At 37.6% G+C, this 57,671-nt stretch carries 33 protein-coding genes (1 of these 33 running past the window's edge); 15 read left to right on the top strand and 18 right to left on the bottom strand.

The window, feature by feature from the left end; genetic code table 11:
- On the top strand, positions 1-346 hold the 3' portion of the coding sequence (locus E0W73_RS11380) for a ComF family protein (protein ID WP_135222206.1). It extends 272 nt beyond the left edge of the window; the window shows 346 of its 618 coding nt (coding positions 273-618); its start codon lies off the left edge, out of view; the stop codon is at positions 344-346.
- Positions 347-508: 162 nt separating this feature from the next.
- On the opposite strand, the gene E0W73_RS11375 is transcribed toward E0W73_RS11380, so the two are convergent.
- Complete coding sequence (locus tag E0W73_RS11375; RefSeq protein WP_135222205.1) at positions 509-3,193, bottom strand: zinc-dependent metalloprotease; 2,685 nt, start codon at positions 3,191-3,193, stop codon at positions 509-511.
- 197 nt (positions 3,194-3,390) lie between these two features.
- On the opposite strand from E0W73_RS11375, the gene E0W73_RS11370 reads away from it, so the two are divergent.
- The 4 genes from E0W73_RS11370 (at position 3,391) to E0W73_RS11355 (ending at position 7,080) form a co-directional block, all read left to right on the top strand.
- On the top strand, positions 3,391-4,323 hold the full coding sequence (locus tag E0W73_RS11370) for a bifunctional riboflavin kinase/FAD synthetase (protein WP_135222204.1): 933 nt from the start codon (positions 3,391-3,393) through the stop codon (positions 4,321-4,323).
- Positions 4,324-4,439: 116 nt separating this feature from the next.
- Complete coding sequence (locus E0W73_RS11365; protein WP_135222203.1) at positions 4,440-4,877, top strand: hypothetical protein; 438 nt, start codon at positions 4,440-4,442, stop codon at positions 4,875-4,877.
- 168 nt (positions 4,878-5,045) lie between these two features.
- Entirely contained in the window at positions 5,046-6,134 is a 1,089-nt protein-coding gene (bioB, locus tag E0W73_RS11360) for a biotin synthase BioB (protein ID WP_135222202.1), read from the top strand.
- 79 nt (positions 6,135-6,213) lie between these two features.
- A complete protein-coding gene (locus E0W73_RS11355) occupies positions 6,214-7,080 on the top strand; it encodes a cupin-like domain-containing protein (protein WP_208730536.1) in 867 nt (288 codons plus the stop codon).
- A 56-nt stretch (positions 7,081-7,136) separates the two neighbouring features.
- On the opposite strand, the gene E0W73_RS11350 is transcribed toward E0W73_RS11355, so the two are convergent.
- The 3 genes from E0W73_RS11350 to E0W73_RS11340 all read right to left on the bottom strand — a co-directional run bounded on the left by E0W73_RS11350 (position 7,137) and on the right by E0W73_RS11340 (position 23,045).
- Positions 7,137-13,196 carry a T9SS sorting signal type C domain-containing protein gene (locus E0W73_RS11350; protein ID WP_135222201.1) on the bottom strand — a complete coding sequence of 2,020 codons (6,060 nt, stop codon included), beginning with the start codon at positions 13,194-13,196 and terminating at the stop codon, positions 7,137-7,139.
- 497 nt (positions 13,197-13,693) lie between these two features.
- Entirely contained in the window at positions 13,694-17,467 is a 3,774-nt protein-coding gene (locus tag E0W73_RS11345; RefSeq protein WP_135222200.1) for a calcium-binding protein, read from the bottom strand.
- A gap of 244 nt (positions 17,468-17,711) precedes the next feature.
- Positions 17,712-23,045: a T9SS sorting signal type C domain-containing protein gene (locus E0W73_RS11340; protein WP_162847698.1), complete on the bottom strand. Its 5,334-nt coding sequence runs from the start codon at positions 23,043-23,045 to the stop codon at positions 17,712-17,714.
- A gap of 268 nt (positions 23,046-23,313) precedes the next feature.
- Here E0W73_RS11340 and E0W73_RS11335 point away from each other — a divergent pair, with 268 nt between their 5' ends.
- From E0W73_RS11335 to E0W73_RS11325, 3 genes are all read left to right on the top strand, one after another.
- Positions 23,314-23,790: a regulatory protein RecX gene (locus E0W73_RS11335; protein ID WP_135222198.1), complete on the top strand. Its 477-nt coding sequence runs from the start codon at positions 23,314-23,316 to the stop codon at positions 23,788-23,790.
- 403 nt (positions 23,791-24,193) lie between these two features.
- Positions 24,194-28,519, top strand: a complete 4,326-nt coding sequence (locus E0W73_RS11330) for a T9SS sorting signal type C domain-containing protein (protein ID WP_135222197.1) — start codon at positions 24,194-24,196, stop codon at positions 28,517-28,519.
- A 157-nt stretch (positions 28,520-28,676) separates the two neighbouring features.
- Positions 28,677-31,745, top strand: coding sequence for a DUF7507 domain-containing protein (locus tag E0W73_RS11325; protein WP_135222196.1), 3,069 nt, complete (start codon positions 28,677-28,679; stop codon positions 31,743-31,745).
- 77 nt (positions 31,746-31,822) lie between these two features.
- Here the strand turns inward: E0W73_RS11325 and E0W73_RS11320 are convergent, their stop codons facing one another.
- The 7 genes from E0W73_RS11320 to E0W73_RS11290 all read right to left on the bottom strand — a co-directional run bounded on the left by E0W73_RS11320 (position 31,823) and on the right by E0W73_RS11290 (position 38,794).
- The gene (locus E0W73_RS11320) at positions 31,823-32,989 is read right to left on the bottom strand and encodes a beta-ketoacyl synthase N-terminal-like domain-containing protein (protein ID WP_135222195.1); all 1,167 of its coding nucleotides are present in this window, start codon (positions 32,987-32,989) and stop codon (positions 31,823-31,825) included.
- 89 nt (positions 32,990-33,078) lie between these two features.
- A complete protein-coding gene (bioA, locus tag E0W73_RS11315) occupies positions 33,079-34,350 on the bottom strand; it encodes an adenosylmethionine--8-amino-7-oxononanoate transaminase (protein ID WP_135222194.1) in 1,272 nt (423 codons plus the stop codon).
- 183 nt (positions 34,351-34,533) lie between these two features.
- The gene (bioD, locus tag E0W73_RS11310; RefSeq protein ID WP_135222193.1) at positions 34,534-35,151 is read right to left on the bottom strand and encodes a dethiobiotin synthase; all 618 of its coding nucleotides are present in this window, start codon (positions 35,149-35,151) and stop codon (positions 34,534-34,536) included.
- Between the two features lie 75 nt (positions 35,152-35,226).
- Entirely contained in the window at positions 35,227-35,841 is a 615-nt protein-coding gene (locus E0W73_RS11305; RefSeq protein ID WP_135222192.1) for a hypothetical protein, read from the bottom strand.
- Positions 35,831-36,334: an RNA polymerase sigma factor gene (locus E0W73_RS11300; protein ID WP_135222191.1), complete on the bottom strand. Its 504-nt coding sequence runs from the start codon at positions 36,332-36,334 to the stop codon at positions 35,831-35,833. Before E0W73_RS11300 ends, E0W73_RS11305 begins: the two co-directional genes overlap by 11 nt.
- Positions 36,335-36,341: 7 nt before the next feature.
- Positions 36,342-37,202 carry a TraB/GumN family protein gene (locus E0W73_RS11295; RefSeq protein ID WP_135222190.1) on the bottom strand — a complete coding sequence of 287 codons (861 nt, stop codon included), beginning with the start codon at positions 37,200-37,202 and terminating at the stop codon, positions 36,342-36,344.
- A 455-nt stretch (positions 37,203-37,657) separates the two neighbouring features.
- Positions 37,658-38,794, bottom strand: coding sequence for an aminotransferase class I/II-fold pyridoxal phosphate-dependent enzyme (locus E0W73_RS11290; RefSeq protein ID WP_135222189.1), 1,137 nt, complete (start codon positions 38,792-38,794; stop codon positions 37,658-37,660).
- A gap of 184 nt (positions 38,795-38,978) precedes the next feature.
- Here E0W73_RS11290 and E0W73_RS11285 point away from each other — a divergent pair, with 184 nt between their 5' ends.
- A complete protein-coding gene (locus E0W73_RS11285; protein WP_135222188.1) occupies positions 38,979-39,851 on the top strand; it encodes a DUF2975 domain-containing protein in 873 nt (290 codons plus the stop codon).
- Between the two features lie 3 nt (positions 39,852-39,854).
- Complete coding sequence (locus E0W73_RS11280) at positions 39,855-40,061, top strand: helix-turn-helix domain-containing protein (RefSeq protein ID WP_135222187.1); 207 nt, start codon at positions 39,855-39,857, stop codon at positions 40,059-40,061.
- Between the two features lie 59 nt (positions 40,062-40,120).
- On the opposite strand, the gene E0W73_RS11275 is transcribed toward E0W73_RS11280, so the two are convergent.
- The 7 genes from E0W73_RS11275 to E0W73_RS11245 all read right to left on the bottom strand — a co-directional run bounded on the left by E0W73_RS11275 (position 40,121) and on the right by E0W73_RS11245 (position 51,283).
- Positions 40,121-40,402 (bottom strand): F0F1 ATP synthase subunit epsilon, encoded by a 282-nt coding sequence (locus E0W73_RS11275; protein WP_135222186.1) that lies wholly within the window; start codon positions 40,400-40,402, stop codon positions 40,121-40,123.
- 82 nt (positions 40,403-40,484) lie between these two features.
- Positions 40,485-41,996 (bottom strand): F0F1 ATP synthase subunit beta, encoded by a 1,512-nt coding sequence (atpD, locus tag E0W73_RS11270; protein WP_135222185.1) that lies wholly within the window; start codon positions 41,994-41,996, stop codon positions 40,485-40,487.
- Between the two features lie 235 nt (positions 41,997-42,231).
- Positions 42,232-43,806: an SGNH/GDSL hydrolase family protein gene (locus tag E0W73_RS11265; RefSeq protein ID WP_135222184.1), complete on the bottom strand. Its 1,575-nt coding sequence runs from the start codon at positions 43,804-43,806 to the stop codon at positions 42,232-42,234.
- 49 nt (positions 43,807-43,855) lie between these two features.
- Complete coding sequence (locus tag E0W73_RS11260; RefSeq protein WP_135222183.1) at positions 43,856-46,624, bottom strand: TonB-dependent receptor; 2,769 nt, start codon at positions 46,622-46,624, stop codon at positions 43,856-43,858.
- Between the two features lie 307 nt (positions 46,625-46,931).
- Complete coding sequence (glmS, locus tag E0W73_RS11255) at positions 46,932-48,782, bottom strand: glutamine--fructose-6-phosphate transaminase (isomerizing) (RefSeq protein WP_135222182.1); 1,851 nt, start codon at positions 48,780-48,782, stop codon at positions 46,932-46,934.
- Positions 48,783-48,791: 9 nt separating this feature from the next.
- The gene (locus tag E0W73_RS11250) at positions 48,792-50,456 is read right to left on the bottom strand and encodes a DUF4270 domain-containing protein (protein WP_135222181.1); all 1,665 of its coding nucleotides are present in this window, start codon (positions 50,454-50,456) and stop codon (positions 48,792-48,794) included.
- A 20-nt stretch (positions 50,457-50,476) separates the two neighbouring features.
- Positions 50,477-51,283 carry a glycogen/starch synthase gene (locus E0W73_RS11245; protein ID WP_135222180.1) on the bottom strand — a complete coding sequence of 269 codons (807 nt, stop codon included), beginning with the start codon at positions 51,281-51,283 and terminating at the stop codon, positions 50,477-50,479.
- Positions 51,284-51,361: 78 nt separating this feature from the next.
- On the opposite strand from E0W73_RS11245, the gene panC reads away from it, so the two are divergent.
- The 5 genes from panC (at position 51,362) to E0W73_RS11220 (ending at position 57,397) form a co-directional block, all read left to right on the top strand.
- The gene (gene panC / locus E0W73_RS11240) at positions 51,362-52,240 is read left to right on the top strand and encodes a pantoate--beta-alanine ligase (protein WP_135222179.1); all 879 of its coding nucleotides are present in this window, start codon (positions 51,362-51,364) and stop codon (positions 52,238-52,240) included.
- A 14-nt stretch (positions 52,241-52,254) separates the two neighbouring features.
- Positions 52,255-52,605, top strand: coding sequence for an aspartate 1-decarboxylase (gene panD / locus E0W73_RS11235; protein WP_008465481.1), 351 nt, complete (start codon positions 52,255-52,257; stop codon positions 52,603-52,605).
- Positions 52,606-52,801: 196 nt separating this feature from the next.
- Positions 52,802-53,956, top strand: coding sequence for an alpha/beta hydrolase (locus E0W73_RS11230; RefSeq protein ID WP_135222178.1), 1,155 nt, complete (start codon positions 52,802-52,804; stop codon positions 53,954-53,956).
- Positions 53,956-55,317, top strand: a complete 1,362-nt coding sequence (gene radA / locus E0W73_RS11225; protein ID WP_135222177.1) for a DNA repair protein RadA — start codon at positions 53,956-53,958, stop codon at positions 55,315-55,317. Before E0W73_RS11230 ends, radA begins: the two co-directional genes overlap by 1 nt.
- Before the next feature lie 112 nt (positions 55,318-55,429).
- Positions 55,430-57,397, top strand: a complete 1,968-nt coding sequence (locus tag E0W73_RS11220; RefSeq protein ID WP_135222176.1) for a transglycosylase domain-containing protein — start codon at positions 55,430-55,432, stop codon at positions 57,395-57,397.
- The last annotated feature ends 274 nt before the right edge of the window (positions 57,398-57,671 follow it).

The following is a 57,671-nucleotide window of genomic DNA, read 5'->3' as shown; positions in this document are numbered from 1 at the left end:
CGTGATTCCGGTACCGCTTCATAAAAAGAAATTTAAGGAAAGAGGCTATAACCAAACCGCCAATTTTGGAAAAGCGATTGCAGAAGGCTTACAACTAACTTATAACGACACCATTTTATATCGAAAAAAATACGCCAAGACCCAGTCCAAAAAAAATCTACTAGGAAGGTCTGAAAACATTGAAAACATTTTTGACATTCATTTTAAAGAAACAGACCAAGACAAACATTTCGTTCTTGTAGACGATGTCTTGACCACTGGTGCGACTTTAGAAGCCTGTTCTCGAGCATTGCTAAAAATTCCTGGAGCTAAAATTAGCGTAATCTGTATCGCTATGGCTCATTAACCTTTTGATTGAAATTATTTTTTTCAATCCTATTAAATCAGCTTAGAGATTAAATCTGTTTGAATCTGCGTGAAAATTTATAAACAAAAGGATTTATGCAGATTTTAGCAGATGAGATTTTAATTTTTGAATGAAGCTATTTCACCCAACGGGTTAACATTATCAATTGACTACTATTTTTTTTACGGTTCTTCTTTCTCCGTCGATAATCGTTACAAAGTAAATTCCTGAAGTTGGATTTGGAAGCTGAATATTTTGATTGAAATCGGCCACAGACTCAAAATCTGCGCTGTAGACTGTTCTTCCCAAAATGTCATGCACCAAAATTTTTACTCCTGTATTGGAATTACTTTCGAATTGAATCGAAAAATTACCTTTGTTCGGATTTGGATAAAGCGCAAAATTTAGATTCTCAAAATCTGATGTTCCTAGAGTATAGGTCTTACTGCAAATATTTATTGAAGCCGAATTTATAGTCCCGAAACCACCAGTCACATTATCACGAACTCTAAAAGTCCAATTTCCTTGCTGATTTTCTCCGTTAAAAGCACTTAAAGCATCAACTGGAATCACAATTTGGTTTGTGGTTGCGCTGCAACTTAAAGGTGCTCCTTCATCGTCAAACTGCAATGATAACGTCGAATTTGTACCGTCGCAGCTTCTATTGAACAAGCGCACCACTGTGCCGCTCGGACTTACAAGTTGCATTTCTAAATCTGATAACTTGGCATGCGTTACATTTACCAGAACATTCACATCTGAGACAGTTCCTGTAGAAGCAGGAACAGTTACTGTTTTATCTAAATACGATGAGCCGAAAGGAATACTATAAGCATTACCAACACTGTACGATCCACAATCTGTAGAAACAGTGTATCCTACCGCAAAAGGTCTGCTGTTTACTGCATAATAAATATTTCCTACAGGTTCTACCAAAAGCCTGCAGTTACCAGAAACATTTATTCCGCTTGGCACTACAACTGTTTCAGAACCATCGTTTGGCGTATTAGAAGCCAACACCACAGGAAATGTTAAGCCGCCGTCTAAAGACAATTTAATATTTACATTGGCAGAACCCGGAAGCGTATTGGTACTATTGACGCTCCAAGTAATGGTCTGAGAAGATCCTCTCTCCCATCCTATATTATCTGTGTTTTGCGAAGTCACTGCAAAAGGCCCTGTGTTGGCATTTACTGTAACTACCATCGCATCTGTTCCGGTTTGTGCTGTATCTCCGGCTGCATTGTCTCTTCCGGTAAGGGTAAAATTCATTGTTTTGTTAACAGAAGAAACCGACTCCCAAGTTGTTGTCAATACATTATTGAGCACAGAACTTAAAGCTGGCATATACCGTATCGGAGAAGTCGAGGGCGCAATCGACCTAAACATCGGTCCGTCTGGTTTGGCAGGATAAGCTACAGAGTTTGCGTTAAAAGTGGTAACAGCGCTGTCAAACTGTTCCCAAGTATAGGTTATCGCATTGCCTTCTGGATCTGTACCAGTTCCCGTTAAAATGAAAGGAGTGCTTTTCGGAATTGTATAATCTAGACCAGCATTTATGATTGGAGGATTATTTGCAATCGCTGTAGTGACAGGACAAGATTTTCCGGCAAGATTTGTTTGGATTTGAAGAATGCTTCCGTACGAAAAATAATCATCAGAAAAATTCTGCACATCATAACTTCCAGTTACTCCAGCATATCCCATAATCGTAGAACCGCTTCCTGGCTCATATTGAGTTCCGGTACCTTCGCTAGTGTGCGAAAATGTATGAGTTGCTCCCAATTGATGTCCCATTTCGTGCGCCACAAAGTCGATATCAAAAGTATCACCCTGCGGTTTTGCATCAGCCGGAGAAGTATAAGCACTCCCTTTTGCAAGCGGATTACCCGTTGTCGGATTTACACAAACGCATCCTATACAGTTGGCATTTCCGCCTCCGCCCGAAGCCCCAAATAAATGTCCAATATCATAATTTGCATTTCCGATAACTGAAGTCAAGGTGCTTTGAACCTCTTGACCCCAAGTCGGATTAGTTTGAGATGCACCTGCAGACGCATTAGAATACGGGTCGGTTGAAGCATTGGTATAAATAATCGCATCGTTGTTGGCAATGAGAACAACTTTTACTGCCAAATCTTTTGCGAATACGCCATTGACACGTGTTAAGGTCGCATTCATTCCCGCAAGAGCGGCTGCCTTTGTACCGCCATGAAACGCAGTGTATTCTCCTGTGCAGGATAATGCTAGACGAAGCGTTTTAAATTGTTTAGTATTTGCGGCCGTTTTGGCTGTCTTTGACGAAGATGCATCTGCCAGACTTACATTTGCGGTCTTACATTCTAAACGCATTTTTTTATCTGCATTGTCAGTGGCTTTAAAAACAACATACTCTGATGTGTTTTCTGGATTCTGCTCGATATACTCGGTCGATTTCGCTGGACGAAAAACCATAGTCTGAATTCCTATAGGTGCAACGCTGAAATGAACTTTGGCCGATTTATCATCGATTCCTCTTCCTTCGTAAGCTCTGATTTCTGGATATTTTGCTTGCAGTTCTGGATCAAAATTTGAAGATTCCCAAACTGAAAATCGTTCTAAAACTCCTTCACTGTTCGGAATCGTGATTTCGGTGGGATTTTCTTTTGCGGTTTTCCCATTTACCGAGACCAACTTTTCTTTTAAGGAGGTTGTATTTAAGGTATAATACTTTTTAGCTGATTCTACAGTCGCAGTCGATTTTCTAAACGAAGAAACAGAATTTATCTGTTGCCACAAATTATCTTTTTGTGCAAAAACACCAATACTGCAAGAAAAAAGAAAAATAAAAAGTAATAATTTTTTCATGTTTAGGGAATTGATATTCAAAAATAAATCAATTAAATCAAATTCTTATGTTATATACGACAATTAATCGTTTTTTGTCGACGAGTACATTCATTTAGACGAAAAGAAAAAGCTTTATTAGTCAAAAATCAGCGACAGATTACTATTAAATTTAAAATAGAAAAGTATAAATTTGCAGCATCTTTAAATAATTTGTTTTGAAGCTCTTCAATTCTATAAACGATTTTCAGTCTGCCAAGAAAACCATATTAACTCTAGGCACTTTTGACGGCGTTCATATTGGTCACAAAAAAATTCTGGAACGTATTACCCAGCAAACTGAAAACGGAAAATACGAAAGTCTTGTGCTTACTTTTTTTCCGCATCCAAGAATGGTTCTTCAAGAAAAATCAGAAATCCGACTTTTAAATACCATTTCTGAAAAAACAAAACTTCTGGAAAAAACCGGAATCGAGAATCTTGTCATTCATCCGTTTAATGAAAATTTTTCAAGATTAACAGCAGAAGAATTTGTTCATTCTATATTAGTCGATCAATTCAAAATTCATAAAATAATTATTGGACACGATCATCGTTTTGGCCGAAACAGGACTGCAAATATCGACCATCTGATTGCTTTTGGCGCTGCATATGGTTTTGAAGTGGAGCAAATTTCGGCTCAGGAAATTCAGGATGTCTCGGTAAGTTCGACGAAAATCAGAAAAGCGCTTCAAGAAGGAAATATGGCTTTGGCCAATGAATATCTGGGCTACAATTATTTCCTGACCGGAAAAGTAGTGAAAGGAAAACAACTCGGAAGAACAATCGGTTTTCCAACTGCCAATATCGCAATTGAAGAAGAATACAAACTGATTCCGAAAACGGGTGTTTATGCTGTAAAAGCAACTATTGAAGGAGAAACTGTTTTTGGAATGATGAATATTGGTTTCAATCCGACTGTCAACGGCGAACGGCAAACTATTGAAGTACACCTTTTTGATTTTGACAAAGATATTTACGACCAGGAAATTGAAGTTTCTCTGTTGCAATACATTCGCGAAGAACAAAAATTCGGATCGGTAGAATTGCTGAAAAATCAGTTAGCTCAAGACCGGTTATCTGCCTTAGCTTTTATTTCAAAAATCGCATAATTTAAGCAATAGACTTTTTGTCTGTTTTTAAATCATCGTAGTTGTTTTTTTAGTAAATTTGATACAGAACTCTGTTTTCCAAATATTTACTATTAACTTCTTTAAAAATAACCACTATGAAATTACCTAAAGAAATTACCAACGGTTTTTTGATTTTTCTCGGAATTGGCATTTATTTTTTATTGATGAATGTACTGGGATTGGCAGATTTGTTTTACCTAAGAACACTTAATGTTTTCTTTATATTTTATGGTGTAAACAGGACAATGCAGATGAATCTTCACGAAGGTGAAACCAATTTTGTGTCTAATGCTGTTTCTGCAATGACCACTTCGGTTGTTGGTGTATCAATGAGTGTATTTGGGTTATTGGTTTATAGTTATGCTAGAGGAGGCGATGCTTATATAAAAACACTCTCTGAGACTTTTATGTTTGGAGGAAATCCTTCTGTTCCTACTTACTGCATCTGTTTGTTATTTGAAGGAATTGCTTCTTCAGTAATCGTTACATTAATGATGATGCTGTATTGGAACAACAAATATGCAGCTGATTAATTTCCTGAATAAATACTAAAATCGCGGCACTTTAAAATCATAGAATAACATTTTATGATTTTAAAGTGCTTCTTTTTTTAAAAGACCGCCTAATCTTCAATTCAAAATATTCGGTATTGCTGATTAGAACAATTTAGTTACTTTTGAAACTTCAAAAACAATGTATCAATGAGCATTACAAAACACAATTGGACCAAAGACGAAATTATCGCCATATATAATAAACCATTAATGGATCTGCTTTATGAAGCGGCAACCATTCACAGACAACAACACGACCCAAACGTTGTTCAGGTTTCAACCTTACTTTCTATTAAAACCGGAGGATGTCCTGAAGATTGCGGTTACTGCCCACAAGCCGCACGATACAACACTGGAGTTGAAGGAAATGACTTAATGACCGTAAGTCAGGTAAAAGCTCAGGCTTTGAGAGCAAAATCAAGCGGATCGTCTAGAGTTTGTATGGGAGCAGCTTGGAGAAACGTAAAAGATGGAGAAGAGTTTGACCAGGTTCTAGAAATGGTGCGCACCATCAACAAACTGGATATGGAAGTGTGCTGCACGCTTGGAATGCTTACCGAAAATCAGGCAAAACGTCTAGCGGAAGCTGGCTTGTATGCCTACAATCACAATTTAGATACTTCTGAGGAATATTATAAAGATGTAATCTCGACACGCGGATTCGAAGACCGTCTACAGACTATCGAGAATGTCCGCAAAACAAACGTAACCGTTTGCAGTGGCGGCATCATCGGAATGGGAGAAAGCATCGAAGACAGAGCAGGAATGCTTGTGGCGCTTTCAACTTTAAATCCGCAGCCAGAATCGGTGCCAATTAATGCGTTGGTAGCCGTTGAAGGAACTCCGATGGAAGAAGAGCAACCTGTAGAAATTTGGGAAATGATTCGTATGGTGGCGACTACTCGAATTGTAATGCCAGAAACACAAGTTCGCTTATCTGCCGGAAGAACCAATATGTCACGTGAAGGGCAAGCCATGTGTTTCTTTGCTGGAGCCAATTCTATTTTTGCGGGCGATAAACTGCTTACGACTCCAAATCCGGATGTTAATGAAGACATGAAAATGTTTGAAACATTAGGAATGGTGCCTCAAAAGCCTTTCATTAAAATCATGCAGCCAAAAACAGTTGAAGCAGCAGATTCTCAATATGCCTCTTTAGGAGAAAAACCAAAATGGTCAAGACCAGGACATACGATTGAAAGAAATGTTGACGCATCGATTAAAGCAAAAATTTAAGCGAAAGAGTTAATTTATTTCGATAAATATTTTTAAATTGCTTGTAACTCAGTGTTATAAGCAATTTTTTATTTATCAAATGAAATTAAAACAAATAGAAAGGGTGAAAAAAATCTCGAAAGAAGATTTTGTTTCCCAATATGTAAAAAACCAAATTCCCGTTGTTATTGAAGAACTGACCGAAGACTGGCCCGCCTACAATAAATGGAAATTATCTTATATGAAAGAAATTGCAGGCGATCTCACCGTACCTCTTTACGATGACAGACCTGTTAATCACGAAGATGGTTTTAATGAAGCTCATACTCGAATGAAAATGAGCGAATACATCGACCTTTTGGAAGAAAAGCCAACCAATTATCGTATTTTCTTATATAATCTTATGAAACAGGTTCCGTCGTTAAAAAATGACTTCTTATGGCCTGATATTGGTTTAAAACTCGTAAAGCAGCTGCCGATGTTGTTTTTTGGAGGAGAGAATTCAAAAGTCTTTATGCATTATGATATTGACTATTCGAACATTCTACACTTTCATTTTCACGGAGAAAAACAATGCATGATTTTTGCTCCAGACCAATCAAAATATATGTATAAGGTACCTCATGCATTGATTTCTCGAGAAGATATCGATTTTGACAATCCTGATTACGAAAAATTCCCAGCCCTTAAAAATGTAGAAGGCTTTATCACTAATTTAAAGCATGGCGAAATGCTTTATATGCCAGAAGGATATTGGCATTATATGAAATATTTGACACCAGGATTTTCGATGAGCCTTCGCTCTTTTCCTAAAAGTATCAGCAATTTATCAAAAGCAGCTTACAATGTTTTGATAATGCGCCATTTTGATGTCATGATGCGAAAAATAAAAGGTCAGAAATGGATTGATTATAAGAATGAAAAAGCAATCCGAAATACACATCAGTATTTAGAAAAAACTTTTTAAAATAGAAAACATCCGCCGCGGCGGATGTTTTTTTTGTGGTTCTATTGGGCTATTATTTATCGAAATATAATTTTCTTTGTATCTATGCTTCCATTGTCTAAGGTAATTTTTAATACCAAAACCTGTTCGGCAGACTGCAGATTCGAAATTTCATATTGAGCATTTCCTATGTTCTTTTTATCATATAACAGCTTTCCAGAAATATCATACACTGCGATATCTTTGAGATTTTCATTCATCATTTGAGAATTAACTGTTATCTGTTTATCCTTCACCGAAACATAAATAGCGCTATCTGTTTTCTCAAAATCTTCAGTATCTAGATTAACCAAGCCAAAACTAAGCTCAAAACGGTCCGTAAAAACACCCGTATTGCTGGTAAAAGTATAATTGCTTTTTTGTAGATTATGAGTAATCCCAGTTGCCTTGTCTTTAAGGAATACCGGAATAACATTTAAATGACCGTCGGCATGATCAATTTCGATAAAAAATTCACCACTTATGTTTAATTTGTATCCAAGCGGAATAACCTCGAGCCCTGTAAAAGGTAGGGCACGCCCTTGAATAACAAGTTTTTTGTCTGCATTTATACTGTAAAAATCTAAAAATTTATTACTGTCCATCGTAACAGCATCGTAGTTGGTATCCCAGCCGTTTGTAGCACCTTCGACATAACCTATTAGAATTTGTTTAAAAGCGCCTTCTTTATTTCTTAAATTAATCCATACCCTGTGTCTTTCAATAGCCGAAGAGGCTGTGGTTCTATAGAACTGGCTGTTATTTCCGGGAACACGCATAGAATTAGTGAAAGCTGCCGAAGAAGCATTTTTAGATTGCACAAAAAATGACTGTCCTGCTGCAATATATCCTAAAGGCTCGGCAGTATTTCCTGGCGAGGTAGCTCCAGTGCCAGACATATTCCCAACGGTTGTACTACCGCTTAAATTATAAATAGCATAATCCACTGAAGTATAATTGTTCTGCGCCGTTCCTGGAACCGAACCGCTTGGAAGCGAATTATGTGTCCAGAAATAAAGAGTACCGTATAAATTTGCAGCATTGTCAACAATAAACTGATCTGCGTACACAGCAGACGGATACGGATTACCGATTAGGTTCCATTTATCTACACCTCCCAGCGGCACAGAAACTGGCCCATTGTTTGGAACACCTATGAACTCCGCATTATACACAGCCGGAATTGTTGTACTAAAGCTCTGAGGCGCCCGAACATTATACCCCACACCTTTTGCCATTTCTTCTGTTCCATAATTTATAATTACCCAGCTGTCTCCAGCGGCATTGTATTTATAATATTTATCCAACAGAGTACCAGGAGAAAGGTTTTGTAATGTAAACGCCGGCAAGCGTGTAACTGGTGACGACCAATAAGTAAAATCGTAGCGACGCACTGGCATGGTGTTTCTTCTATAAGTAATATTTCCTGTGTTTACAGCATCGGTTGTCTGATACAAACTAGAATTATTTTCGAAAATAAAACTTCCTCCACTATTAGTTACCGAATTTGTAATTGTTAAGGTATGATTAGAATTTACAGTAACGGTTACACCAGGATCAATAACACAAGAACAGCCGCTTAAATTTCCGGTTGTTGAGTAATCTCCTGAAAATCGAATCGCATCAGTAATAGAAGGCGGACTTCCTTTAGACCAACTAGTTCCGTTCCAGATATTGGTACTTGGAGCAGCTATTTCGAGGCTAGCCGTAGGATCAGAAAGACAAATTGATGTGTTGTAAACGGTAAAAGTATACGTTCCAGGAGCAAGATTATTTATCGTATAAGTCGTTCCAGTAGCAGTATAGGTCTGGTTAACTGTTCCTGTTTGAGTGATTGTCCAGTTAGGCGTTGACGGCAAACCGGTTAAAACAACACTTCCTACGGAGCTAACACATGTTGGCTGTACAATTGTTCCAAATCCAGGTGTAGAAGGTTTTGGTTCGACATCGATTCTGGTTTCAATAGAACCTTCTTCAGGACAAGACCCATTTTGAACAACAGCTCGATAGCTGGTACTCGTGGCCAATATTCCTGGTTGGTAGGTATTGCCCGTATGACTGATCGGTTGCCAAACATACGGAATAGCTTCTGCGTACTCCCATCTCACAATAGTACCTGTATATCCATTTAGAGTCAGTAACGGACTCGGACTGCCGCTACAAATAGCAGTACCACCATTAACTACGCCCCTAACTGTTCTTATTACTGTGGTTGTATTAGAGGCATTCACACTTGAAGGACATCCGAGTGACGTATACCCAACTGTAACAGTTTTATTGCCTATTGTTAGCCATTCTAATGTTACCGAATCACTGGTATTAGAAAGACTTCCGGATACTACATTGTAATCGTTACCCAAAGTTCCAGAAACAGTCCAAACATAATTCGATTGTCCAGATTGTGTAGTATATGTAACAAATGTATTTACACATACTGAAGCTGCAGGTTGAGCTGTAAAAGACGGCGCTGGAGTCGGATTTACCGTGATGGTCGCAGAACCTCCCGTAAAAGCACTAGTACGAACACATGAATTGGTTCCAGTAACTGAAACCAGTGTATAAGTGGTTGTAGCAGTAACCGGAGTGGTAAAGGTATTGAACGGCGTACCGCTTGTAACATTATTGACTGTACGGTTCGCTGTTCCATCATTATAAATAATTGTATAAGGCCCCGTTCCGGCAGTTGACGTAAAAGTCAGTTGACCTGCTCCGGTTGCACAAAACGGTCCATTGGCCGTCAAGCTTCCTTGCGGAAGAGGATTTACGGTAATCGTTGCCGAGCCTGCCGTAAAGCCGCTGTTTCTTATACAAGAATTGGCACCAGTTATGGAAACCAGAGTATAAGTGGTTGTAGCAGTAACCGGAGTGGTAAAGGTGCTGAACGGCGTACCGCTTGTGACATTATTGACTGTACGGTTGGCTGTTCCATCATTATAAACAACTGTATAAGGCCCCGTTCCAGCAGTTGCTGTAAAAGTAAGCTGACCTGCGCCTGTTTCACAAAAAGGGCCATTGGCCGTCAAGCTTCCTTGTGGCAGAGGATTTACGGTAATCGTTGCCGAGCCTGCCGTAAAGCCGCTGCTTCTGACACATGAATTGGCACCGGTTACGGAAACCAGTGTATAAGTGGTCGTAGCGGTAACCGGAGTCGTAAAGGTGCTGAACGGCGTACCGCTTGTAACATTATTGACTGTACGGTTGGCTGTTCCATCATTATAAACAACTGTATAAGGCCCCGTTCCCGCAGTTGCTGTAAAAGTAAGCTGACCTGCTCCGGTTGCACAAAAAGGGCCATTGGCAGTCAAGCTTCCTTGAGGCAGAGGATTTACGGTAATCGTTGCCGAGCCTGCCGAAAAGCCGCTGTTTCTAATACATGAATTGGCACCAGTTACGGAAACCAAAGTATAAGTGGTCGTAGCGGTGACCGGAGTCGCAAAGGTGTTGAACGGCGTACCGCTTGTGACATTATTGGCTGTACGGTTGGCTGTTCCATCGTTATAAACAACAGTATAAGGCCCCGTTCCGGCAGTTGCCGTAAAAGTAAGCTGACCAGCGCCTGTTTCACAAAAAGGGCCATTGGCCGTCAAGCTTCCTTGCGGTAGTGGATTTATGGTAATCGTTGCCGAACCTGTCGTAAAGCCACTGCTTCTAATACAAGAATTAGCACCGGTTACGGAAACCAAAGTATAAGTGGTCGTAGCGGTAACTGGAGTCGTAAAGGTGTTGAACGGCGTACCGCTTGTTACTCCACTAACCGTACGGTTGGCTGTTCCATCGTTATAAACAACAGTATAAGGCCCTGTTCCCGCTGTTGCGGTAAAAGTCAGCTGACCAGCGCCTGTTGTACAAAACGGGCCATTGGCAGTCAAACTTCCTTGAGGCAGAGGATTTACAGTAATCGTTGCCGAGCCTGCTGTAAAACCAGTAGTCCTAACGCAAGAGTTAGCTCCAGTAACTGAAACCAGTGTATATGTTGTAGTATTTGTGACTGACGCAATTGCAGTATTAAAAGGCGTGCCGCTTACTACTCCTGTTACAGTACGATTGGCTGTTCCATCGTTATAAACAACGGTATAAGGCCCTGTTCCGGCAGTTGCCGTAAAAGTCAGCTGACCTGCGCCAGTTGCACAAAAAGGGCCATTAGCTGTCAAACTGCCTTGAGGAGATGGATTCACGGTAATTGTTGTGGGCCCAGTAGGAAAACCGCTAGTTCTGACACAGGAATCTGCTCCCGTTACTGAAACTAAAGTGTAAGTTGTATTACTTGTTACTGGATTAATAAATGTATTAAACGGCGTACCACTCACTACTCCCGTAACAGTACGGTTGGCTGTACCATCATTATAAACAATAGTAAAAGGAGCCATTCCCTCAGTAGCTGTAAAGGTTAATTGCCCAGTACCTGTCGAACAAAGTGGGCCATTGGAAGTTAAACTTCCTCGTGGCGTAATACCGACTGTAATCGTTGCTGAAGGTCCTGTAAAACCAGTAGTTCGCACACAGCTATTTGCTCCTGTAACCGATACCAGAGTATAAGTCGTAGTGCTTGTTACTGGAGTAGTAAAAACATTAAATGGTGTTCCGCTTACAACATTAGCGACCGTGCGATTTGCTGTTCCATCATTATAAACAACAGTATAGGGTCCTGTTCCTGCACTAGCCGTAAAGGTAAGCTGCCCTGCGCCCGTATCGCAAAATGGCCCATTGGCTGTCAAGCTTCCTTGTGGTAAAGGATTTACGGTTATTACAGCTGGAGTTGAATTCGCAGTTGCGCATACCCCGTTTTGAATTACTGCTCTAAATTGTGTTGTAGCAGTTAATGGTCCTGAGGCATATGTTGTTGTAGTATTGGCAATATTTGTAAAAGTTGTAAATCCATCTGTTGATGACTGCCATCTTACTATTGTTCCTGTATGACCGCTTAATGTTAAAGTTCCGCTTGTCGCACCCGAGCAAATTGTGGTCGTTCCAGCAACTGCACCACCCACCGAAGGCGCTGAAACTACTACACTCGCTGTGTTATTTGAATTTACTGTAGAGGTACAACCTTCTGATCGTATAGAGATTATTGTAATCGTACTCGTACCAGCTGTAGTTAAACCTGTAGCAGTAAAAGTACCCGTTCCAGCAGTTGCAACACTCAAAGTGGCTGTAAGATTAGATCCGCTGGGAGTACTCCGATTGTAAGTAACAGTATAAGATCCAACTGGTAGATTGGCCGCTGCTCCTGTCACTGTCACCACTGTTGTTCCCGAACTTGTGCAAGTTGGAGCAGCGCTTGTAGAAGTAAGGCTGTAGGTTGGACAAGTATAGCTAATAATAACACGACCAGCAGCACCTGCACCTCCTGCTCTAACTTCTCCCGTATTAGTAATGATTCCCCCACTTCCGCCTCCGCCTGGTATTCCTCCGGGAAGTCCATTTTCGTTGACTCCTCCAATTACACTAGTATGGCTCGCCCCACCAGTTCCACCGCCGGGAGAACTTCCTCCTGCTCCAGATGTAAATAGTGCAGCTAATCCAGATGTAAATCCCTGTCCTCCATCTCCTCCAGCAGTTACCGTACCAGCACCTGCGGCTACTGTCCCACCGGCTCCTCCAGCTAGAGTACCTCCTGCAGTATTACCCAATCCTCCAGAACCTCCCGGGGCAAAAATAGACGACTGAAATCCTGAAATAGTCGAAGGATTTCCTGCAGTTCCATTTCCTCCTGCTGTTCCTGAAACGGCAGTCGCAACCAAAGCGGATATAGTAGCTCCAGGCGTAACTGTAATAGTAGCTGTGGCGCGTGCTCCTGCTCCACCTCCAGACCCAGATCGCCCCTGAAGTGCAGGTAAGTTGGTCGCTCCACCTCCGGATCCACCACCTCCCCATGCCTGAATATTCATCGAAGTCAGACCGTTGGGAACTATGATAGAGTTATTTGTGTCAAAGGTATGGGAAACAGTCGCCTGTCCGTGTATTAAATTAGAAACAAAAAACAGGATGACTGGTAGAAATATTTTAGAGATAGCTTGCCGTAAATTATAGCAAGAAGCTATTAAGGAGTCATTAAAAATTTGAAAAGTACGGGGCGTCGAAAGTAATTTTTTTTTCATTGGTGGTATTTTAAAATTAAAAATCGAATACTGGCTTATTAAAAAATCATTTATAAATTTTAAAACACTTTTCAAAAAAGCATTCTTAAAAGGAAAAAAAAAATCTTTTAAGAAATGTAGTTATTCTCAAAAAAAGGCTTTAAAATTCAGTCAATTTCTGAGGGCTTATACAATCTAAAAAACTAAGTTTTTTTGTAAAAATGAAGTAGAAAAAATAATGTTAATGGCTTATATGGTTTTGTTTCGTCGGATTTTAATGTTATTTGTCGACAAAAATTTACAACAAGGTACGATTTTATTTACGCTAAATTACAGGTTTTAGGTTAAAACATTGAATTTTAACACCTTAGAACATACTTTATTCAATTATAAGAAAAAACTGTTAAATTTTCAGTAAAAAATGAGTTTGGTTAATTCAATTTAACCTTATTTCGGCGTCCTATTTTAGATTTTAATTCCATAAAAAAAATCCAACCAGTAAAGTTGGATTTCAAATCTTAAAAAATTATTTTTTTGGTTTGGACTGTATCATCATTTAAAAGAATTCTTAAAAATAAGACCTGATGGTTTGTACGCAAATCGTCAATGTGGATCTTATTTTTTAAAACTGTAGTAGCATAGAGTTGATTACCTGAGACGTCATAAATAGTGACTTTTCTAATGACTTGATTTTGAGATTCAATAGTAATTGTATTTTTCTTTACACCAACAAATAGCTCGGCATTATTAGCCAGATAATCAGGAGTGTTTAACAACTCCTTTTTGAATTTTAAAATAAAGCGTTCGTTAAAAGTACCGACTTCTGAGTTAAAATTATACGGACCGTTTGAGAGATTATGGGTAATCTTCAAATCTCGATCTTCTAGATATAAATCTGCTTCATTAAAAAAGCCATCTTGGTGATCTAACTTTAGATTGAAATTTCCCTTTAAAACCGTACTAAATCCTAGGACAATTATGTCATTTTCTGCCGTTTCCATTGCCCGTCCCTGAATAACCAATTTTTTCTGGTCTGCCAGACTGTAGAAATCAGCTGCTGCGTTGGCATTCATATCTTCAGCATCGTACATCAAATCAAAAGAATTAGAAGCATCTGGGGTATATCCAACCAAAATCTGCTTAAAGACTCCATCAGAATTTTCTAGATTAATCCAGGCTCGATGCTTTTCATCAGTGTTTGTATTTATCTCTTTTTTGAAGGGTTTAAAAAAAGAGCTATTTCGACCAGAAATGCGCATACTGTTGTTAAATTCGATAGTGCCAGAAGTGTTACTTTGAATAAAAAAAGATTGTCCCGTGGCAATCGTACCATCTGGTTCTGAGTCATTGATTCCCGATGAAAGCGCAGGACGCGTAGCTGTTCCGCCCAAAAGATTATAAACAGCGTAATCGTCGGCTGAATAATTATTATTTGTTATTGGAGTATTGTGCGTCCAGAAATAAAGAGCTCCTTTAGTTTTTGATGTGTTTTTCTTCAAAAAGAGCGCAGCATCAACAGCTGAAGGATAGGGATTTCCCACTAAACAAAAACTATCGGCTTTCTCAAATTTTATTTCGACTTTTCCATTGTTAGGAACACCTTTAAAAACACCTTCAAATACGGATCTCTGCGTGGACGAATAATTCTGAGGCGCTCTAATAAGGTAACCTTTTCCGACTGTCATAAAGCTTTCAGGAAGTTCAATTTTCCACTTCTCTAAAACATCATTATAAGAATAGTACTTATCTACTAAAGTATTAGGAGAAAAATCAATCAGCTTTTGATGATCAACTGGAGATGACCAATAAGTAAAATCAAATTTTAATACTGGCTGTGTTTTTCTTTTTAAATGTATGATACCAGTATTTACCATCTCGTCATCTGACTGATAAAGACTTGCAGAATTTTCAAGAACAAGGGTTCCTAAACCTGTATAAGAAAACTCAATTCCTAAAGTATTCCCACTTAATAATGTAACTGTTTTTTGGCCTTCGATCGTGCAACTGCAAACATTTGCCGAAGTCAGATTAGGGAAACTTTCTTTAAACACAACTTCCTTACCTCCAGATGGGAATCCGTTTGACCAATTATTTCCATCCCAAACGGTTGAATCCAAACATAATTTTAATTTTGCTATTCGATGTTTGGAAATCCCTGAGACCGAATTAAAATTCCCGCCAATCACCAATCTATAGTCTGCAGAAACCCTCATAGAATACAATGTATTATTGAGCGAAACCGAGAATGACGGATCAAAATTCCCGTCTTGCATTACACGTATCAATCGCAGTGAAGGACTATTTTTATAAGTTCCTGAAAAACTTCCTCCAATAAGAATCCTGTTATCTGGCTGTACAAAAATACTGCGTACATCTCCTTTGCTAAAACCTGCTCCTGAGTTGAAACTGTTATCTAAACTACCGTCTGAATTCAATCGTAGAATTCGCTTTTGTGAAATCAAATTAAATGTCAAAAAGTTTCCTCCTATTACTATTTTACCATCAGGTTGCAACGCCATGGCATAGATATATTTATCAAAACCAAAACCTATAGTAAACGAAGAATCTATACTACCATCAGAATTAAGACGCACAAGTCTTGGGTGTTCTATGCCATTAAAATTTGAAAAATTACCCCCAACCAGAATTTTCCCGTCAGGCTGTACAATAACCGATTGTATAATTCCGTCTGCACCACTTCCCGGATTGAAACTGGTGTCACGAGATCCGTTGGGCAGTATTCGGACAATTTTTCCTGCTGCAATTCCGTTGTACGAAGCAAAATTTCCTGCTGCAATTATTTTATCGTCTGACTGTAAGGCTAAGCAATAAACCTGATTATTAAATCCTTTTCCGATATTAAAACTAGCGTCAATAGAACCATCGCTCAAAATTCGTACAATACGGCTTGAACCTGTATCGTTGTATTTTAAAAAATTTCCTGCTGCTATAATTTTTCCATCCGTTTGTTTAATCAGAGCTTTTATTAGATTATCAGCACCGTTGCTGTTTTTATTAAAATCAGGATCTAAGGTACCGTCTTCCAACAAACACGCAATTCTCGAAGATGGATTGCCATTAAACTTTTTAAAACTTCCTGCAGCGATTATTTTATTGTTCTCTAAAGCCTGAATATCAAAAACAGAATTATCAAAACCTACTCCAGCTGCTAAGTATGAAATGTCGTGTACTCCTTCGCTATCAACTTTGGCTAATCTGCCTTGATTTTCTCCATCAAAAATAGAAAATGAACCACCTATAAACCATGATTTTTCATCATCAAAAGCTAAAGCCAAAACCTGGGCCGATGCAGGTCCCGAACCAATGTCAAAATCAGTATTGATATCGCCATTCGGATTAAGCAAAACCACTCGATTGACATCGGCTCCATTATAAAAGCCAGTAAACGAACCTCCTGCCATAATATTTCCTTCAGAATCAATTTTTAAAATCTGAACACCTTCTTTGCTAAATCCTGAACCTGTTGTGTTAAAGGCACTATCACGGGTTCCGTCGCTATTAAGACGAATGATTCGATTTGCATTACTTCCGTTAAATTCGGTAAAATTACCTCCAACAACGATTTTTCCGTCGGTTTGAATTTCAATAGCATTTACGTCATCGTTGAAGGCACTACCGGTGTTAAAACTTACATCTATAGTTCCATTGGAATTCAATCTTGCAATACGATTTGCCGCACTACCGCTAAAAGAAGAAAAATTACCTCCAATAATAAGTTTTCCATCAGATAAGGCTTTGACACTTGTAATATTAAGAGAGGAACCCACTCCTGTAGAAAAAGAGGTATCAAGAGTACCATCCGGAAAAATACGAGCAATACGATTTACGGTGACATTATTGTATTTTGTAAAACTTCCCACAATTACAATTTTCCCGTCAGATTGTACAGCAATATCATAAATAATTCCCGTTGGAGAACCCGTGCTTGAATTGAATGAAGCATCGTATGAACCATCGGCATTTAATCGTACCAATCTATTAGCACTATGTCCGTTAAAAGACGTAAAACTTCCTCCGACTAGAATTTTACCATCGGGCATTAGAAAAACGGAATAAACTTTACCATTCAAGCCGGTGCCTAACAAAAAATCTTCATCTACTGATCCATCTGGTTTCAATCGGCTTAAATAAGATAGCGGAACCCCATTTAAACTCAAAAAGTCACCTCCGACAATCATATTGCCATCGGGTTGCAGTGCTAACACTCTCACGGCATTATCAAATCCATCACCACTCAGCCCATCATCCAGAGTGTTAAAAAAAGAATCCATCTTTCCCTGTTGCGCGAAAAGAAATGCTTTAGGGGGAAAAAGAACTATGATTGCCACATAAAATAATTTTCTAATCAAAGTCTTAATATTTAGGTTAATTTAAAAAGTAAGAATTAACCTAAAATTAATTAGCTGAGTTCTAATATGCAATCCCTAAATTTAGGGATATTTAAAAAAGAAAAGAGTCCATTCTTTTTTATCAGAATGAACTCTTTTAATATGTCCTTTAAGGCACTTTTAACTACTAATAAAAAATGATCTTCTTCGTTAAAGTATGGCCATTTTCTAAGGCTACTTTTACCATTAAAACTTGGTCGGCTACCTGCAAATCATTAATTCTTAATTCGGTTGTATTGATTTTCTTTTTATTGAAAACCAACTGACCTCCCACATTAAAAATAGTCACTTCTTTTAAATTTTCTTTAGTCGAGATAATGCTAACCTTTTTGTCTTTTACCGCAATCAACACACTTTCGTCAATGTTTTCAAAGTCTCCAGTTCCGAGCGTTTTAGAAGTGTATCGAAGTACAAAACGGTCAGCAAAAGTTCCCACCGCTGTTGTAAACGTATAATCGGCAGTTCTTAGGTCATGGATTGTTCCCGTTTTCTTGTCTTCAAGATAAACAGCCTGCTCTGCAAAAAATCCGTCAGTATGATCGATTCCGATTGTGAAATTCCCCGCTACTGTAGTCTTGTACCCAAGAGGAACAATATCGGCTTTGTCGAAAGGAAGCGCCCTTGCCTGAATCGTCAAAAGGTCTTTATCGTTTATGCTGTAAAAATCAACAAAGCTGTTGCTTGCCATCGTTACGGCATCGTAGTTTATGTCCATTTTGTTTGTGGCATTTTCAACGTAACCGATAAGGGCTTGTTTGAAAGCTCCTTGAGAGTTGGTGAAATTCAGCCATAGACGATTTTTCTCAATTTTAGAAGTCTTAGCTGTTTTGAAGAACTGAGCGTTATTACCTCCCACTCGCATGCTGTTGTTGAATAAGATTTCGTTTCCTGCTGGCTGTGCAAAGAATCCTTGTCCAGATGCAATGTAACCTGTAGGTTGTGCAGCACCACTTGTGGTTACTACGCCTCCAGTAAGACTGAATACCGCATAATCGTTACTCGTATAGTTGTTTGTCGCACTACCTCCAATAGAACTGCTCGGCGGGGTGTTATGCGTCCAGAAGTACAAAGCTCCGACATCTGTTCCGGCAAGGTGGTTTACATCTATCAATTCTTCAGCATCAAGAGCAGAAGGATACGGATTCCCGATAAGGTTCCAATTTCCTGAAACTGGGTGTATTGTATAAGGACCATTGTTTGGTGTACCGATGAACGATCCGGTGTAGATAGCAGGAACAGTCGTACTGTAAGATTGAGGAGCTCTCACGATATAGCCAACGCCGTATTCCATATTGACATTTCCGTAGTTTTTAATTACCCATTTCTCTCCAGCTGCATCATAACTGTAATATTTGTCCAGCAATGTATTTGGCGACAAATTATGAAGAGTGTTGTCTGCACCTGTCACTGGCGTTGACCAGTAGGTAAAATCATAACGTCTTACTGGCTGGGTATTTCGTTTGTAAGTAATATAACCGTTGTTTGTCGCATTGGTAGTCTGAATCAAGCTCGAATTGTTTTCGAATATCAATTGGCCATTTGTCGTTACCGCATTCGTAATTGTTAACGTTACATTTGGATTAACTGTTACAGTATTTCCAGAATTTATAGTTAGAGAACAAGCTTGTAAGTCTGCCGTTATCGTGAAAGGAGCTGCAAAAATTACTGCTTTCGAATTATTCGGAAGCCCTTGCGACCAAGTTGTACCATTCCATGTTGTAGAAGAATCATCTGTAATATCAGCCGTTACCTGACCCGAAATACATCCTGAAGCATTTTCAACTGTAAAATTATAAGTTCCAACCGCAAGTCCCGAAATAGTAGTACTGCCACCAGTACCTGGAATATTTTGTGATGCTGTTCCTGTTTGATGTATTGTCCAAGCTCCTGAAGATGGCAAAGCGCTTAATGTTATAGTTCCTGTATTCGAACAAGTAACATTACTGTCAACATTTGCTGTTGGAGTTGTTGGTACTGGATTTACAGTTGCATTTATCGCATTCGAAGTTGCCGGACTTCCTGTCAAACAAGGTGAAGCATTGGATGTCATGCGAACCGTGATTGTATTCCCGTTGGCAAGTCCAGTAGTCGTGTAAGTTGAGTTTGTAGCACTCGGAATCAAACTTGCTCCATTGTACCATTGGTATGTTGGTGCGGTTCCTCCATTTGTCGGAGTTGCAGTAAATGTTACCGAAGTACCCGCACAAATTGCTCCTGCTGGAGAAGCCGCAATACTAACACTAGCTGGCAAATTTGGATTTACGGTCATGTTTATCGCATTAGACGTTGCCGGACTTCCTGTCAAACAAGGAGAAGCATTGGATGTCATGCGAACCGTGATTGTATTCCCGTTTGCAAGTCCAGTAGTCGTGTAAGTTGAGTTTGTAGCACTCGGAATCAAACTTGCTCCATTGTACCATTGGTATGTTGGTGCTGACCCTCCATTTGTCGGAGTTGCAGTAAATGTTACCGAAGTGCCCGCACAAATTGCTCCTGCTGGAGAAGCCGCAATACTAACACTGGCTGGCAAATTTGGATTTACGGTCATATTTATCGCATTCGAAGTTGCCGGACTTCCGGTCAAACAAGGTGAAGCATTGGATGTCATACGAACCGTGATTGCATTTCCGTTTGCAAGTCCTGTAGTCGTGTAAGTTGAATTTGTAGCACTCGGAATCAAACTTGCTCCATTGTACCATTGGTATGTTGGTGCCGTTCCTCCATTTGTCGGAGTTGCAGTAAATGTTACCGAAGTGCCCGCACAAATTGCTCCTGCTGGAGAAGCAGCAATACTAACACTGGCTGGCAAATTTGGATTTACGGTCATGTTTATCGCATTCGAAGTTGCCGGACTTCCGGTCAAACAAGGTGAAGCATTGGATGTCATGCGAACCGTGATTGCATTTCCGTTTGCAAGTCCTGTGGTTGTGTAAGTTGAATTTGTAGCACTCGGAATCAAGCTTGCGCCATTGTACCATTGGTATGTTGGTGCGGTTCCTCCATTTGTCGGAGTTGCAGTAAATGTTACCGAAGTGCCCGCACAAATTGCTCCTGCTGGAGAAGCCGCAATACTAACACTGGCTGGCAAATTTGGATTTACGGTCACAGTAAAAGTTGTTCCAGTACTTGTACATCCATTTGCATTTCTTACAGTAAGTGTTCCTGTGTAAGTCCCTGGATTGGCTGCAGCCGGAATCGCAATATTTATAGGAGTTGTTGTTAATGAAGCATTCGAAACTGGAAGAAATGAATTTGCTGGAGTCGAATTCCAAACAATGCTGTAAGATGTCGGTGTTCCTGTTACAGCCGAATAACTCAAAGCTGTACTGACTGTACCCGCACATATAGCTGTTGCAGTAGTTGAATGTGTAATTGTTGGCAATGGAGTAACCTTTACCAATACCAATCCTGAAATATTTGTACAACCATTAATAGTAACTTTTCTTCTAAACCAAGTATCCTGAGTTATAGCCACTGTTGGAGTATAATTTTGAGTATTGTTGGTTCCTGGAGCATTTGAAAAAACTCCAGAAGCACTAGTACTTGTTTCCCATAAATAGGAAGTAACTGTTCCTGTAGGAAGACTTCCTGAAATTGTTCCCGGTACAGTTCCTGAACATATCGGCTGTGAGTAATTAGCAGCGATATACAATCTCTTTTCTAGACCAACACATCCATCATCAAAAACACTATTTGAAGCGGCAATAGTAACCGTATTTGAATTTCCTAAAAGATAACTCTCCGCAACTGATTGACTCAAAGTAGAATGACATGAATTATTTACAGTAAATGAACCGCAGCTTCCGTTTGGCAAACCATAACTTGCGAAACTTACATTGTTAAAATAATTTCCTGTCGGGGCAGTCAAAGTAAGGTTGTTATATTCTTGTACCTGATTACAAATTTGGGTTGAACCAGCTAGGGTAATTCTGTTATTAACATCCCCCGGATTTACAGTTACTGTAACAGTAAATGGCGTTCCTGAGCAGCTTCCCGTTAAAGGCGTTACTGTATAAACAACATTTTGTGCAGTTGTACTGAAATTGGTAAGAGTACCAGAAATAACAGACGCGCCACTTCCTGCAACACCACCTTTTACTCCAGCTGGCATTGTTGGTATAGGCCAACTGTAGGTTGTACCTGATGGCACAGTTCCGTTAGTACCATTTACTGGCGTCACCGAAAAGTTTCCATCGGAACAAATTGAAGCAGTCATAGCCGAAATTACAGGTTTTGCACTAATAACAAAGTTTGCAACCGTCCTTCCGCTACATGTTCCACCAGCTGATGCATAAAAAGAATAAGTTCCTGGTGTATTTGTATTTGGCAAACCTGAGTTTGCCACACCTACTGGGTTAAAAGGTGAGCCTGTCCCTATTAAAGAACCTCCGCTTGGTTGTGTATACCATCCTACGGTCGCCAAAGTTACCTGACCACCGCTCGGAGGCGTAACAGTCCAAGAATAATTGCCTGTGTAGGTTCCACCAACATTTGAATAAGTTGTAGAAATCAATGTATAAACTACTCCTGCAGTTAATGAAGGAGTCATTCTAGGCTCACGTTGAGAGCCATCTACGTCATCATCTCCTACTACCCATCCTGTACCACATGTACCAGGAGTAAGCCCTTCACTATAGATATAAGCCATCCCATCATAATCTGAAGTGTCTGTCATCTTAAAAGTATAAGTTCCAGATACATCTACAGTAAAAGTAGTTGCAGTATAATTTCTTACTACATTGGCAAATCCACAATTAGTATTATTCTGCATAGATGTCGTAATGATTCTTGCAGTAGGATCGGTGGCAGCATTCCAAGAACCTGAAAATGTATTTGTCGTAACTCCAGTCCCTGGAGAGAATGTGGCACTCACGACCCCCGAATCGCCTTGACAAATACTTGTTCCCGTAGTTGTTGGTGATGCAATACATGAAACGTTACCATTGAAAGTAAAGTTATCTATACTAAAAGTTCTTGATACCCCGCTACCCCAAGCATATATTCTAAACTTTATTATTGTTCCAACATTTTGAAATGAGGATCCACTCAACGACACAGTTCCACCACCAACGCCAAGAGTTGCGATATCTGAAGCAAATCCATCAATACTAGACCTAACAGAAACACCTGAAATATTATTAGAAGTACTTGTATAAACTAGACTGTTAAAATCTATTTTATATCCAGCAGTTGGAGTTAAAGTAAATTCAAAATAATTATTCGCGTTAAAAGAAGTACCCCAACCAGTAGCATTATATCGATCATTTGCAGGAGAACCAGTTAAGTTAGGTGACCTCCCAATTCCTAAAGCAGTAAGATTTGATGCAACAGTTTGTCCAGTAGTATAAGGATTTGCTGAGTTAGGATTAGTTCCCGTTATTGGATTGTTCCAAATAGACTGCGCAAAAGTTACACAAGGAAAAACAATAAAGATAACGAACAAAAGTAATTTTCGTTTCATAGGCATGTGGTATTATGTGATAAATTTGTTTTTGGGCGTAAAAAAGAAAAATGAAATTCGAGCGTTTTTTATCTAATTTTAATGTTCAAATCTCGTTTTGAAACTTATTGAACATTTGTTAAAATTTTAGAGGCAAAAAAATGTCGATTCGGTGGTTGGCCGAATTTTTTGCATTCTTTCTTTTTTACAAATATTAACAAATTTTAGAATAATTTTGCTATCAAATGCAATAATTCACATTTAATCGTTAAAAAGAAAGAAAAAGCCGATGAAAGACATTATAACACCAAAAGAAGCTTTACAAAAATTGGAAAATTTTTGTGCTTATCAGGAACGTTGTCATGAAGAAGTGGTGGCAAAATTATACAGCTTGAAAATGAATTCTGACGAAATAGATTTGATCATTGTAAAGCTTATTGAAGGAAATTTTTTAAATGAAACTCGCTTCGCCTGCAGCTTCGCAAGAGGCAAACACCGCATAAAACACTGGGGTAAGCTGAGAATTACTAGCGAACTTAAAGCTCGAAAAATTTCAGCAACAAATATAAATTTAGCTTTGAAAGAAATTTCTACTGAAGAATATTTTGAAACTTTTGAGAATCTTGCCGAACGTCATTGGGGCAATTTGTCAGAAAAAAATCCTCTTAAAAAAAGACAAAAATTCTGCGACTATCTGCTTCGAAGAGGTTATGAAAGTAATCTGATTTATGAAAAAATGAAAGAATTTGAAGAAAAAAAGGATTAATTTTTTGTTGAACTTTTTACCAAATTTTCATTTTTTAACAAATTTTGCTCCTTACACTCAATACTGTATTAAATTCCTGACGAAACACAATACTACTTTTGGTTGTAATTTATTCCAAATTTGAGGATTTTATACTCAAACTCGCATTTTTACGACTAAAAGTTAAAAAATACAACTAAAAAAAGCATATTTTTTGAGATTATTCCTATAATAAATTTTAACATTTTATAAGAATAAACGGCAAAAGCGATTTTTTGGCGTGTATTTTGTCGATTTTATTAACATTTCATCGATTATATAGCCATTCTTAAAACCCTAACTATTTCCCGCACGTAGATGTATCTATCTTTGCGACGCATCAAAATCTTATGCCAGCATAACAACCTGATAGAAAACATTTAACATGAAGAAAACTTTACTTTTATTTTTATTGTTACCCTTTTTTGGGTTTGCACAAGCCTTAAATGGAACGTATACTATTAATTCCGGAAATGCAGCGCCTTTTAATACTTTGCAAAATGCAATTGCTCGAATTAATTCAGTAGGAGTATCTGGACCTGTTGTGTTTTTATTAAATCAAAATCAAACTATTACTTCAACGCTTACTATTAATCAATTTAGCGGTACAAGTTCTACCAATAGATTAACAATTAGACCTGCTTCTGGTAGTAATGTGGTAATTTCTGGTGCGGTTGCTGGTCCCATGATAACTTTCAATGGAGCAGATAATATAATTATTGACGGAAATGATTCAACGACAGATAATAGATTAAGAATTTACAACACCTATAACGCAAGCCCCGAAACAACTAAGGCTGGAATCGCTCTTAATAGCAATGCAGATAATAATATTATCAGGAATCTGACAATTCAGCTGAATGTTGTTGATACTACAAAAGATGTATATACTATAGGAGTTTTTGCAGGTGGAAATTCTTTTGGTAGTACAGGTGTTAATTCCAACAACACTGTTTCTAAAGTAACTTTTACAAATGTGAGCCAAGCAGTTTTTGTTGATGGTTCAAACAACAATAACACAATCAACTGGACAATATCAGAAAATACAATTGGGTCTACCACAGATGCTAATAAACCATCGTTGGGTATCTATTTGAGTAATGTGAACGGATATACAATTGATAAAAATCTAATATCCGGAATTAGAAAAAATTCGAATTACAACAGCAGAACCGCTTCAGGGATTACCATAGTAGGAAGTAGTTCAGGTACAATCTCAAATAATAAAATCAGCGATATTGCAAATAATATATATAACAACGGAAGTTCTACAGCAGGAATATTTATAGATAACAACACTAGTACAACAATATATAATAATATTATCAGTAATGTTTACAACACTACAACTGATAATAATGATTATAACTATCATAATAAAGGTCAGGGCGTTTATATAAAATCAGGTTCAGGTTATAATATTTATCACAATACTATTGTAATGAATTATGCAAATGCAAGTGCATATTCTTCATGTTTATACTTAGAGGGTGGGTCTAACTATGATATTAGAAATAATATATTTTACAATTCACAATCAACTGGAACACAATATTCCTTCTTTTCAGCTGTTGGAGTTACAACATTAAACTATAACTGTCATTACGTAACAAATAATGCATCAAATTTTAACGCAAAAATTTCTGGGCAAGCCACTACATCCTTTGCAAACTGGAAAACAAATACAGGAAAAGATGCTAATTCCGTAAATTCTGCACCAGTATTTTTATCTGATTTCCACTTAAATACTACAAGTGCAGCAAACAATTCGCTTGCAGGTCAATTAATTTCAACAGTCACAACAGATATAGACGGAGAAGCAAGAGTAAAACCTTACATGGGTGCTGATGAAGTAGTAGCATGTACACCAACAGGTGACCAAAATACCTTTGGAACAAACTCATGGATTGGATATGTTTACAATTGGACCGGAGCAAATCCGAATCCGGCTAATCCAAATACAGTGCCTGTTTCTTCAACTTCAACTTATATTGGAACTGTAACCGAAAACGCGCTATTTGATAGAAATATTGGAAATGGAGCTGTAAATGGTGTTACAAGAACTATAAATTGTGACACTCCTCCAAGTGATAATTTCTTTGTTCGCTACAAAATGAGAACTACGACTGCCGCTGGTATTTACAACTTTACCATTGGCGGAGATGATGGTGTGCGTTTGTATATTGACGGTACCTTGGTGAATGTTGCTCCGGCAAATTCATATACTGGACATGGCTATAACTCATATGCCGCACAAGTAACATTAAGTGCTGGACAACACGATTTTGTTTTAGAATATTTTGAAATGGGAGGCGCAAGCAGGGTTTCATTTTCTTATGGAATTATTAGTACTGTTTTGGGTGCTAGCAATCCTCCTGGTATTGACAAATGGAATGTTTACGGTTATACTCTAGCAAATCTTGACCTTCCTGCTTACAGTTATGCTGGAAGTTATGTAGACAATAATCTTAACATTGCTACTACCGCTTTTTGGAATAGAGCTGTTTCACCGTATTCAGCAACTGGATGGAGCGGGGCACCGGTTCCTGTAGATAATTTTACTATAAGCTATAAAAGAAAAGGTTTCCCTTGCGGAAGATATAGAATCGTTGTAGCAAATTGCGATGATAATCTTCGAATTTACCATAACGGAACTTTAATTTACACAGCCGGTGGAAACATCAACAATAATACCGCAGCAGTAAACAATACAACTTACGATCTTGGTGCTGATTCTGAAATAGAAGTGCGTTTACAAGAAGATGCGGGAGACGCTCTTATGAATGTTAACTTTATACCTTCAACTGCGCCAGGTGATGCCGCAAATGCACCAACTGCTTCTGCTACAAAACAGCCAAGCTGTGCAGATAATACAGGTACAATTACTGTGACAGATCCTGCTTCGGGAACTGGATTCACATACAGCATTGACGGAACCAGTTACACTAATACTTCTGGTGTATTTACAAACTTAACCGCAGGTTCATATAATGTTACGGTTAAAAACACAAGCACGGGATGCATCTCTCCAGCAACTGTTATCACCATAACCCCACCAGCAGGAAAAGTATGGAACGGAAGCACAAGCACTTCTTGGAACACTCCTTCAAACTGGACTCCTTCAGGAGTACCGACAGCAACAGACTGTGTTGAAATTCCGAACGTAGCGGTTAAACCTCTTCTTGCTGCAAGTACTGGAACGTATTATGCTTATTCATTAACGGTTAATGATCAAGCGTCGTTGACTGTTGGTTCAAACAATACTATGCAAGTTACAAATGCCGTAACGGTTTTAGGAACGGGCCAATTGGTATTCGAAAACAATTCGAGCTTGATTCAGACTACCAATGCGACAAACAACGGTTATATTACTTACAAACGAAATACCCAGCCAGTAAGACGTTATGATTTTACCTACTGGTCAACGCCAGTGACAGGTGCAGACAACACTCTTCATAATTTGTCGCCAAATACATTGCTGGACAAATATTACAGTTATGATGCAGCTGGACAGAAATGGGTAATTAAAAACTACGGAAATGTCAATATGGAATACGGAGTTGGCTATATCGTGAGAGCTCCTCAATCTTACAGTACGACTGTTCCTGCTGTTTACACTGGATCGTTTATCGGTACGCCAAACAATGGGCCTTATACAATACACCCAGTTTCAGGAAATTGGAACCTTATTGGGAATCCGTATCCTTCTGCTCTTGATGCTGAAGAATGGATAGATGTAAACCACCTTGCCGGAACTGATATCGGAGCTTTGTACTTCTGGACGCATAACTCGCCTCCAAGCAGTGCCGTTAGCGGTAACGCTACAAACAACTACACCAGCAACGATTATGCGGTATTCAGTCTTACTGGTAGTGTTGCGACAACAAGCGGTGCAGCTAGCCCGAATGGTTACATCGCCGCTGGACAAGGTTTCTTTATACAGCCAGCCGGAAACTCAATTGTCTTCAACAACAGCATGCGAGTGGGAGGGAATAACGCTCAGTTCTTTAAAACAGCTAAGACTTCTAAAATTGAGAAAAACCGTCTATGGCTGAATTTCACCAACGCACAGGGAGCATTTAAGCAGGCTCTTATTGGATACGTTGAAAATGCAACTAACGGCATGGATACAAATTACGATGCCTTGACGATGGCAGGCAACAGTTATATTGATTTCTACAGCATAAACGATAAAGATCTTTTAACTATCCAAGCACGTGCGCTTCCTTTTGACAAAGCCGATATTGTTCCTCTTGGATACAAGACTACAGTAGCGGGGAATTTCACAATCGGAATCGATCATACTGATGGATTTTTTGCAGAGCAGGCTGTTTATCTTGAAGACAAGAAAACGGGAACAATCCATGACCTAAGAACTGCCGACTATACATTTACAACAACGGTGGGAACTTTTGCAGATCGATTCGCTCTTCGCTATACTTCTAAGACTCTTGGAACAGGAGACTTTGAAAATATTGAAGAAAGTATATTGATTGCGGTAAAAGATAAAACAGTAAGCATCACTTCGACTAAAGAAAACATTAAGGATGTCCTTATTTATAATATCGGAGGACAGGAAGTATACAACAAGAAAAAAGTCACGGCAACGGAACTGCAGATTAGCAACCTGCAGGTATCCGAACAAGTTTTGCTAGCAAAAGTAACCTTAGAAAATGGTCATATTGTTACTAAGAAAATCATTTTCAGATAAATAATAATAACCATCAAAAATCCGGCAATCAACATGCCGGATTTTTGTGCGTTCAAAAGGAATCTGAATTGAGTCAATCTAAACATCAAATACAATAACTGATTAACATTCAAAATACGAAAAAGAAATATTACGAAACTTTAACCGACCCAACCCCATGTTATCAAAACCAATTTTGAATCTTCATAGTTTATCTTTAAAAAGCTTAGGAATTCTTTTTTTCCTGATTTCTTTTAAAACTATAAGCCAGACAACCGTTACCAGAATTCATACAGACTGGAACGGATATTGGACATCTAACTCTACAACAGGTGTAGGTAATCGTCCGAATACAGAAAATAATCTTCTCGCTTTTTTATGGAATGGCACTACCTATTCTACCGGTGTAAATGATGCCACTCTTACCACAAGAGGAGTTAGTTTTAATGCTCAAAAATACCGAGCTTTAAAAATTCAAACCATCGGAATTGATCCAAGCACCTATTTCCTTCAAGGCGCTATGATAGACGGATCCAATTCAACTGCAACTTTGACGCCGCCTCTAATGGGGGCCACTTCGACTGGTCCGGAACTTGCTTCCCGACTTACTGATGGGGTAAACGGACTTACACTTGGAACTGGTATTGCAAACATCAAAGCAGGAACAGCCGAATTTAAAATCGGAACAAACAATCTTACCATTTCGGGTATTGAGGATAATATCCCTGATTTGATTATAACTCAGGTTGCCGAACCGGGTGGTACGCCAGACTCATTTAGATTCGTGGATGCTTCTGGAGCAACAGTTGGAAACTCCTTATCTGTTTCTTTTGGATCTGTAACTGCCATTGGAACTTACAGTCTAGATTTATTTAGAGCCGATAATGGCGCAATGGCTTTTACGGCTGCGGCTACCCGAGATATCCGAATAGTTGGAATAGAAACCAAGTCGTTTGGAATTACGCCTGCAAATGCTTCGCAAGTTGACCGCTTTATTGTAACTTTCTCTGGAAACTCCGATTGTGCTTTTATTGCCTTTAATACAAGTTCACTAAAAATAGCTGAATTGAGTATGATCAAAAGAGCATCAATTGCTACTTGCGGTAAATTAGGCGATACTGTTACTTATACTTTTGATATCAAAAATACTGGTGAAGTGCCTGTTACCAACATTTCTGTTACCGATCTTATGCCGGGCTTAACCATTACAGGCAATTCTATTCCGAGTTTGGCTGCAGGTGCCTCTACAACACTTACAGGAACTTATACCATCACGGCAGCCGATGTCGCAGCCGGAAGGATTACTAATACAGCAAAAGTTACAGGAACAGATCCATCTTTAAACATTGTCGAGGATATTTCAGGACAGACTTATACCGACAACATCGCAACAGTAATCGATTTACTACCACCCCCTACCATCGGCACAGTAACCAATACAACTTGTTCTGCATTAGGAAGTGTAGTGCTGAACAATCTGCCATCAGGAAACTGGACTTTAGAAAGAACTCCTGGAGGCGTTGTAACCAACGGTTCTGGAACTACGGCAACGATTACTAATATTCCTGTCGGCACATCATACTCATTTAGAGTAACCAACAGTACTGGCTGTAAATCACCTTCATCCACAACGTTTAACATAACCAACCAGTCATCTACAACATGGAATGGTACAATTTGGTCAAATGGAACGCCTGATAGTTCAAAAGGAGTAACTTTCTCTGGACCCTATACGATAACATCAGATTTAACTGCGTGCTCTTTAACTGTTAATTCTGGTGTAAATCTTGTAGTTCCGACAGGCGTTACATTAAACATAACAAATGCTGTTACTGTTTCCGCAACAGGTTCATTAACTTTTGAAAACAATTCAAGCCTTGTTCAGATTAATAATGTTGCCAACACTGGAAATATCGTATACAGACGTATTACAACTCCCGTGCGTCGTTACGATTTTACGTATTGGTCTGCTCCGACTTACAGTGCTTCGTATAAGCTTAATACTTTATCTTCAAATACATTATTAGATAAATATTACAGTTATAATGCCACTACTCAAAAATGGGTAATCAATAATTACGGAACTTTGACAATGATGCCGGGTATAGGTTATATTGTTCGTGCGCCTCAATCGTATAGCACTACTGTTCCAGCGACTTTTTTGGCATCTTTTGTAGGTGTTCCTAATAATGGAGACATCCCTGTAACAACGGTTACTGGAAATTGGAATCTAATCGGAAATCCGTATCCATCTGCTGTCGATGCCGAAGATTTCATCAGAATCAACGGTCTTGCAGGCACAAATGTTGGTGCATTGTACTTCTGGACACATAATACATCTCCAAGCGCAGGAATTCCGGGAGACAAGACTAACAATTATAGCAGTAGCGATTATGCAGTATTCAGCCTTGTGGGTGGAGTTAAAACCAGCAACGGAGCGGCGAGTGTAGATGGTTACATTGCTTCTGGCCAGTCGTTCTTTATTCAACCAACAGGAACTTCGGTTATTTTTAACAATGCTATGCGTGAAGCTGGACACAATACACAGTTTTTCAAAACAAACAGAACCGAAAAAAATCGTCTTTGGTTAAATTTCAGCAATAATGAAGGAGCGTTTAAACAAACTTTGATAGGATATATAGAAAATGCAACCAACAAAATGGATCCCAACTACGATGCCGTAACCATGGGCGCAAATAGTTATGTGGACTTTTACACTATCAACGATACAGATAATTTAACCATTCAGGCACGTGCACTTCCTTTTGATGACGCAGAGATAATTCCGCTGGGATACAAAACCACTTTTGCGGGTGATTTCACGATTGCTATAGACCAAGGAGAAGGTTTATTTGCAAATCAGGCTGTTTATCTCGAAGACAAAAAAACAGGTACAATCCACGATTTAAGAAATGCTGATTATACATTTACGTCGACAGTAGGAACTTTTACAGATCGTTTTGTATTGCGTTACACCTCTAAGACACTCGGCAACGATGATTTCGAAAATATCGAAAATGGTGTTTACACTTCCGTGAAAGCCAAAACGATTACCATCAATTCTTCAAAAGAAAACATTAAAGAGGTCTCGATTTACAATATCGCCGGACAATTGGTTTTCACTAAAAAGAAAATTAATGCATCTGAATTAAAAATTAATAATCTGCAAATGGGCGAACAGGTTTTATTAGTCAAAATAATTTTAGAAAACGACCATGCAATAAATAAGAAGATCATTTTCAATTAATTCGAACCGATTTTCAATAAAAAAAATCCATTCCAGAGATTCCGGAATGGATTTTTTCTATTTAGGGCTGTAACAATCTATGCTTTTTCAATCAAAATACTGACTGCGTTTCCGCCGAAACCTACTGCATTTATCAAAACTTTTTTGATTGGTTTTTGCTCAAAATCTGATTTAGCAAAAGGCACTCCGATAAAAGTATTGTGTTTTATCATTAATAATGCAAGCTCAAGGCTTAAGAGTCCCGATGTTCCAAAAGTATGCCCTATTTTCCATTTATTGGTGGTTAGCAATGGTAACGGAGAACCAAATACTTTTTCTATTGCACGAAGTTCTGTCAAATCTCCTTTTATGGTTCCTGGAGCATGCATCACGATAACGTCGATGTCGTTTAGTTTTTCGTTTTGTAAAGCCATTTTCATAGATTTCTGAAAACAGTCTGCCTCTGCAGAAATTGAAATATTATGTTCCAAAATTTCTGTCGCATATCCAAAACCGCTGATGTACGCAATTGCATTTTCTTTTTCTCCTGCTTCGAGACAGCATACGGCAGCGCCTTCACCCAAAACCATTGTATTTTGTGTTTTATCAAAATCAAATGCTAGATTTGGCCAAGATTCTTCATCAATATTTATTCTAGAGTAGATTTTGAGTGCACGCATCTGTGCAATTGTAAAATCTGTCAAAGGCGCTTCGCTCCCTCCCGCCAAAAATTTAGTTGCCATTCCTGAATTCAGCCAAGCGATTCCGTTTAAAACAGCATGCAAAGCTGTTGAACAGGTAATGGAATGCGAAATTTCAGGACCATTATTCTGAAGATCATGAGCAATCCAAGATGAAATATTTCCTAAAGTAGTCGTCGGCGAGGCCAATGTCTGCGCTTTTCCGTTCTCCAAATATTCCTTATAATGTTTTTCGAACAAATCTGTTGCTCCTCTAGACGAACCTATATTGATTCCAAAAACATCCTCTTTTGTCCATCCAGCATTCTTAACCGCAGTTCTAGAAGCTGCCAAAGCAAACAAAACAGAATTGTCTAGAAATTTATACTTAACATCAGATTCTCTAATTTCATTTATAATTTCTTTCGATGCCACGCTCAAAGCAGCAACAGGAGTTTCCTGATTATCTAAAAATTGCTTTGTAAAACAATGTTGAGGAAAAAGATAGTTCTCCCAAACTTCTGTTTCTGTATTTCCCAACGGAGAAATAGACGAAAAGGCGGTTATAGAGATTTTAGCATTCAATGTATTGATTTTTAAATGTTTTCGACAAACAAACCATATAAATGATATAACGAAATTTAAACTTTTGCACAGCGTGACGTTAGAATAATTTATACCATTTCGATTGCTTCTTCAATGGTTTTATAAACTTTTTCAAGTTGTTTGTCTGTCATAATATATGGAGGCAGTATATAAACGATATTACCAACTGGTCTTAAGACAACGCCGTTTTCGATAAAGAAATTGTATAGTTTGGTTCGCATAGAACCGTAATAGGTTTCTTCGGAATCCGATTTTATTTCGACAGCAAAAATAACTCCCAAGGTTCTTGCAGTTATCACTTTCGGATGTTTTTCAATCTTTTCCTGAAACAAAAGATGACTCTTATGTATTCTTGTAATGTTTTCCTGCATTTCCGGAGTCTGCAGCAAATCGATACTGGCCAAAGCAGCCGCACATCCTGTCGGATTTGCCGTAAAAGTATGTCCGTGAAATAATGCTTTATTGATGTCGTCATCATAAAAAGCTTCAAAAATATCCTGAGTAAAAGTGGTGATTGCCATCGGAATAGTGCCTCCCGTTAAGGCTTTAGACAAACAAATCATATCCGGTTGTTCGGTTGCATGATCCATAGCAAAGTTTTTGCCTGTTTTTCCAAAACCTGTCATTACTTCATCTGCAATAGTCAAAATGTTATTCTTTTTGCAAATCTTGATGAGTTTGTCTAAAGCTTCGGGTTCGTACATCACCATTCCGGCAGCGCCCTGAACCAAAGGTTCAAAGATAAATCCGGCACAATTATGTTTTTTTATGACTTCTTCCAAAGCATCAAAGCTTGCCTGTTCTTTTCCTTTTACCGGAACCGGAACTCGGACCACATCAATAAACATTCCCTGAAAAGCCATCGTGTAAAAAGAAATCCCACTAGCAGCCATTGCGGCAAAAGTATCTCCGTGAAAAGCATTTTCAAAAGCTATAATAGTGGTCTTTTTTTCGCCTTTATTAAAGAAAAACTGCAAGGCTACTTTTATCGCCACTTCAACTGCGGTCGATCCATTATCCGAGAAGAATATTTTCTTTTGGTTTTTCGGCAGTATTTCCATCAGTTTTTCTGCCACTTTTACAGCGGGTTCATGTGTAAAACCTCCGAACAAAACATGTTCTAAGGTCGTAAGCTGCTTGTAAATGGCATCGGCAATCGTTTTATTGCTGTGCCCAAACGGATTTACCCACCAAGAAGCAATTGCATCAATATATTCCTTATTGTTTTCGTCCCAAAATAATGCGCCTTCAGCTTTTGTAATGGCAATAGGTGCCGAAGCAGTTTTGTGCTGCGTATAAGGATGCCAGAGATATTGGCTGTCTTTTTCTACTAAACCCATATTTATTTTAAAATGAGATAATTGAACAGAAAACAGAGAGAATAGAGAATGGAATATAGAGGAAAGAGAAAAAACTAACTCTAAACTCAACGATAGTTATCGATGCCCTATATTCTACACTCAAACCCCTATATTCTATTCTCCACATCTATATTCTATATTCTATTCTCTATATTATACATTCTACAAATCCATAAGCTTTTCTCGAAACAAGTCAGCATATTCACGAATTACATTTTGGTCAAAAAATGGTTCCTCATCTATTCTACCAATGCATTTAATTCCGGTTTTATTTAGAATCAAACTTTCTGTTGATTTGTTTTCGCTTCCGCTAAAGATAATTCCGTCGACTTTAGATCCGTTACGCTGAATTGCTTCAATAGTCAACAAGGTATGATTTATACTTCCCAAATAATGCCTTGAAACTACAATAATTTTATAATCTGGCCGAATCAAGTCTGCAATCGTATCTTTTTCGTTTAAGGGAACAAAAATTCCTCCCGCTCCTTCAATCACGAGATGATTTTCTGTTTTTGGTTCCTGAATTTCCTTTAAATCAATGGTGATTCCGTCAATCGCAGCGGCCAAATGCGGACTAGCCGGCGTATTCAATTTGTAACTGTTTTCGAAGATTTTAGTTTTTGTATTCGAAATTCTAGCTTTAATCTTATGACTGTCCGAATTATCTAAATCTCCAGCCTGAACTGGTTTCCAATAATCAGCTTCTAAGGCTTCGACAATAATAGAAGAAGCAATTGTTTTTCCAACATCGGTAGAAATTCCGGTAACGAATATTTTCATAACTTTTTTGAATCTGCTTTTGATGCTGTAAAAGTACCAATAAAACAAAACCCATCAGTTACGATGGGCTTACTTTTATTCTTCTTTTAATTCGTCTATTACTTTTCTGATTTCTTTAGCATATTTTCCGTAGAAACATCTTACTGTCCATTCCAGCAAAATTCCCATAAACAAAATGCAAAAAACAACTATGAAAAAAACACTTATTAATTGTTCATTGTTGAAATCCGTTATTTGAAATCCTCCTGGCTTTATAGAATATTTATCATAGAAAAGCCCAATCGAAAACAACACTAAAAAAGGCGTTAGGGCAAATCCAAACGTTTTGTACAGCTCCATATTCAATCTTATATCAAAATAAGTTTCGTAAAGACTATCTTTCGTTTTTAACGTAATATTATTTAATCTTCTGTAAAACAGATAAAGCTTTGTCAAATAATACACGCAAACCGCAAAAAAGATACTGAAGAGCAGATAGAAAGGTGCAATCCACTTTTGCGAAAAACCATATAAAAAAGGCGTCGCCCCTATTGCCAATACAGCTATTACTTGCATAATCAAATCATTTCTCAGGTTTCTTCTGATTTTGCCCAAAGGCGTATTTGCCGATTCGATTTTCTCTAAATTCGGAAGAACAATATTCTGAGGCTTTTCATTGTTCCATGCGTTTTGTATATCGTTAAAATCCATATCCTTGATTTTTAATAATTTCTTTTAATTTTTCTTTTGCTCTGTTTAATTTTACTCTGGCATTTCCCTCAGAGATTCCAAGATTCTCACCAATTTCTTTATGCGAGAAACCCTCGAGCTGATAAAATATGATTGCTTTGTCGATTTTTTCGAGTTTCTGTACCGCCTTGTAAAAATGGTCTAACTGACTTTCTTTTATAGCCGAATCGCCTTCATCATCTTTTATGTTTTCAGATGCGATTTCATATTTATCTACTTTACGTTTTTCTTTCCTCAAAAAAACAATTGAAGTATTTACCGCCACACGGTACATCCAGGTCGAAAACTGACTTTCATTCCTAAAAGTATCATACGATTTCCAGAGCTGACATACAATTTCCTGAAATAAATCCTGCTGGTCATCATGATTGTCCATGTACATCTTAGAAACTTTGTACAAAATCCCTTTATGACTTTCGATTCGGTTTAAAAATTCTTGTTCTTTCTGTTTCAAAATAAACTTAATTCAGTACTGGTTTTACACTATATCCCGCTTTTCTTAATAAATTGATTACACCATACTCACCACCCAAATGCGCCGACCCGACAGCAAAAAACACACTTTCTTTTTTCATTAGTTCAGGCATAATTTTAACCCAGTTAAGATTTCTGTTATCCAAAATCTGCTTTTTGGTTTTTTCACTGGTCACTTTTTTATCTGTAACAATGTCATATAAGCCATTTAGATTTTCTACCTTATATTCAGCAATAAGCTTAATCGCTTCCTCTCCGTTAGATTCTTGTAGCAATGTAATCATTTCGTCATTTGTGTAAGCACCTTCAAACATTGCAAATTGAAACTTAACTGTTTCAAGTCCGCCAACTTCGATGTTTTTCTTTTTAGCCATCTCTATAAATTCCATTTCATAGAATTTCATGTCTGAACAGCCAAAAGATTTCATCGAAATAAGGCTCATTATAGACATCAGACTAAAATTATCCACTTGCTGCACAGACATTCCGGTTCTCTTTTTCAGAATAGCATCTAAGCTAGCCAATTGTTCAGAACTCAGTTTTTTGCTCAAAGGCTCTTTTCCCATTGCCATTTTCTGCATATCCAAAGTCTCGTTAGGATCCGCAAAATTGATTTCTAAAACGAGTTTATTTGAAGCTTCAAATGCTTTTTTTGTCTTTTCGCTCAAAAAATAGTCTGGCGAACAAATCATATGTATTGTCCCGTATAAGTATGAAGGTTTTTCCAGTCCGTTTCCCGAAACCTCCCACAGAAGCGTTTTCTCTAGTTTTGGAGCCGTTTCCTGAGCTTTTGCCGTAAAACCGATTGCCAATATAAATACTATTACTAATTGGATTAAATTTTTCATTTTGTTGATTGATTAGTTGATGAGTGATTGATTGAAATTTGATTGATGATTGAAACTTCTTCTAGTATTTAGTACTTTTTTTTCTCTGCCATGAGGCCAAAACTCCCACAAATAAACAGACAGTGATAATGATACCGATAATTTTTATTAGAAAGTAGCTTACCAAGCCTAACAAAAATCCTATAGAAGCATAAAAGATAATTTTAGAAAAATTTTCTTTTGACGAAGTTAATTTTGATTTCATAGCATTTATTTTTTTGATTACGACTCGTAAGTGATAAAACAATCAAAACGTTACAAAAAAAATTAAACTATTTTAAGAAAGCGAGTAAATACAAGGGATGAGAAGTGTGTTTTTTTTAACCCTTCGCTGTTGTTGTCGAATTTTTTCCTTTTTTGAGATTTATCGGTATAGATATCAAATCTCATAAATCTGTATCCGTTAAATCCGCTACCTAATACACGAAATTCCTTAGCAATTCTAATACTTGAGTTATTTCTTCCTCAGTATTGTAACTATGAATGCAAAAACGAAGACGCTCTTGACCTTCGGGAACGGTAGGCGATAAAATGGCTTTGATATCAAAACCTTTGTCCTGAAGTTCCTGTGCAAGATTTTTAGCATTTTGGTTCCCTGGGATAAGGGCAGATTGTATTGCCGACTTACTGCGGACAAAAATGGGTTTTAATCCCAAGAGGTTTTTCTGTCGATTGAAAAAAACAATATTCTGGCGAAGCTTCTCGATTGTTTCTTTTTCGCTTTCCAAATGCTCATAGGCCGTCAAAATTGTAGCGACAGAATGTGGAGATAATCCGGTCGTGTAAATAAAACTTCGGGCAAAATTTATGAGATATTCTCGAAGTTCAATACTTCCTAAAATAGCTGCGCCATGATTGCCAAGTCCTTTTCCGAATGTCATGATTCTAGCAAAAATTCGGTTATGCAATTGAAGGTCTTGCGTCAATCCTTCACCTCTTTCTCCAAAAACGCCTAAAGTATGCGCTTCATCGACAACCAAAAAACAATTGTATTTTTCGGAAAGAAGCACAAGTTCCTCCAAATTTGGACAATCGCCATCCATAGAAAAAACAGTTTCGGTTACAATGTAAATATTGGCCTCTGGAAATTTTACAACCAAACGTTCCAAATCTTCAAAATCATTGTGAAGAAACTTGTATGATTTGGCATTAGACATCAAAATTCCATCTCGAATAGAAGCATGGCTTAATTCATCATACAAAATAACATCATTTCGTTGCGGTACAGCACTAAAAAAGCCAACGTTGGCATCATAACCCGAATTAAATAGTAAAGCCGATTCTGAGTCGTGAAATGCCGCGATAAATGATTCTGCTTGCTGATACAGCGAATGGTTTCCTGAAATGAGCCTCGAACCCGTTGCGCCGTTCTGGATAATATCATTTTCAATAAGGTAATGATGTGCCAGTTTAAAAATCGATTCCGACTTTGAGAAACCGATATAATCATTTGACGAAAAATCTACCAGATTATTAAAACTTGGCAGTTGTCGGAATGAATTATTTTGTTTTCTCGTTTCGAGCTTCTGAATGAGGTTTTGGGCTAGTTTCATAAAAACAAAGTTATGAAATTGATCCTAATTAAATAACAGCAAGCCAAAGGCCGACCTATCGTTTAGATTCGTATTAAGTGACTACATAAAATTTTTATCGATAAGTAAAATCGTTATTTAATAATTAATTATCGTTTTTCGATAATTTTTATATATTTGCAACGAATCAAAAACCTAAATCATCATGAACCCAATAAAACATTTTGCATCATTGCTCTATTTTGCGGTACTATTTGCAATTATAGCTTATTCGTTTTCTCTTGTCACAACAGTGTTGGGAAAATTTTTTGGAAACGACGGACAGTTTATCATAAAAAATGGTAATTCTACCATCGTAATGGGAAACAAAACTTCTGAAGGATATTATGTGCCTGTCGCACTAACTTTACAAATTCCAGATACTATAAGAAAAAATCAGGGAGGTATTGGTGTACATGCAGCAGACTCTTATCCGCAAATAACCAGAACATATTTAGAAGACAATAAGGTGGCCAAAGCCATAAACCTCTACAATGTTAGCTCTGAAAGCAATCGAATGTCGGTTGGCTCCGATGGAAATGGCAATTATCTGCATAAACAATCCAATAGATTTAAATTTATAAAATATGCCCCAAAAGGAGATTCAGCTTATTTAAAAATGTTGACTAATGAACCTTCTACCAATGCCATGCTAGCTATAAGAGAACATCTAAACAGTCTAATTCTGATTCTAAAAATGATTTTTCTAGCATTGATTTTAAGAGAACTGGCCAAGGAAATATATTTTTCAAAATCTCTTTCAACTTATATTAAAAGATTAGGCTATGTGTTTCTTTTCTCCCAATTAGTCCCTATAATTTACAGCTTTCTTGACACTAATTTATTTGGCTATATAATGATCGAACCTCAAGTTTTAGCATCTTTGCAGGATGTTTATTTCCAAAATTTAAGCGTTACTTTTAATCCAACTCTAGACATAGAATTTTATGCCGTACTTTTAGGAAGCATTTTGGTATTGCTAACCAAACTGATTGAAAGAGGACGCTCATTAGAAGAAGAAAACGAATTAACTATTTAAATTATGCCTATTATCATCAACTTAGACGTAATGCTTGCAAAACGCAAAATGCGCTCAAACGAACTGGCAGAAAAAATCGGCATTACAACGGCTAACCTTTCTATATTAAAAACCGGAAAAGCAAAAGCAATTCGTATTTCGACCTTAGAAACCATCTGCGAAATATTGGAATGCCAGCCAGGAGACATTATGGAATATGTAAAAGAATAAAGTGTATCCCAATAAAAAAGCCAGACTAACTGTCTGGCTTTTTGTATTATAGAATTGTTTTAGTCTGCTAAAACAATAATTTTATTGTCTTTCATCTCGATAGTTCCCGAATTAATCTCCAAAGTATAAGTCTGGTCATTTACTTTCGTGAATTTATCTGCTGCCTCCTTAGAGAAACTGAAGCTTGGAGCTGCAATCTTAATTGTACCTTTTTCTAAAATAGAAACAATTGGCGCGTGATGATTCAAAATCTGAAAGCTTCCATCAACTCCTGGCAAAGTAACCGAAGTAACTTCTCCCGAAAATAATTTTGCTTCTGGTGATACTATTTCTAAAATCATATTTTTTAAGTTAGAAGTTATTTGTTAAAAGTTAAAAGTTACGAAACGTATAACCTTTAACTTCTAACTTTTAACTTTATTTTTATGCTTCAGCTAACATTTTCTCTCCAGCTTCGATTGCATCTTGAATAGATCCTTTCAAGTTGAAAGCTGCTTCTGGAAGGTGATCTAACTCACCATCGATGATCATGTTGAAACCTTTGATAGTATCTTTAATATCAACTAATACACCTGGAATACCTGTAAATTGCTCTGCTACGTGGAATGGCTGAGACAAGAAACGCTGTACACGACGTGCTCTAGATACCGCAAGTTTATCTTCTTCAGATAACTCCTCCATACCTAAGATTGCGATGATATCTTGTAATTGTTTGTATTTTTGAAGAATTTCTTTCACTCTTTGTGCACAGTTGTAGTGCTCATCTCCTAAGATATGTGGAGTCAAAATTCTTGAAGTAGAATCTAACGGGTCAACCGCTGGATAGATACCTAACTCAGCAATTTTACGAGACAATACTGTTGTAGCATCTAAGTGCGCGAAAGTTGTAGCCGGCGCCGGGTCAGTTAAGTCATCCGCAGGAACGTAAACCGCTTGTACAGATGTAATAGATCCTTTGTTTGTAGAGGTAATACGCTCTTGCATCGCACCCATCTCAGTTGCTAATGTTGGTTGGTAACCTACCGCAGATGGCATACGACCTAAAAGTGCTGATACCTCAGAACCTGCTTGTGTAAAACGGAAGATGTTATCAACGAAGAATAATACATCTTTTCCTTGGTCTGATCCAGCTCCGTCACGGAAATACTCAGCGATAGATAATCCTGAAAGTGCTACACGAGCACGAGCTCCAGGTGGCTCATTCATTTGTCCGAAAACGAAAGTAGCTTTAGACTCTCTCATTCCTGGCATATCTACTTTAGATAAATCCCATCCTCCATTTTCCATAGAGTGCATGAAATCATCACCGTATTTAATAATTCCTGACTCTAACATCTCACGAAGCAAGTCATTTCCTTCACGTGTTCTTTCACCTACTCCCGCGAATACTGAAAGTCCACCGTGACCTTTTGCGATATTGTTGATCAACTCCTGAATCAATACTGTTTTACCAACACCAGCACCACCAAACAATCCAATTTTACCTCCTTTTGCGTAAGGCTCAATCAAATCGATTACTTTAATACCTGTGAATAAAACTTCAGATGAAGTTGATAAATCTTCGAATTTTGGAGCTGGTCTGTGAATTGGCAAACCGTTTTCTCCTGTTTTAGGCAAGTCTCCTAAACCATCAATTGCGTCTCCAACAACATTAAATAATCTACCATATACGTCTGGACCGATTGGCATTTGGATTGGATTTCCAGTTCCAACTACTTCATATCCTCTGCTTAAACCGTCTGTTGAGTCCATCGAAATGGTACGAACAGTGTTTTCACCAATATGAGATTGTACTTCTAGAACTAAGATAGTTCCGTCTTTTTTAGTGACTTCTAGTGAATCATAAATTTTTGGAAGTTCAACATCCTTACCGTTGAAAACTACGTCAACTACTGGTCCAATGATTTGAGCAACTTTTCCTATTACTTTTGACATTACTTATGTATTTATTAAATAGCTATTTAGGTTTATCGAAAATACCTCTTTTTTCAGAGCGCAAAGATAATTTTTTAAAATATAAAATCAATTTTTTTTTCATAAAAAATAGAATGATTTTGTTTGATTCCTAAAAGTCTGTCGTAAAATCATAAAAACTTCATTTTTTTACAAAACCAAAAAACCGCTGTATTTATAGAAATCAGCGGTTTTTTATAAATATTACGTTCTTCTTTTAAGGAAGCGTTGCAGGATACTGGATTGGATACACTCCTAAATCTACATGACGCAAGGTCGCACCGTACTTGGCGTTTATAGCATCAATAAAAATATTCGCAATCAAACCATATCCTCTAGCACTAGGATGAACACCGTCTAAAGAAAATGCTCCACCAGTGGCAAAAGAAGAACTCATTGTGTAATTCCCAAATCTAATTCCGCCATTTGCTAATTGCGTCATAGTCGCTCTTGTATCTACAAATGCAAGACCTTTTTCTTTAGCAACAGCTTCTATAGTTACATTATATGCATCTGTAGCTTTTCTAATCTCTGCAATTTCTGTTGGAATCAGAACATGTTTATCCTGCAAAGGATAAGAAATTCCAAATGCATTCAGCGGTGCTGGCGGCGCCATACCAATTCCAGAGTTAGCTGAAGTAGGAGCAGTTCCAATATCGGCTCTTGTGGTCAGCACTACTAAATCAGTCGCTTTAGCTTGTCTAGCCTGTCCAAAAACAAGGCCGTAAAAAGCAGCATTCTGTGCCCCTACTAACGGCGTAAATTCAGCAATTAAACCGGAAGTCAAATTCTCAAGGGATTCGTCTTTTATTAACATAGGACTAGCTCCAGTTTCAGAAAGCAGATTAATCCTGTCTCCAGCACCTAACTTAGTCAAAACCAACTTCAACGGTCCATATAATTGCGTGTTAAGGGCTTTAATTGTAGCCACACCTACAGCTTCATTATTTTTCCCAATCAATTTAGGAGTAAGCGGATTATAAGGAACTGTTGTAAAATGAGGTAAAGTTGTTATATAAGGTAAATTTGCCACAACACCTTTAGCACCCTTCGCTGTTAACGCTGTAACCAAATTAGTATACACACTTGCAAAAACTGTTGGATCTGTAATATCGCTTCCGCCATATGTTGCTGGATTAGGATTTCCTGTTTGATCCTTTCCTGTTCCTCCAGAAGTTGCGTATGCCAAAACATCATTCCCTCCAATAAACAAAGAGAAAAAAGTTGGGTCTTGAACTACTGCATCGGCTATAACAGTTGCCGCAGGAGTACTCGAAAATCTTGCAAAATATGGATTAGCTGCACCTGTTGCCACACCAGCAACATTTCCATAGTTTGCCGCTATTAAATGATAACTTTTCGCACCTGGAACACCTAAGTTATTAAATGTACCTGTTAAATGTGCAGTAACTTCTGTACTTGGTCTTCCCGCCACACTTATTGGAGTCTGAGTCGCTCCATCAAAAGACAAACGCGTACCAGCAATTACATTTCCACCCAAAAGCAAACCTCCAACATTGTCATTCATCAAGGGTTGGGTAAAAGCTCCTCCTCCAGCAGCAGCGAATTGTTGCGACAAGATATTAGGATAAGAATTCTCCTGCCCTTTTTTAAACAATGCATTATCACTATAGCCTGCCGCAAAAGAATCTCCAAGAGCAACATACTTTGTAAAAACCGCAGAACCCGGGGTTACAGGAACTTCTGCAGGAGTATCATTATTATCGTCGTTATTACAAGCGGCCATAACAGTCAAAGAAACCAATAACAGCCATTTTATATTTTTTTTCATCTTAGTACTTTTTAAAATTATTATCTCTTTCATTTTCAGCAGACAATCATTACGGATTGATTGTCCATGAAGCAAACCACATCTGCCCAATTGCTCCGGCTCCAATTACCTGAAGATAATCTGATCCAAAAAGGTTTGTAGCACCAACTTTGATAACCGATTTCCATTTTGGAAGGGCATAATTTACCTGAGCATCCAAAACAGTATTCTCTGGAATCATTCCGTCTCCGAAAGAAGACTCCCATAAATACTCAGAGTTCCATCTAACATTTACATTGAAACCTAGGTTTTTGATTAATTTTGCATTTCCTAAAGACGCTTTAATTCTGTGTTTTGGCGTATTAAATCCTGCTACGAAATCGGGATCGTCTTCCTGATTGAAGTTAAATTGCGCATAATTATAATTTACGCCTAATTCAAAATCCTTATAAACTTTCTTAGCCAATCCAACTCCAACACCAAATGACGAAATTTGAGCTGTCGTATTGGTATAAACCTGATAAACTCTTCTATCTCCAAAAGCAAGCGCCTGATAAGATTGTGGCGTACCAACCGTACCATAATAAGGAGAGATAACTCTTGCCGTATTCATAAAATCATTATAAATATTATAATAAGCATTTAAATCTACCGACAAGTCATTTTGAATCACTGTGCGATATCCTGCTTCAAAAGCTTGAACTTGTTCTGGTTTTACCAATCCAATATCAGCTATTTGAAGATCTGCTACATTACCCGAAGCCCCAAAAGCCTGAACCGATGCTACAGTATACGCATTACGATAAGCATTTTGACCAGACATATTAACGGTTGCTGGTTGTCCGGCCGCTTGCCCAGCAGCACTAACATTTACAGTTTCCTGAAAACGATCCAAATTTTCTGGCGCGGAACCAATTAAAGCAAAAGGCCCTAAATCTAGACCAATATACTGATCTTGCGTTGTTGGGTTACGGAAACCGGTTTGGTAAGACAATCTGAAATTATGGTTTTTATTTTCTCCTGCAGAATATACAAAAGATACTCTTGGAGAAACATTTCCGTCAAAATTCTGGCTTTTGTCATAACGAAGCGAACCTGTAAATTTTAATCTGTCGTCTAAGAATTTTTTCTGAATTTGAGCATATGCACCATATTCTTTATATTCAAGCGGGCCGTCATAATCTGTAAAGATTGTTCCTTCAGAATTCATAACATATTTTCTCCACGAACCTCCTACTTGCAACTCTGCCCATTTGATAATGTCCTTGAAATTATAATTTACATCTGAATGATATAATTTTGAATGATCAATAAATTTAGCTCCCTGTGTCAAATCTGGATTTGCCACAACGGTTTTAAGTGCCTGGTTAAACTGTGGGCTTCCTGGTTCAAATCTTGGAGAACCTGTTGGTTGCGGAATAAAAGAGATTTGCGATGGCAACACATTGTAATCAGCAAAATTTCTTGCAATAGCGGCAGATTCGTTCGCATTTGTTCCCATAACCGCACCTGCATATTGGTAAGCCGTTGCGTAATTGGTAAACCATTCCTGATCTGATTTTGCAGCTCTGTTAACATTCCATGCCGCAAATCTCATATCGTATGAGTTTCCTGCATCTTCACTTGTAAAATAAACACGACCAAAAAAGTTTTTGCCTTTTACTTCAAACTTACCTTGTTGCATCAAGAAATCCTTCAAAGCATATCGGTTTGCACCTTGGTAAATTGTGCTCCCTGTACCAATTTTATATTGAAGTATAAATTCGGTATCATTCGCCCAAGGCTTTACATGCGCACTGAAATCAGCTTTCATACTCTGAACTTTATTATCGGTCAAATCTTGTTCACGATAACCCGTTCTGCTCACCTGTCCTACATTCGGAATAAAAGTGGTCACCTCGTCACCATAAATATTCAAACCGTCGTAATTCTGATTTGTTGCATGGCCGATAGTACCACCAGTCATGCTTCTTGTATCGGCCGCAATCCATTCAGACGCTTCCATATAAGTGAAGTTAGCTTTTAAAGCAAAATGTTTTGTGAATGCTTTTGCCGCCCTGATTCCAAAATCATTATAATCATTAGTGCCAGCAACTTTCTGCGTTGTCTGTCCATATTTATAATAAACGCTTATCCCTTCATTTGTAAACGGACTTTTACTGGTCATAAACATAATTCCATTAAAAGCATTTGCTCCGTAAAGCGCAGAAGATGCACCTGGAAGAAGCTCAACGCTCGCCACGTCTATATCAGAAACACCAATAAGATTTCCTAATACAAAGTTTAAAGCTGGAGATGAATTATCCATTCCGTCAACAAGCTGCATAAAACGAGTATTGGCTACAGTGGCAAAACCACGTGTATTTACAGATTTAAAAGAAATACTGCTGGTATTAAAATTTACCTCTTTTAAGTTTTCTAAACCATCATAAAAAGTTGCCGCCGTAGTATTTTTTATTTCCTGAATCCCCATTCTTTCAATGGTAACCGGCGATTCAATCACCCTTTCTGGTGTTCTGGAAGCAGAGACTACAATTTCGTCTAGTTTAGTTTCTTCATCTTTCAGCACCACATTTATTTTCTGACTTACTGAAGTGACACTGATTGTAGCCGATTCAAACCCAATTGCCGTCACCTTTATCGAGAACGGAAGCTTGGCATTTGTAGTTAATTTGAATGTCCCGTCAAAATCAGTAGCTGCACCGCCACTATCGCCAACAACAACAATATTAGCACCAGGAATAGATTGTTTGTTACTATCCGTAACAGAACCTGTAATTGTATTCTGCGCAAAGGATATTCCGCTGAAAAACAACATAATTAGCAAATAGATTCTCATGTGGGTTTGTTTTTTAGTTAGTTTATATAGCCAAAATACAACTATTTTTAGTATTAATAAAAAAACGTTAAAAAAAATTAATATTCACCACAAAAAACAGGTAAATTTTAACTATTCCGTAACACTAAAATGTTAGATTTAACTCAAATAATAAATCAATAAAAACCAAGATACTATGCATACATATAATTTTTTCGCCAATTTTTGAAGATTTCATAAAAATACAGGTGTAAGAAAAAAAATATGACAATAAAAAAAAGCGAGACCTAAAATCTCGCTTTTTTAACATATTTATGTTTTTATAAATCTATTCTACTGTAACCGATTTTGCAAGGTTACGAGGTTGATCTACATTACAGCCTCTCATTACAGCAATATAATAAGAAAGCAATTGCAACGGAATCGTCGTAACTAACGGTGATAACGCATCTGAAGTCTCTGGAATCTCAATTACATAATCTGCCAGTTCACGAACTTGAATATCGCCTTTTGTAACTACAGCGATAATTTTTCCGCTTCTTGACTTAATTTCTTGGATATTACTTACAATCTTGTCATAATGCCCTTGTTTAGGCGCAATTACGATAACCGGCATAAATTCGTCAATTAACGCAATCGGACCGTGTTTCATCTCTGCCGCAGGATAACCTTCAGCGTGGATGTATGAAATTTCCTTGAGTTTTAAAGCGCCTTCTAAAGCTACCGGGAAATTATAGCCTCTACCCAAATAAAGACAGTTTGGAGCATCCTTAAATGCAGCAGCAATTTCTTTTGCTCGATCATTGGTTTCTAAAGCTTCTGCAACCTTTTCTGGAATCAATTCGAGTTCTTGCAAGTAAGCATGGAAATCTGGATTTGACAACGTTCCTTTTGCTTTTCCTAATCGAAGCGCAATCATTGTTAAAACGGTAATCTGCGTCGTAAATGCTTTTGTTGAAGCTACCCCGATCTCTGGACCTGCGTGTGTGTAAGCGCCCGCATGACTTTCTCTCGAAATTGAAGAACCTACCACATTACACACACCAAAAACAAACGCTCCGTTTTCTTTAGCCAGCTTAATTGCAGCCATAGTATCTGCAGTTTCTCCTGATTGAGAAATCGCAATAACTACGTCGTCTTTATTGATAATCGGGTTTCTATATCTAAATTCTGATGCGTATTCTACTTCAACCGGAATACGGGTAAACTCCTCAAAAATATATTCTGCAACCAGACCTGCGTGCCAAGAAGTTCCGCAAGCCACAATTAGAATTCTTTTTGCATTCAAGAATTTCTCCAGATTATCTTCAACTCCTGCCATCTGAACAATTCCTTCATTAGCATGAAGACGTCCTCGGTAAGTATCTTTGATAACGCTTGGCTGTTCGTAAATCTCTTTTAGCATGAAATGGTCGTAACCACCTTTTTCAATCTGCTCCAAATTCATTTGAAGCTCCTGAATATAAGGATCTACCAAAGAGTCATCTTTAATTTTTCTGATTTTAAGCGGCTTGTGGAGTCTGATGTTTGCCAACTCGCCATCCTCTAAATACACTGCATTTGAAGTATATTCAATAAATGGAGAAGCATCAGAAGCAATAAAAAACTCGCCTTCGCCAACACCAATTGCAAGCGGACTTCCCAATCTCGCCGCAACAATTTCGTTTGGATTTTTCTTGTCGAAAACAGCAATTGCATATGCCCCCACTACTTGGTTTAAGGCAACCTGAACAGCTTTTCCTAACTTGATGTTTTCTTTTTTCTGAACTTCTTCAATAAGATTAACCAATACTTCTGTATCGGTATCCGATTTAAAAGTATATCCTCTTTTGATCAATTCTTCTTTAAGCGGTGCGTAATTCTCAATAATTCCGTTATGAATAATTACTAAATCACCAGAATTCGAAAGATGTGGATGTGAGTTTACATCGTTTGGAACCCCGTGCGTCGCCCAACGCGTATGCCCGATTCCTATAGCGCCTGTAGCAGTAAGCTCTGTCTGCGCTTTAGCTTCAAGATCTGAAACTTTACCTTTTGTTTTACAAAGTTTTATGCCCGATTCGTCGTCAAACAACATAACGCCGGCACTATCATATCCTCTGTACTCCAGTCGCTTTAGTCCTTTTATTACAATAGGATAAGCCTCTCTGTGACCGATATATCCAACAATTCCACACATATATATTTATTAATTTGGTTTCGTGTAGTAAACCTCAAGTCTTAGTCTTTTATCCTCTGGAACATTAGAAGAAACTCTTCCTCCGTACAAAATCGTACCCAGCGGATTCATAACTGATGCTCTCGGTGCTTGAGAAATATATGTATTTTTCTCTTTTAAAATATTAGAAGTTACAATTCCGATGCTTTGCGTAACAACCAATCCAAGATCTACATTCTTAACTGTTTCGTCTTTGATAAGGCTGCGCAAATGATCCGTAATTCTGATTTTATAGTTTTTGCCTCTTTTATTGCTATCGAGATTAATCATCCCGCCAAAAATATATCTCGAACTTTTTGGATCTGAATTAATGGCCGATGTCCCGTCTGAAGAATAGTCAGCAAGTACAACATTATTGGTAAGATTATACAAATAAACTCTTTTTACTTGTTCTTCATTTCCAAGAGCGGTCAATTTATCAGCATCGATATGAAAAACTAAATTCGCTTCGTTGATTCTCCAGTTTTTGACTTTAAAATTATGTCTGATTTCATCCAACTGGTCAGAAACACCATTTGGCACATTTACCAGATTATTGTTGCTGTCGTAACTGCTCACATCGGTTGGGTCAAAAAGTTTCAAAACAGCCAAAGACCCTTGACCTCCTTTGAGATACAATCTTTCGTCACCAGCCGCTCTGTTAATGTTGCCTTCTGTTATAGCATCTTTAAATGCTTGGCTTTTTTCTTCCTGTAGAAGACTTGCTGTGCTACCAGTAAGATTAAGAACCAAAGTACGTGTTTCTGTTGTTTCTGGTGCATCTGCAGTGCTGTCCGTCTTACATTTATAGGTTATTGTTATTGTTCCTCCAGAAAAATTCATCAATGCCATACTGCTCGGATTGCTTCCTGACTTCTCTACTTTAAAATATAATCCTCTAAAGTATTCCTGAAACACATCAGCTGCAGAAAGTTTTGAAGCTGGAGCCTCAATTATTTTCTTAAAAGCATCTTTATTCAAGCTCAAACGCATTTCTGGTTTTGAATAATTCTTGGTCTCTACTTTTGTAGTTTCATCTACAGTGACATCAACCTTTTGAGCAGCATCAAAAATGAATTCGCTATTCTGCGTAACATCCGCAGCATCGTTTAACAGCGTAGGAACTTTATAAGTATCAAAAAGAGCATTCTGATCTGTGTAATATAATTGTGCATACTGGCTACCATTGTCAAAATACGAACTACGCATTTGATAACCAGACTCATAAATACTTAACTTAATCTTTCCGTTTGCAGGACCATAAATAGAATCCAATTCATATTTAGAACCTCCTTCAGTAAGGGCTTCTGTTGGATGACTGTAATAAGGTATCTTTAACACTACACTCTCAATGACAGGACTTTCACCAATACTTGGCGAATAATTAGCCAAAGTTACCTGTGTCACAAAATTAGCTGTCGTGGTTCCAAAAACAGGATTTTCGTAAATTCCTAATGCATTATCTGCTAAAGCATTAGATTGTATGGGAGTTACTTCCTGATTAAAAGCAACCACATTATACTTTTCCGACTCAAGTCCAAAGTGATCATCACTGATCAAATCATCACCAATCGCATTAAAATCTTTATCGCAGGAATAGGAAAAAACAACAATTGCAGCTACTAGAATTTTCTTAATAAAAGAAGTATTATACATTTTAATAATAAAGTTAAATTTTAAAGACCCATCGTTTTATAGAAATTTGTATACGCTTCTGCGAATGCATTTTTCGAAGCGAAAGGTAAAAAAGGTTTTCCTGAAGATTCTATAAATTTTGTTAAACTTGGGGAAACATTTTCAGAAGCTATAATTACAGCATCTGAATGTAAGATACTAGCTTTTAAGATATTTTCGTAATTTGGAGTTTCTAGATCAGCAACAGATTCGTGTGGCACGCCGTCAAATTTAACTTTGTTGATCATCTCCAAATCTAAATTCTCATCAAAAGACTGACCGTAAACCGACGTCACGATTTTAGTATCAGAAAACATGGCTTCGTGTTTGTAGAAATGCTTCATGTAGATCGGAAGCATCGCCGCAAGCCAACCATGAACATGAATAATATCTGGAACCCAGTTTAATTTCTTAACAGTTTCAACTACTCCTTTCGCAAAAAAGATAGCTCTTTCGTCATTATCGGGATACAAAACTCCCTCTTCATCCGCAAAAGTGGCTTTACGTTTGAAATATTCATCGTTATCGATAAAATAAACCTGAATTCTTTCTTTCGGAATCGAAGCTACTTTGATAATCAACGGCATATCCAAATCATTCACTACCAAATTCATTCCTGAAAGTCTGATTACTTCATGCAGCTGGTGTCTTCTTTCATTTATATTCCCGTATCTTGGCATGAAAATTCTTATTTGTCCTCCTTGATCGTTTATCATTTTTGGAACATCATAAGACATTAAAGAAACCTCATTTTCAGCCAGATAAGGCACGACTTCAGATGATACGTATAATATCCTCTTATCTTTCATAATAGTATTTTACTTAATTTTTGGTAATAAAAACGTCGCAAAATTACAAAATTTTATGCAGTTTATAACTAATATATTATGTTTGCACTAAATTTTAATAACACTTCAATGCATATTTTTTACAGTAAAGCCGCTTTGATAGCCTATATCAAGACTATCAAAACTGCAAATTCAACTATTGGATTTGTACCAACAATGGGGGCTTTACACCAAGGGCATCTTGCTTTAATGCAGCGATCTCTTAAAGAAAACGACGATACAGTTGTAAGCATTTTTGTCAATCCTACGCAGTTCAATAATCCTGAAGACTTAGCAAAATACCCTCGAACTCTTGAAGAAGATATTAAGAAAATGCGTACATTAAGTGACAAAATCATTTTATACGCACCTTCTGTAGAGGATATCTATGAAGGCAATACTATTTCGCAGGAATTTGACTTTGACGGATTGGAAAACCAAATGGAAGGAAAATTTCGTCCGGGACATTTTAACGGAGTCGGTACAATTGTAAAACGTCTTTTTGAAATTGTAACGCCTACTAATGCCTATTTTGGAGAAAAAGATTTTCAGCAGCTGCAAATCGTCAAAAAATTGGTCGAAAAAAATAACTTACCTGTTACAATTGTGGGTTGCCCGATTTTTAGGGAAGAAAATCTTTTGGCTATGAGTTCTCGCAACGAAAGACTTTCTCCAGAAGAACGTAAGGAAGCCTCTATTATTTACGAGGTTTTAACTCAAGCAAAAGAGCTTTTTCAAAGTACAAATCCGAAAGAAACTATCGAATTCGTAGAAAATGCTTTTAAAAATAACGAGAGATTCGACTTAGAATATTTTGTTATTGCTGACGAATCTACACTTTTGCCCGTTGATTATAAAGAGAACGACAAGAAATACCGTGCTTTTATAGCGGTATTTGTTAATTCTATAAGACTGATTGACACCATTTCATTAAATTAATCTAACTTTGCAGCATGCAAATTCAAGTTATAAAATCAAAAATTCATCGAGTTAAGGTAACCGGCGCCGATTTAAATTATATTGGCAGCATTACTATTGATGAAACACTTTTAGAAGCTTCAAATATTATTGAAGGCGAAAAAGTATCTATTGTTAACATTAATAATGGAGAGCGTTTTGAAACTTATGCCATTAAAGGAGAGAAAAATTCAGGCGAAATTACACTGAATGGCCCTGCGGCAAGGAAGGTTCAAAAAGACGATATCATCATTATCATTTCGTATGCAACCCTGGATTTTGAAGAAGCAAAAACCTTCAAGCCATGGATTATTTTTCCGAATGAAAACGATAATTCGTTAACCTAATCTTTTTTACTTTTTAATCCTCAATTTCGTTTGTCAAAATAGTTTTTGCACAAACAGATTTTCTTTTGTCCGAATTAAAAATATCTTCGTAAGAAATCATTGCTTTTTTTTGTTCCCAAAATATCAAAAAGCAAATAAAGTATTATATTGCCGTACTATTTTCAATACTTTTTAATTCACTGAAATGCCACAAATCATGAAAAAAGTTTACCTGCTGCTAGTATTAATTTCAGCTTCTGTCTTTTCGCAGAAAAAATTTGACAACATTCAATCACAAAAACTGGGTGAAGAAAGGAGAATTATCATAGGCCTTCCTCCTTCTTACGATGCAAAATCAGATAAAAAATATCCGGTTTTATATCTTTTCGATGGAGATTATCTGTTTGATGCTTTTGCTGGAGCTGTAAGTTATGGATCGTATTGGGATGATATTCCAGAAATGATTATTATCGGAATTCACCAAAACAAAGATGGTGAGCGTTATGACGACACCACAATCGACCAAAATGAAGGTTTGCCTTTTGAGAAAGGAGCCAAATTCTTTGAATTTGTAGGTGCAGAATTAATTCCGTACATCGAAAAAAAATACCGCACTTCTCCTTTCAGGATTATTGCAGGTCATGATGTAACAGCAAGCTTTGCAAACTTTTTCTTGTATAAGGAAGAACCGCTTTTTAACGCTTACATTTGTTTAAGCCCAGAACTTGCGCCAAAAATGGAAGTTCGTATTGCGGAGAAATTTGCAAAGGTGCAAAAACCATTTTTCTATTATCTTTCTGCTGGAGAAGGCGATATCAAAAAAATAAAAGAGCCTATTGACAAGCTGAACGGAAATATTAAGATTGCCAATAATCCGTTAGTAAATTACAAATATGATGTTTTTAAGGGCGCCACTCATTATACTGAGGTGCTGCATTCCATTCCGAATGCATTGTATCAGATTTTTGAAGTGTACCGACCAATAAATTCTGCCGAATACAACGACAAAATTGCTGTTCTTGAAACGGGTTATGCCGATTATCTTGAAAAAAAATACGCAACAATGTCTGAAGTTTTAGGCGTTCAGATTCCGGTGAGAATGAGCGATTTTAAAGTAGTTGAAAATCTGATCCTCAAGAAAAATGCTTATGATGAATTGGGTAAAATGGCCGAAATTGGAAATGTGCATTATCCAAAAGCCATGTTGGGAGAATATGAGTTAGGTTTGATGTATGAAAAAATGGGGGATCCGAAACACGCCTCAAAAAAATATCAAAATGCATCTCAAATGGAACCAATTGGCGATTTGAATAAAGATTATATGTATGAGAAAATTGACGAAATGAATACACTTGCCAAAAAAAGTAAATAATGTCAAAAGTTAAAACTTCTTTTTTCTGCCAAAATTGCGGCACCCAATATGCCAAATGGCAGGGACAATGCAATGCGTGCAAAGAATGGAATACAATTGCTGAAGAAATTATTCAGAAGCAGGAAAAAGTGGCGTGGAAAAGCGAGCCAACTCCATCCAGCAAAGCACCGCGACCATTAAAAATAACCGAAATTGATTCGGCTCAGGAAGTACGCATGGATACTACCGACGGTGAATTGAACCGTGTTTTAGGAGGTGGTATTGTCCCTGGATCTTTAACGCTTTTGGGAGGTGAACCAGGAATCGGAAAAAGCACGCTTTTACTTCAAATCTCATTAAAATTACCTTATAAAACGCTTTATGTTTCTGGTGAAGAAAGTCAGAAACAGATAAAAATGCGTGCCGAAAGAATAACGCCAAATAGCGATAACTGCTATATTCTAACCGAAACCAAAACGCAAAACATCTTTAAACAAATCGAGGCGATGCAACCCGAAATCGTAATTATCGATTCGATTCAGACATTGCATACCGATTATATTGAATCTACAGCGGGAAGCATTTCTCAGATTCGCGAAACTACAGCCGAATTAATCAAATTTGCTAAAGAAACCGGAACTCCTGTTATCTTAATTGGCCACATTACCAAAGACGGAAATATCGCCGGACCAAAAATCCTCGAGCACATGGTGGATACCGTTCTTCAGTTTGAAGGCGACAGAAATCATATCTACCGAATTTTACGTTCGCTTAAAAACCGTTTTGGTTCTACCTCTGAACTTGGAATTTACGAAATGCTCGGAAGCGGACTTCGAGAGGTGAGTAATCCGTCTGAAATCTTGATTTCACATAAAGACGAAGAATTATCAGGAACTGCTATTGCCACAACGCTTGAAGGCATGCGTCCGCTGATGATCGAAATACAAGCTCTTGTAAGCACGGCTGTTTACGGAACTCCGCAAAGAAGCACAACAGGTTACAACGCCAAAAGATTGAACATGATTTTGGCTGTTTTAGAAAAAAGAGCCGGATTCCGTCTAGGCGCCAAAGACGTTTTTCTGAATGTTACGGGCGGAATTTCTGTAGACGATCCTGCAATTGACTTGGCTGTTGTGGCCGCGATCTTATCATCAAATGAAGATATTCCGGTTACTAAAGGTTTTTGTTTTGCAGGTGAAGTCGGACTTTCTGGTGAAATTCGTCCAGTTAACCGAGTGGATCAGCGCATTCAGGAAGCCGAAAAATTAGGTTTTGATACTATATTTGTTTCTAAATACAATAAAATTGCTTTAAAAAATACAGGAATAAAAATTGAATTGGTCGCTAAAATTGAAGATGTTGCCAGCATTCTTTTTGGCTGATTTTATTTAGCCACTAATTACACAAATTTGCACGAATTTTTTATTGAAATTTATTAGCCACAAAAAAATAATTCGAGAAACTAGTGTCATTCGTGGCAAAAAACTAAAATATATGAATTTTCCTAAACAAAAAATATTTACAGTTTTAAAAATACTGGTTGTTATAGTGTTGCTGCTTGGTATTGGTTTATATTCTTTCAGAAATTCACTTTTAAAACAAGCTATTGCCAAAGTAACGCATAAAATGGCAGTTGATTACAACAGTGATTTTTCTATCAAAGAAGCTTCTTTTAACGGATTATCAAGCATCAAACTTACAGATGTGGCATTGGTTCCAAAAAATGCCGACACTCTTTTAAGAATCAAAAATATTGAGACCAGTGTTAGTTTAAGCAGCCTACTGATTGGTGATGTACAAGTTGGAACACTAAAAATCAACAATGGTTATATTCAATTAGTAAAAAAAGGCAAAATCCGCAATTTTGATGCTTTTTTGAAAAGAAACCGTGACGATTCTGAAAAGAGCGAAAAACGAAAATACGGCGCATTTGCTTACCGCATCATTTCACAATTGCTCAATTTGGTTCCGACAGACATGAACCTTGAAAACTTTCAATTCAAAATTGACGACAACGGCAAAAAAACGAATATCGCTGTAAATAAATTGGTTCTAAGCAACAAACAACTCGAAACGAACATTCATGTTGTTGCAAAAGATTTTGACCAGCGATGGAACCTTAAAGGATTTGCCGACCCAAGAAACCAAAAAGCAGATATTCGATTTTTTAATCTTGATACCGGCGCCATTCGCGTTCCGTATCTTGATGAACGATACAATTTAAAAGCAAGTTTTGATTCGATTCGACTCAATGTCGAAAACATTGACAAAAGCGGGAGTGAGTTTCATCTTGACGGATTTACTTCTATCGTAAACCTGAAAATCAACCATCCGAAAATTGCCGGAAAAGAAGATGTCATCATCAAAAATGCCCGTTTTGATTATCGTTTCCTATTGGGAGACAATTTTATTTCGATTGACAGCACCTCAACAATGCAGCTCAACAAAATTAAATTACGCCCCTACATTTCGTATGATACTGAAAAAGATACCGTTTATACTTTAAAAGTCGATATCCCAAAGATGAAAGCGCAGGATTTTATCGTTTCGCTTCCAGACGGTTTATTTACGCATTTTCAAGGAATGCAGGCGACCGGGAATTTCGATTATAAGCTGGACTTCAAATTCAACAAAAACAAACCCAATACGCTCGTTTTTGACAGCAAACTCAAAAAAGAAGATTTACGAATTACAAAATATGGCGAAGCCGATTTAAATAAGCTAAACGGCGAGTTTGTCTATCGTGCGATTATTCAAAATGTATTGCAAAGACCCGTTTTGGTCGGAAATGCCAATCCGAACTACACACCTTTAGACCAAATCTCTCCTTATCTGAGAAAATGCGTTCTTACGACAGAAGACCCGTCTTTCTTTTCGCATCGCGGTTTTATTAACGAAGCATTTAAACAATCCATCCTAAAAAATATTAGAACCAAGAAATTCTCTCGGGGCGCCAGTACGATTAGCATGCAGTTGATTAAAAATGTTTTCCTGACCAGAGAAAAAACGCTTTCGCGAAAACTTGAAGAAATCTTGTTAGTTTACATTCTAGAAAATAACCGAATTGTAAGCAAGGAAAGAATGTTGGAAGTGTATTTCAACATTATAGAATGGGGACCAAATGTGTATGGAATTGGCGAAGCAAGTCATTTTTATTTCCAAAAAAGTCCTTCAACGCTTAATGTCGATGAATGTCTGTTTTTGGCAACGATTATTCCGAAACCAAGAAAATTCATGTATCAGTTTAACGACGAAGGAAATTTGAAGGATTACGCTATTAAAAATCAGAAGTTCTTGAAAAATTTAATGTTTAGAAGAGGACTTTTAGTTCCTGAAGATACCACAGGCATATTACCGGTTTATATTTCTGGAAATGCACGTTCCTTAATCAAAATCAAAGTTCCCGATTCTACTGCAGTTAAAAGTGATTCTTTGGTTGTTGATGATGAATTTGATTTGTAAGAGGAATTTTGCCACGAAGGCGCTAAGGCGCGAAGTTTTTTTCTCCTGCAAGGTTTCCAAAACCTTGTAGGTGTTATCCTTTTTACTTCTACATACTTATTACCTACGGCGCGAAGCTTTTTCTCCTGCAAGGTTTCCAAAACCTTGTAGGTGTTATCCTTTTTACTTCTACATACTTATTACCTACGGCACGAAGCTTTTTTCTCCTGCAAGGTTTCCAAAACCTTGTAGGTGTTATCCTTTTTACTTCTACATACTTATTACCTACGGCGCG

Source organism: Flavobacterium foetidum (assembly GCF_004634245.1).
In the GTDB taxonomy this organism is placed as follows: domain Bacteria; phylum Bacteroidota; class Bacteroidia; order Flavobacteriales; family Flavobacteriaceae; genus Flavobacterium; species Flavobacterium foetidum.
Note: the sequence above shows the minus strand (reverse complement) of the source record. Positions and strands in the feature narration are given on the sequence as shown.

Coding starts and splice junctions, on each gene's coding strand:
- E0W73_RS11375 (WP_135222205.1), bottom strand. CDS start 3,193: ATGAAAAAATTATTACTTTTTATTTTTCTTTTTTCTTGCAGTATTGGT.
- E0W73_RS11365 (WP_135222203.1), top strand. CDS start 4,440: ATGAAATTACCTAAAGAAATTACCAACGGTTTTTTGATTTTTCTCGGA.
- bioB (WP_135222202.1), top strand. CDS start 5,046: ATGAGCATTACAAAACACAATTGGACCAAAGACGAAATTATCGCCATA.
- E0W73_RS11355 (WP_208730536.1), top strand. CDS start 6,214: ATGAAATTAAAACAAATAGAAAGGGTGAAAAAAATCTCGAAAGAAGAT.
- E0W73_RS11350 (WP_135222201.1), bottom strand. CDS start 13,196: ATGAAAAAAAAATTACTTTCGACGCCCCGTACTTTTCAAATTTTTAAT.
- E0W73_RS11345 (WP_135222200.1), bottom strand. CDS start 17,467: ATGGATTCTTTTTTTAACACTCTGGATGATGGGCTGAGTGGTGATGGA.
- E0W73_RS11340 (WP_162847698.1), bottom strand. CDS start 23,045: ATGAAACGAAAATTACTTTTGTTCGTTATCTTTATTGTTTTTCCTTGT.
- E0W73_RS11335 (WP_135222198.1), top strand. CDS start 23,314: ATGAAAGACATTATAACACCAAAAGAAGCTTTACAAAAATTGGAAAAT.
- E0W73_RS11330 (WP_135222197.1), top strand. CDS start 24,194: ATGAAGAAAACTTTACTTTTATTTTTATTGTTACCCTTTTTTGGGTTT.
- E0W73_RS11325 (WP_135222196.1), top strand. CDS start 28,677: ATGTTATCAAAACCAATTTTGAATCTTCATAGTTTATCTTTAAAAAGC.
- bioA (WP_135222194.1), bottom strand. CDS start 34,350: ATGGGTTTAGTAGAAAAAGACAGCCAATATCTCTGGCATCCTTATACG.
- bioD (WP_135222193.1), bottom strand. CDS start 35,151: ATGAAAATATTCGTTACCGGAATTTCTACCGATGTTGGAAAAACAATT.
- E0W73_RS11305 (WP_135222192.1), bottom strand. CDS start 35,841: ATGGATTTTAACGATATACAAAACGCATGGAACAATGAAAAGCCTCAG.
- E0W73_RS11295 (WP_135222190.1), bottom strand. CDS start 37,202: ATGAAAAATTTAATCCAATTAGTAATAGTATTTATATTGGCAATCGGT.
- E0W73_RS11290 (WP_135222189.1), bottom strand. CDS start 38,794: ATGAAACTAGCCCAAAACCTCATTCAGAAGCTCGAAACGAGAAAACAA.
- E0W73_RS11285 (WP_135222188.1), top strand. CDS start 38,979: ATGAACCCAATAAAACATTTTGCATCATTGCTCTATTTTGCGGTACTA.
- E0W73_RS11280 (WP_135222187.1), top strand. CDS start 39,855: ATGCCTATTATCATCAACTTAGACGTAATGCTTGCAAAACGCAAAATG.
- E0W73_RS11275 (WP_135222186.1), bottom strand. CDS start 40,402: ATGATTTTAGAAATAGTATCACCAGAAGCAAAATTATTTTCGGGAGAA.
- atpD (WP_135222185.1), bottom strand. CDS start 41,996: ATGTCAAAAGTAATAGGAAAAGTTGCTCAAATCATTGGACCAGTAGTT.
- E0W73_RS11265 (WP_135222184.1), bottom strand. CDS start 43,806: ATGAAAAAAAATATAAAATGGCTGTTATTGGTTTCTTTGACTGTTATG.
- E0W73_RS11260 (WP_135222183.1), bottom strand. CDS start 46,624: ATGAGAATCTATTTGCTAATTATGTTGTTTTTCAGCGGAATATCCTTT.
- glmS (WP_135222182.1), bottom strand. CDS start 48,782: ATGTGTGGAATTGTTGGATATATCGGTCACAGAGAGGCTTATCCTATT.
- E0W73_RS11250 (WP_135222181.1), bottom strand. CDS start 50,456: ATGTATAATACTTCTTTTATTAAGAAAATTCTAGTAGCTGCAATTGTT.
- E0W73_RS11245 (WP_135222180.1), bottom strand. CDS start 51,283: ATGAAAGATAAGAGGATATTATACGTATCATCTGAAGTCGTGCCTTAT.
- panC (WP_135222179.1), top strand. CDS start 51,362: ATGTTTGCACTAAATTTTAATAACACTTCAATGCATATTTTTTACAGT.
- panD (WP_008465481.1), top strand. CDS start 52,255: ATGCAAATTCAAGTTATAAAATCAAAAATTCATCGAGTTAAGGTAACC.
- E0W73_RS11230 (WP_135222178.1), top strand. CDS start 52,802: ATGAAAAAAGTTTACCTGCTGCTAGTATTAATTTCAGCTTCTGTCTTT.
- radA (WP_135222177.1), top strand. CDS start 53,956: ATGTCAAAAGTTAAAACTTCTTTTTTCTGCCAAAATTGCGGCACCCAA.
- E0W73_RS11220 (WP_135222176.1), top strand. CDS start 55,430: ATGAATTTTCCTAAACAAAAAATATTTACAGTTTTAAAAATACTGGTT.